This window comes from Mycoplana rhizolycopersici (genome assembly GCF_013378445.1).
Lineage (GTDB): Bacteria > Pseudomonadota > Alphaproteobacteria > Rhizobiales > Rhizobiaceae > Mycoplana > Mycoplana rhizolycopersici.
This window is the reverse complement of record NZ_JABXYK010000001.1, coordinates 455,214-510,846: the sequence shown is the minus strand read 5'-3', so window position 1 is coordinate 510,846 and position 55,633 is coordinate 455,214. Positions and strand designations below refer to the sequence as shown.

Annotated in this window: 56 protein-coding genes and 1 tRNA gene (2 of these 57 only partly in view); 27 read left to right on the top strand and 30 right to left on the bottom strand. The window is 61.3% G+C overall.

Going from position 1 to position 55,633, the window contains the following annotated elements; translation table 11 throughout:
* The 5 genes from HV823_RS02280 to HV823_RS02260 all read right to left on the bottom strand — a co-directional run.
* A protein-coding gene (locus HV823_RS02280) for an ABC transporter permease (RefSeq protein WP_176948118.1) crosses the window boundary here: on the bottom strand, positions 1-52 show its 5' portion. The gene continues 923 nt to the left of window position 1, outside the view; the window shows 52 of its 975 coding nt (coding positions 1-52); its start codon is at positions 50-52; its stop codon lies off the left edge, out of view.
* 30 nt (positions 53-82) lie between these two features.
* The gene (locus HV823_RS02275; protein ID WP_176948117.1) at positions 83-1,633 is read right to left on the bottom strand and encodes a sugar ABC transporter ATP-binding protein; all 1,551 of its coding nucleotides are present in this window, start codon (positions 1,631-1,633) and stop codon (positions 83-85) included.
* Positions 1,634-1,752: 119 nt separating this feature from the next.
* Entirely contained in the window at positions 1,753-2,742 is a 990-nt protein-coding gene (locus HV823_RS02270; protein WP_176948116.1) for an ABC transporter substrate-binding protein, read from the bottom strand.
* A 316-nt stretch (positions 2,743-3,058) separates the two neighbouring features.
* Positions 3,059-3,505 (bottom strand): RbsD/FucU family protein, encoded by a 447-nt coding sequence (locus HV823_RS02265; protein WP_176948115.1) that lies wholly within the window; start codon positions 3,503-3,505, stop codon positions 3,059-3,061.
* Positions 3,506-3,538: 33 nt separating this feature from the next.
* Positions 3,539-4,561 carry an aldo/keto reductase gene (locus HV823_RS02260; protein WP_176948114.1) on the bottom strand — a complete coding sequence of 341 codons (1,023 nt, stop codon included), beginning with the start codon at positions 4,559-4,561 and terminating at the stop codon, positions 3,539-3,541.
* 244 nt (positions 4,562-4,805) lie between these two features.
* On the opposite strand from HV823_RS02260, the gene HV823_RS02255 reads away from it, so the two are divergent.
* Positions 4,806-5,684 carry a GntR family transcriptional regulator gene (locus HV823_RS02255; RefSeq protein ID WP_176948113.1) on the top strand — a complete coding sequence of 293 codons (879 nt, stop codon included), beginning with the start codon at positions 4,806-4,808 and terminating at the stop codon, positions 5,682-5,684.
* A gap of 43 nt (positions 5,685-5,727) precedes the next feature.
* Here HV823_RS02255 and HV823_RS02250 read toward each other — a convergent pair whose 3' ends face one another.
* Together HV823_RS02250 and gabD are read right to left on the bottom strand one after the other, a co-directional pair.
* Positions 5,728-6,531, bottom strand: a complete 804-nt coding sequence (locus tag HV823_RS02250; RefSeq protein ID WP_176948112.1) for an aldolase/citrate lyase family protein — start codon at positions 6,529-6,531, stop codon at positions 5,728-5,730.
* A gap of 74 nt (positions 6,532-6,605) precedes the next feature.
* On the bottom strand, positions 6,606-8,060 hold the full coding sequence (gene gabD / locus HV823_RS02245) for an NADP-dependent succinate-semialdehyde dehydrogenase (protein ID WP_176948111.1): 1,455 nt from the start codon (positions 8,058-8,060) through the stop codon (positions 6,606-6,608).
* Positions 8,061-8,249: 189 nt separating this feature from the next.
* Between gabD and HV823_RS02240 the strand changes: the two genes are divergently transcribed.
* Positions 8,250-8,846, top strand: coding sequence for a nitroreductase family protein (locus HV823_RS02240; protein WP_176948110.1), 597 nt, complete (start codon positions 8,250-8,252; stop codon positions 8,844-8,846).
* A gap of 12 nt (positions 8,847-8,858) precedes the next feature.
* Here HV823_RS02240 and HV823_RS02235 read toward each other — a convergent pair whose 3' ends face one another.
* Both HV823_RS02235 and HV823_RS02230 read right to left on the bottom strand, forming a co-directional pair.
* Positions 8,859-9,812: a glutathione S-transferase family protein gene (locus HV823_RS02235; protein WP_176948109.1), complete on the bottom strand. Its 954-nt coding sequence runs from the start codon at positions 9,810-9,812 to the stop codon at positions 8,859-8,861.
* 21 nt (positions 9,813-9,833) lie between these two features.
* Entirely contained in the window at positions 9,834-10,214 is a 381-nt protein-coding gene (locus tag HV823_RS02230; RefSeq protein WP_176948108.1) for a winged helix-turn-helix transcriptional regulator, read from the bottom strand.
* Positions 10,215-10,382: 168 nt separating this feature from the next.
* Between HV823_RS02230 and HV823_RS02225 the strand changes: the two genes are divergently transcribed.
* Both HV823_RS02225 and HV823_RS02220 read left to right on the top strand, forming a co-directional pair.
* Positions 10,383-10,673, top strand: a complete 291-nt coding sequence (locus HV823_RS02225; protein ID WP_176948107.1) for a DUF2218 domain-containing protein — start codon at positions 10,383-10,385, stop codon at positions 10,671-10,673.
* Positions 10,674-10,768: 95 nt separating this feature from the next.
* Positions 10,769-11,368, top strand: a complete 600-nt coding sequence (locus HV823_RS02220; protein WP_176948106.1) for a nitroreductase family protein — start codon at positions 10,769-10,771, stop codon at positions 11,366-11,368.
* A 96-nt stretch (positions 11,369-11,464) separates the two neighbouring features.
* Here HV823_RS02220 and gyrB read toward each other — a convergent pair whose 3' ends face one another.
* The 5 genes from gyrB to HV823_RS02195 all read right to left on the bottom strand — a co-directional run bounded on the left by gyrB (position 11,465) and on the right by HV823_RS02195 (position 16,794).
* The gene (gyrB, locus tag HV823_RS02215; RefSeq protein WP_176948105.1) at positions 11,465-13,897 is read right to left on the bottom strand and encodes a DNA topoisomerase (ATP-hydrolyzing) subunit B; all 2,433 of its coding nucleotides are present in this window, start codon (positions 13,895-13,897) and stop codon (positions 11,465-11,467) included.
* A gap of 132 nt (positions 13,898-14,029) precedes the next feature.
* The gene (locus HV823_RS02210) at positions 14,030-14,410 is read right to left on the bottom strand and encodes a helix-turn-helix domain-containing protein (protein ID WP_176948104.1); all 381 of its coding nucleotides are present in this window, start codon (positions 14,408-14,410) and stop codon (positions 14,030-14,032) included.
* Positions 14,407-14,976 (bottom strand): Smr/MutS family protein, encoded by a 570-nt coding sequence (locus HV823_RS02205; protein WP_176948103.1) that lies wholly within the window; start codon positions 14,974-14,976, stop codon positions 14,407-14,409. Before HV823_RS02205 ends, HV823_RS02210 begins: the two co-directional genes overlap by 4 nt.
* Positions 14,963-16,078 (bottom strand): murein transglycosylase A, encoded by a 1,116-nt coding sequence (gene mltA, locus HV823_RS02200; RefSeq protein ID WP_176948102.1) that lies wholly within the window; start codon positions 16,076-16,078, stop codon positions 14,963-14,965. The genes HV823_RS02205 and mltA overlap by 14 nt, the downstream gene beginning before the upstream one ends.
* An 11-nt stretch (positions 16,079-16,089) precedes the next feature.
* Positions 16,090-16,794 (bottom strand): Tim44/TimA family putative adaptor protein, encoded by a 705-nt coding sequence (locus HV823_RS02195; RefSeq protein WP_176948101.1) that lies wholly within the window; start codon positions 16,792-16,794, stop codon positions 16,090-16,092.
* Between the two features lie 193 nt (positions 16,795-16,987).
* On the opposite strand from HV823_RS02195, the gene HV823_RS02190 reads away from it, so the two are divergent.
* Both HV823_RS02190 and secB read left to right on the top strand, forming a co-directional pair.
* A complete protein-coding gene (locus HV823_RS02190) occupies positions 16,988-17,446 on the top strand; it encodes an FxsA family protein (protein WP_176948100.1) in 459 nt (152 codons plus the stop codon).
* Between the two features lie 90 nt (positions 17,447-17,536).
* Positions 17,537-18,022, top strand: coding sequence for a protein-export chaperone SecB (gene secB, locus HV823_RS02185; protein WP_176948099.1), 486 nt, complete (start codon positions 17,537-17,539; stop codon positions 18,020-18,022).
* Positions 18,023-18,082: 60 nt separating this feature from the next.
* Here secB and dnaQ read toward each other — a convergent pair whose 3' ends face one another.
* From dnaQ to HV823_RS02160, 5 genes are read right to left on the bottom strand one after another with little or no spacing between them, the layout of a single operon-like run.
* Positions 18,083-18,805 carry a DNA polymerase III subunit epsilon gene (dnaQ, locus tag HV823_RS02180; protein WP_176948098.1) on the bottom strand — a complete coding sequence of 241 codons (723 nt, stop codon included), beginning with the start codon at positions 18,803-18,805 and terminating at the stop codon, positions 18,083-18,085.
* Complete coding sequence (gene coaE / locus HV823_RS02175; RefSeq protein WP_176948097.1) at positions 18,798-19,397, bottom strand: dephospho-CoA kinase; 600 nt, start codon at positions 19,395-19,397, stop codon at positions 18,798-18,800. The genes dnaQ and coaE overlap by 8 nt, the downstream gene beginning before the upstream one ends.
* Entirely contained in the window at positions 19,394-20,254 is an 861-nt protein-coding gene (locus HV823_RS02170; protein ID WP_176948096.1) for a shikimate dehydrogenase, read from the bottom strand. Before HV823_RS02170 ends, coaE begins: the two co-directional genes overlap by 4 nt.
* Positions 20,247-20,858, bottom strand: coding sequence for a Maf-like protein (locus HV823_RS02165; RefSeq protein WP_176948095.1), 612 nt, complete (start codon positions 20,856-20,858; stop codon positions 20,247-20,249). Before HV823_RS02165 ends, HV823_RS02170 begins: the two co-directional genes overlap by 8 nt.
* A 31-nt stretch (positions 20,859-20,889) precedes the next feature.
* Positions 20,890-21,711 (bottom strand): pyruvate, phosphate dikinase/phosphoenolpyruvate synthase regulator, encoded by an 822-nt coding sequence (locus tag HV823_RS02160; RefSeq protein WP_176948094.1) that lies wholly within the window; start codon positions 21,709-21,711, stop codon positions 20,890-20,892.
* Positions 21,712-22,113: 402 nt separating this feature from the next.
* On the opposite strand from HV823_RS02160, the gene hemE reads away from it, so the two are divergent.
* The 8 genes from hemE (at position 22,114) to HV823_RS02120 (ending at position 30,985) form a co-directional block, all read left to right on the top strand.
* On the top strand, positions 22,114-23,148 hold the full coding sequence (gene hemE, locus HV823_RS02155; protein ID WP_176948093.1) for a uroporphyrinogen decarboxylase: 1,035 nt from the start codon (positions 22,114-22,116) through the stop codon (positions 23,146-23,148).
* Positions 23,145-23,684, top strand: coding sequence for a protoporphyrinogen oxidase HemJ (hemJ, locus tag HV823_RS02150; protein WP_176948092.1), 540 nt, complete (start codon positions 23,145-23,147; stop codon positions 23,682-23,684). The genes hemE and hemJ overlap by 4 nt, the downstream gene beginning before the upstream one ends.
* A gap of 188 nt (positions 23,685-23,872) precedes the next feature.
* Complete coding sequence (rho, locus tag HV823_RS02145) at positions 23,873-25,138, top strand: transcription termination factor Rho (protein ID WP_176948091.1); 1,266 nt, start codon at positions 23,873-23,875, stop codon at positions 25,136-25,138.
* Between the two features lie 201 nt (positions 25,139-25,339).
* Complete coding sequence (gene mnmE / locus HV823_RS02140) at positions 25,340-26,653, top strand: tRNA uridine-5-carboxymethylaminomethyl(34) synthesis GTPase MnmE (protein WP_176948090.1); 1,314 nt, start codon at positions 25,340-25,342, stop codon at positions 26,651-26,653.
* A 94-nt stretch (positions 26,654-26,747) separates the two neighbouring features.
* Positions 26,748-28,628, top strand: coding sequence for a tRNA uridine-5-carboxymethylaminomethyl(34) synthesis enzyme MnmG (gene mnmG, locus HV823_RS02135; RefSeq protein WP_176948089.1), 1,881 nt, complete (start codon positions 26,748-26,750; stop codon positions 28,626-28,628).
* Positions 28,625-29,260, top strand: coding sequence for a 16S rRNA (guanine(527)-N(7))-methyltransferase RsmG (locus HV823_RS02130; RefSeq protein ID WP_210270660.1), 636 nt, complete (start codon positions 28,625-28,627; stop codon positions 29,258-29,260). Before mnmG ends, HV823_RS02130 begins: the two co-directional genes overlap by 4 nt.
* A 12-nt stretch (positions 29,261-29,272) precedes the next feature.
* Positions 29,273-30,067, top strand: a complete 795-nt coding sequence (locus HV823_RS02125; RefSeq protein ID WP_176948088.1) for a ParA family protein — start codon at positions 29,273-29,275, stop codon at positions 30,065-30,067.
* A 21-nt stretch (positions 30,068-30,088) separates the two neighbouring features.
* Positions 30,089-30,985, top strand: a complete 897-nt coding sequence (locus HV823_RS02120) for a ParB/RepB/Spo0J family partition protein (protein WP_176948087.1) — start codon at positions 30,089-30,091, stop codon at positions 30,983-30,985.
* A 14-nt stretch (positions 30,986-30,999) separates the two neighbouring features.
* On the opposite strand, the gene holA is transcribed toward HV823_RS02120, so the two are convergent.
* The 3 genes from holA to leuS are packed head-to-tail and all read right to left on the bottom strand — an operon-like array spanning position 31,000 to position 35,182.
* Positions 31,000-32,034 (bottom strand): DNA polymerase III subunit delta, encoded by a 1,035-nt coding sequence (gene holA / locus HV823_RS02115; protein ID WP_176948086.1) that lies wholly within the window; start codon positions 32,032-32,034, stop codon positions 31,000-31,002.
* Between the two features lie 6 nt (positions 32,035-32,040).
* Positions 32,041-32,565, bottom strand: a complete 525-nt coding sequence (gene lptE / locus HV823_RS02110) for an LPS assembly lipoprotein LptE (RefSeq protein ID WP_176948085.1) — start codon at positions 32,563-32,565, stop codon at positions 32,041-32,043.
* Positions 32,552-35,182, bottom strand: coding sequence for a leucine--tRNA ligase (gene leuS, locus HV823_RS02105; protein WP_176948084.1), 2,631 nt, complete (start codon positions 35,180-35,182; stop codon positions 32,552-32,554). Before leuS ends, lptE begins: the two co-directional genes overlap by 14 nt.
* A 182-nt stretch (positions 35,183-35,364) precedes the next feature.
* Here leuS and HV823_RS02100 point away from each other — a divergent pair, with 182 nt between their 5' ends.
* Positions 35,365-36,024 carry a YggS family pyridoxal phosphate-dependent enzyme gene (locus HV823_RS02100; RefSeq protein ID WP_176948083.1) on the top strand — a complete coding sequence of 220 codons (660 nt, stop codon included), beginning with the start codon at positions 35,365-35,367 and terminating at the stop codon, positions 36,022-36,024.
* 189 nt (positions 36,025-36,213) lie between these two features.
* The gene (locus HV823_RS02095) at positions 36,214-38,121 is read left to right on the top strand and encodes a propionyl-CoA synthetase (protein ID WP_176948082.1); all 1,908 of its coding nucleotides are present in this window, start codon (positions 36,214-36,216) and stop codon (positions 38,119-38,121) included.
* Positions 38,122-38,205: 84 nt separating this feature from the next.
* On the opposite strand, the gene HV823_RS02090 is transcribed toward HV823_RS02095, so the two are convergent.
* Positions 38,206-38,913, bottom strand: coding sequence for a DUF1013 domain-containing protein (locus HV823_RS02090; protein WP_176948081.1), 708 nt, complete (start codon positions 38,911-38,913; stop codon positions 38,206-38,208).
* Positions 38,914-39,133: 220 nt separating this feature from the next.
* Between HV823_RS02090 and acs the strand changes: the two genes are divergently transcribed.
* A complete protein-coding gene (gene acs, locus HV823_RS02085) occupies positions 39,134-41,089 on the top strand; it encodes an acetate--CoA ligase (RefSeq protein ID WP_176948080.1) in 1,956 nt (651 codons plus the stop codon).
* Positions 41,090-41,169: 80 nt separating this feature from the next.
* On the opposite strand, the gene HV823_RS02080 is transcribed toward acs, so the two are convergent.
* Together HV823_RS02080 and HV823_RS02075 are read right to left on the bottom strand one after the other, a co-directional pair.
* Complete coding sequence (locus HV823_RS02080; protein WP_176948079.1) at positions 41,170-41,634, bottom strand: thermonuclease family protein; 465 nt, start codon at positions 41,632-41,634, stop codon at positions 41,170-41,172.
* A 48-nt stretch (positions 41,635-41,682) separates the two neighbouring features.
* Entirely contained in the window at positions 41,683-41,880 is a 198-nt protein-coding gene (locus HV823_RS02075) for a DUF1674 domain-containing protein (RefSeq protein WP_176948078.1), read from the bottom strand.
* 131 nt (positions 41,881-42,011) lie between these two features.
* Here HV823_RS02075 and htpX point away from each other — a divergent pair, with 131 nt between their 5' ends.
* From htpX to purH, 4 genes are all read left to right on the top strand, one after another.
* Positions 42,012-43,034, top strand: coding sequence for a zinc metalloprotease HtpX (htpX, locus tag HV823_RS02070; RefSeq protein WP_176948077.1), 1,023 nt, complete (start codon positions 42,012-42,014; stop codon positions 43,032-43,034).
* The gene (locus tag HV823_RS02065; protein ID WP_210270659.1) at positions 43,031-44,425 is read left to right on the top strand and encodes an RsmB/NOP family class I SAM-dependent RNA methyltransferase; all 1,395 of its coding nucleotides are present in this window, start codon (positions 43,031-43,033) and stop codon (positions 44,423-44,425) included. Before htpX ends, HV823_RS02065 begins: the two co-directional genes overlap by 4 nt.
* Before the next feature lie 161 nt (positions 44,426-44,586).
* Positions 44,587-46,272 carry a heparinase II/III family protein gene (locus HV823_RS02060; protein ID WP_176948076.1) on the top strand — a complete coding sequence of 562 codons (1,686 nt, stop codon included), beginning with the start codon at positions 44,587-44,589 and terminating at the stop codon, positions 46,270-46,272.
* Positions 46,273-46,389: 117 nt separating this feature from the next.
* Positions 46,390-48,000: a bifunctional phosphoribosylaminoimidazolecarboxamide formyltransferase/IMP cyclohydrolase gene (gene purH / locus HV823_RS02055; RefSeq protein ID WP_176948075.1), complete on the top strand. Its 1,611-nt coding sequence runs from the start codon at positions 46,390-46,392 to the stop codon at positions 47,998-48,000.
* A gap of 364 nt (positions 48,001-48,364) precedes the next feature.
* On the opposite strand, the gene HV823_RS02050 is transcribed toward purH, so the two are convergent.
* Positions 48,365-48,562 (bottom strand): hypothetical protein, encoded by a 198-nt coding sequence (locus HV823_RS02050; protein ID WP_176948074.1) that lies wholly within the window; start codon positions 48,560-48,562, stop codon positions 48,365-48,367.
* 366 nt (positions 48,563-48,928) lie between these two features.
* Here HV823_RS02050 and HV823_RS02045 point away from each other — a divergent pair, with 366 nt between their 5' ends.
* A complete protein-coding gene (locus tag HV823_RS02045) occupies positions 48,929-50,365 on the top strand; it encodes a DUF6880 family protein (protein ID WP_176948073.1) in 1,437 nt (478 codons plus the stop codon).
* A 58-nt stretch (positions 50,366-50,423) separates the two neighbouring features.
* Here HV823_RS02045 and HV823_RS26565 read toward each other — a convergent pair whose 3' ends face one another.
* Complete coding sequence (locus tag HV823_RS26565; protein ID WP_246300657.1) at positions 50,424-50,639, bottom strand: hypothetical protein; 216 nt, start codon at positions 50,637-50,639, stop codon at positions 50,424-50,426.
* 151 nt (positions 50,640-50,790) lie between these two features.
* Between HV823_RS26565 and HV823_RS02040 the strand changes: the two genes are divergently transcribed.
* Positions 50,791-52,032 carry an SAM-dependent methyltransferase gene (locus HV823_RS02040; protein WP_176948072.1) on the top strand — a complete coding sequence of 414 codons (1,242 nt, stop codon included), beginning with the start codon at positions 50,791-50,793 and terminating at the stop codon, positions 52,030-52,032.
* Positions 52,033-52,095: 63 nt separating this feature from the next.
* On the opposite strand, the gene HV823_RS02035 is transcribed toward HV823_RS02040, so the two are convergent.
* Both HV823_RS02035 and HV823_RS02030 read right to left on the bottom strand, forming a co-directional pair.
* Positions 52,096-52,770: a spermidine synthase gene (locus tag HV823_RS02035; protein WP_176948183.1), complete on the bottom strand. Its 675-nt coding sequence runs from the start codon at positions 52,768-52,770 to the stop codon at positions 52,096-52,098.
* Between the two features lie 169 nt (positions 52,771-52,939).
* Positions 52,940-53,029, bottom strand: a tRNA-Ser gene (locus tag HV823_RS02030).
* Between the two features lie 314 nt (positions 53,030-53,343).
* On the opposite strand from HV823_RS02030, the gene rplU reads away from it, so the two are divergent.
* From rplU to HV823_RS02010, 4 genes are all read left to right on the top strand, one after another.
* Positions 53,344-53,718: a 50S ribosomal protein L21 gene (rplU, locus tag HV823_RS02025; protein WP_097138042.1), complete on the top strand. Its 375-nt coding sequence runs from the start codon at positions 53,344-53,346 to the stop codon at positions 53,716-53,718.
* A gap of 30 nt (positions 53,719-53,748) precedes the next feature.
* Positions 53,749-54,018, top strand: a complete 270-nt coding sequence (gene rpmA / locus HV823_RS02020; RefSeq protein ID WP_097137748.1) for a 50S ribosomal protein L27 — start codon at positions 53,749-53,751, stop codon at positions 54,016-54,018.
* Between the two features lie 127 nt (positions 54,019-54,145).
* A complete protein-coding gene (locus HV823_RS02015; RefSeq protein WP_176948071.1) occupies positions 54,146-54,778 on the top strand; it encodes a GNAT family N-acetyltransferase in 633 nt (210 codons plus the stop codon).
* A complete protein-coding gene (locus tag HV823_RS02010; protein WP_176948070.1) occupies positions 54,775-55,365 on the top strand; it encodes a GNAT family N-acetyltransferase in 591 nt (196 codons plus the stop codon). Before HV823_RS02015 ends, HV823_RS02010 begins: the two co-directional genes overlap by 4 nt.
* 32 nt (positions 55,366-55,397) lie before the next feature.
* On the opposite strand, the gene HV823_RS02005 is transcribed toward HV823_RS02010, so the two are convergent.
* Positions 55,398-55,633, bottom strand: the 3' portion of a protein-coding gene (locus HV823_RS02005; protein WP_176948069.1) for an endonuclease/exonuclease/phosphatase family protein. The gene runs 625 nt beyond the window's last position; only the last 236 of its 861 coding nucleotides appear in the window; the start codon falls outside the window, past its right edge; it ends in the stop codon at positions 55,398-55,400.

Here is a 55,633-nt window from a genome sequence, read left to right as displayed (position 1 = left end):
TCATGCCGCGCCGGGGGGCGGCGGCAGCGCTTTCCGTTGAAGTGATGGCCATTCTTACTACTCCCTCCTCAATTCTTCTGTCTCAGACGCCGATCGCCTCGGCGAGCACTTCCTCATGGCTCGCCGCATGGAAATCGTGGCTGCCGACCAGGCGGCCACCACGGAACACGTGCAACCGGTCTGCAAGCTCGTAGACCTCGGGCAGATAGGACGAGATCAGGATGATACCGGCCCCCTCCTTCAACAGCTTGGCGAACAGGCGGTAGATTTCCGCCTTGGTTCCCACGTCGACGCCGACTGTGGGCTCATCGAAAATGAAAAGCCTGGCGCCATGGCTCAGCCACTTGCCGATGACGATCTTCTGCTGGTTGCCGCCAGACATCGACGATGCCAGGACGCGCCGGCTGGGTGTCTTGATGCTGAGATCGCGAATCTGACGGTCGGCGTTGGCCGCCTCATCGCCACGCGAGAGAACAGGGCCTCGGCTGAGGCGGTTGAAGACCGGCAGGTTGATGTTCAGGCCGATCGGCAGGTTGAGGCAAAGCCCCTGATCGCGGCGGCTTTCCGGCGCAAGCGCGATGCCGAGGTCCATTGCCGTGCGTTCGTTGCGGATCTGGACCTTCTTGCCCATCCAGAAGACCTCGCCCGCCGAAACCGGCTGGCGGCCATAGACGCCGAGCGCAAACTCGCTGCGGCCCGCACCGATCAATCCATAGAGGCCGACGATCTCGCCGGCGCGCACCGTCAGCGAAATATCCTCGAAGCCCGGACCGGAAAGACCGCGGGTCTCCAGAATGGGCTGCCCGATCGGGATCTCCTCCTTGTGGTAGATCTGCTCGATCGAGCGGTTGATCATCAGCGCGATCAGTTCGGTCTCGTTCGTCTCGCCGATATTGCGGGTGCCGACATGTGTTCCGTCCCGCAAGACCGACACGCGATCGGCAAGCTCGAAGACCTCTTCCATGCGGTGGCTGATGTAGACGATCGTGACACCTTCGCTCTGGAGCCGGCGGATCAGCTTGAACAACTGCGCCGATTCCTGGCGCGTGAGATAGGCAGTCGGTTCATCGAAGATCAAAAACTGGGTGCCGCGCATGGCGGCGCGCGCGGTGGCGACCAGTTGCTGCTGTCCGATCGTCAGCGCGCCGAGCGGAGCGCCTGCCGGCAGCCCGAAGCCGAGGTCGTCGAGGACGGACTGCGCCATCTTTTCCATCTGCTTCTTGCGCATCAACCCGTAACTGTTGACTTCATCCCCCAAAAACAGGTTGGCGGCGACCGTCAGATGCGGGCAGAGGACCACTTCCTGATGCACGGCGTTGATGCCGCGGGCGATCGCCTCGTTGGGGGTTGCGAGTGCAACGGGATGACCGCACCAGAGCACTTCACCGGCGGTGCGGGGGATGACGCCGGTGAGAAGCTTGATTAGCGTCGACTTGCCGGCACCGTTCTCGCCGACGATCGCATGAACCTCTCCGGCCAGAAACGTGATCGTCGTAGGTTTCAGCGCCTGCACGTAACCGTAATTCTTCTGCAGGCTCTTCAATTCCAGGATGGGAGCCCCGGTCGGAATGCGGCTTCCTTCGGACAGCAACGCGTCATCGTGACGGTGCGCGATCTCTTCCAGTCGACTCATGAGGCACTCCTCCTTCCATGCCGTCTTCCAACGGAGACGGATCGGCACCCACCGCTCCTCATCGATCGGCGCCTCATCAAAGAATGCCCCGCGCCGCCTCGCGGCGCGGGGCATATGTCTCAGTTCACTTTCGGATTGATCAGCGCGTCGATCTTCGGTTCGGCCATGTTGGCCTTCGTCACCAGATTCGCACCCGTGTCGACGTTCTGCTCGACCTTTTCGCCCTTGGACACGGCCAGCGCGGTCTTCACGCCGTCATAGCCCATACGATAGGGATCCTGCACGACGAGGCCGGCCAGAGCACCGTCCTTCAGGAATGCCAGCGTCTTGTCGTCGCTGTCGAAACCGATGACCTTGATCTTGTCGCCCAGCTTGTTTTCCGAGATCGCCTGACCGACGCCCTGCGCCATGATCAGGTTGGAAGCGAAGACGCCAACGAGATTCGGATTGGCGGTGATCAGGTCGGTCATGATGTTGAGACCGGTCGTCGCCTGACCGTCGGCATATTTGTCGGCGATGACCTTCAGGCCCGGATACTTCGTCTTGACCTGGTCGAGGAAGCCTTCGCGGCGCTGTTCCAGTGAACCTGCACCGGGCAGGCTGGTGATGATGGCGACTTCGCCCTCTTCCTTGCCGGTTGCTTCCTTGATCGCAGCGGCAAGGCCGTCGGCGGCGATGCGTCCGCCCTGGACGTTGTCGGTCGTCAGGAACGAGGAGAAGGCCTTGGAATCGGCGCCGGAGTCGATACCGATCACCGGAACCGTTTTGGCCGCCTCATCGATCGGCTTGCCGAGTGCCTTGAACTCGGTCGGCGAGATCACCACGGCGGCTGGCTTGCCGGCCACGGCGTTCTCGAGGATGTTGATCTGGCCGTTTATGTCGGATTCCGACTGGGCGCCGAGTTCCGGCACGTTCACTCCGAGATCCTTGCCAGCGGCGCGGGCGCCGGCGAGCACGATCTGCCAATAAAACGAAGTCGTATCCTTGACGATAATCGGAATGGTGACGTCCTGCGCAAAGGACGCGGCAGGCGTCATCGTCGCAAAGACGGCCGCGCCGGCAAGCGCGGTAAAGGCACGTCGCGACAGAAGCGATTTGGCAATGCTCATGAAGGTTCTCCTCTCTGGTGCGTTCTCCTCCTGGAAACCGAACCGCTGAACGCAGGCGGGCGGTTTTTATCTATAAAAAACATTTATGCCGGCAAGCTATCCGAGGAAACCGCTACTGGCAAGGCGGCGGAACCGGCCGTCTCCCACGGCGGCCCGCCACGCTGTGCACATTCTCCTCGATCCTCCTCCGCTACGCCCTCGCCTCCACGGAGCGCCACCTGCCGGTCGCCAGCGGAACAATTGAAACAATAGTTCCGCTTTAGTGTCAACATGGAATATACATTCCATTATTGGAGCTTCGGTCCCCAGCAGCCCCTCAGCCCCTGTAGACCTCGTGCGGATGCAGCACGCCCTTCTTCAGAATGATGTTGCCGTAGAGTCGGAACTCCGTGGTGGCGACGATATAGGCGGCCTTGCGCGTCATCTCGTAGAAGGCGAAGCGCTCCACCGAGTGTACGGTGAAATCACCGGCCAGCCGATGGACGATGCTCTGGAACTCGACACAGACAGGCGGAACAGCGTCCGGGTCGCCGACAACCTGCATCCGCCATGCCGACTGCGGAACGAATGTATCGAGCGGCATGTGCAGCAGCACCGCTTCGGTCATGGCAAGCGCATCAACGCCGTCTGCACGGATAACCTCAGGCCCCATCGAACTTGCGGGGAAATTCGCGTCAACGATCGCGATGTCGTCCCCATGCCCCATCGACTGCAACGCGTACAGCAGATCTGGACCGAGAAGAGGATGAATGCCTTTCAACATGCGTATGCTCCCAAAAGCTATAGGAATGACCCGTTACTGGCGAACCGCCTCCTCGCCGAGCGGCGGCGCGACCAGGCTATAGGCGTTCGACTGCATATATAGAGCATCGGGCACGGCGGTATGCGTCAATTCTACGTTTCGGCGCAGGCTCGAAGGCTTCGCGGTGCCGAGAAGGACGGACGCGACGACGGGATGCCTCAACGGAAACTGCAAGGCGGCGGCCGCGAGCGGCACACCATTGGCTGCAGCCAGTTCCTCAAGGGCCCGAACGCGGGAAAGGACGTCGTCGCTGGCCGGCACGTAGTCGAAATGCGCATCTGCCACCGCACCGGTCGCCAGTATGCCCGAATTGAAGACGCCACCGACCACGACAGAGGTATCCCGCGCACCGCAGAGCGGCAGCAATTCATCCACCGCCGACCTGTCCAGCAGTGTGTAGCGGCCTGCGAGCAGGATGCAGTCGATCGGCGCGCGCTTCAGAACCTCGAGGCATACCGGCACTTCGTTGACGCCCAGGCCGTAAGCCTTGACCGTCCCTGAGGATTTCAGCTCCTCCAGCGCCTTCAGGCCCGAATCCATCAATGCGCGAAAATGGAAGGCGTTTCGTTCCGCACCATGCGTATAGGAGCCGATGTCGTGCACATAGAGCATGTCGATACGGTTCAGACCGAGCCGGGCATAGCTCAGTTCCAGCGAGCGCATGATGCCGTCATAGCTGTAGTCGTAGCGCACGTCGAACGGCAGCGGATCGACATATCCGTAGTTCGTCGGGACCTTGTCGTCGGCAACGGGAAACATGATGCGGCCGACCTTGGTCGACAGCACCCATTCGTCCTTGGACTTGGCACGAAGGAAATCGCCGGTGACGCGCTCGGCAAGGCCGAACCCATACCAGGGCGCGGTATCGAAGTAGCGCATTCCCCCGTCCCAGGCCGCCTGAAGCGTCTCGATCGCGACATCGCGGGGACAAGGCCTGTAAAGACCGCCGAGCGCCGCAGTCCCGAAGCTGTATTCGGTCACGGCAAGACCGGTTTTGCCGATCGTCCTGGTCCGCATCGCATCCTCCCGTCTGCAGGCCACCGCTCCTCAACGGCCGCATGCAAAGTGCTCTTCTGTCTTTTATCTACAATAGACAGATTGAGGTCAATGGTTATTATGGTGGCTGGACGGACAGACGGGGTGACTCGTATCCGAGCCCACGGCAGAAGGCAGCTGAAACGAGATTTCACCCTGGCTGGCTAAAGTGTCCGTGACCGCTTAAAGGAGCGCAGCTCCACCACCCATTCAACCGGCGAGATCCATGGCCAAACAGAATACCGTTTTCAAGGATGCCTTCAACCGCTGCCTCGGGCTTCTGGAAAACAGCGATTCCCTTGCGTCGGAGCCGGAACTCGGCAACCAACTCGGCGTCAGCCGCACCACCATCCGCGCGATCCTGACGCGGCTGGAAGAGATCGGGCTGATCGAATGGTCGAAGCGCCGCAAGGCGGTTCTGCGGAAGCCTTCTGCGGAGGACTATTTCCCGACCGAGGAGACGGATTCACTCTCCGAGATCATCGAGCGCAGCTTCATGCGGCGCATCCTTGCCGGCGGTGCCGAACCGGGAATGCAGATCAACGAGCTGGAGCTGGCGCGCGAGATCGGTACCGGCACGACGAGCGTGCGCGAGTTCCTGATCCGCTTCAGCCGTTTCGGCCTGATCGAAAAGCGCCCGAACAGCCACTGGGTGCTGAAGGGCTTTACGCCGGAGTTCGCACTGGAGCTGACGGAGGTCCGCGAGATGTTCGAACTGCGGTCGGCCGCGGCCTTCGCCCACCTGCCGGACGACCATCCGGCCTGGAACGAGCTGGATGCGATCGCCGCCCTTCATCGCGAAATCCTCGCCGACGTCGACAACCGGTATCGCGAGTTTTCGGAACTGGACGAGAAGTTCCACCTTCTCGTCCACCAGGCGTCGCGAAACCGCTTCATCGTCGACTTCTACGATATCATCGCCATCGTCTTCCACTATCACTACCAATGGAACAAGACGAATGCGCGCCAGCGCAATGCTCGCGCGATGGAGGAGCACCTCGTCTACATCGAGGCACTGCAATCACGCGATCCGGCGAAGATCGAAGGCGCCTGCCGCCAGCATCTCAAATCGGCACGCGAAACGCTGCTGCAGTCGATCAACTGACCCGGACGCCGGGGTACCCCATTCGATTGATTGCGGAGTATACCTAATAGCCGCCGCCCTTTTGGTCGCCCGAAACGGGCACTCCGAGGAAAGATCGGCGCAAACCGTCGATCGCCCTCACCAGGCAGTTGACGTCGGTGCCGATCGCCATGAAGTCGGCACCCATGGCGCGATATTCATGCGCCTGGTCCAGAGCCACCGTCATGATCCCGCGTGCCTTGCCGTGGCGATGGATCCGCACGAAGGCGTCGCGGATCGCCTCCTGAACGGGCGCGACCGAAGGCTGGCCGAGATAGCCCATGTCGGCTGCGAGATCGGAAGGGCCGATGAAGAGACCATCGACGCCTTCGACGGACGCGATTTCATCGAGTGCGGCGAGGCCCGCCCTGCTTTCGATCTGGACGATGAGGCAGATCTCGTCATTCGCCGTCGTCAGATAGTCAGGGATGCGGTTGAAATCGCTTGCCCTGCCGAGCCCGGCACCGACGCCGCGAATTCCCGCCGGCGGATAGCGAACCGCCCGCACCAAGGCCTTGGCCTGTTCGGCCGATTCCACCATCGGAACAAGGAAGGTCTGCGCGCCGAGGTCCAGAAGCTGCTTCAGCAGCCAGGCTTCGCCCATCGGCGGGCGAACAATCGCATGCGCGGGCCGGCCACGCAAGACGCCGAGCTGCGCCCCGATCAGCGGCATGTCGCTCGGCCCGTGCTCGCCATCGATCAACAGCCAGTCATAACCGCTGCCGCCCGCGATCTCGGCCGCATAGGCGCTGCCGAGTGCGACCCAGAGGCCCAGCTGGAATTCGCCCTTGCGCAGGGCAGCCTTGAACGGATTCTTCGGAGCTGACATGGCTCGAACCCTCCCTTGGGTCGGCTTGTGCTATCGTCCGCCGGAAGATTTCCGGCGGATCCTGGATCAGCCGCTCAGGCAATACCACCGAGGCAGACATACTTCATCTCGGTGAACTCCTCGATGCCGTACTTCGACCCCTCGCGTCCGAGGCCGGAAAGCTTGACACCGCCAAAGGGTGCTTCGGCCGTCGAGATCAGCCCGGTGTTGACGCCGACCATGCCGTATTCCAGCGCCTCGGCAACCCGAAACACGCGGGCAAGGTCCTTGGCATAGAAATAGGAGGCAAGCCCGAACTCGGTGTCGTTGGCCTGGGCGATGACGTCCGCCTCGTCCTTGAAGCGGAACAGCGGTGCGACCGGCCCGAAGGTTTCCTCGCGCGCAACTGCCATGTCGGGCGTCACGTCGGCAAGCACCGTCGCTTCGTAGAAGGTGCCGCCAAGTGCATGCCGCTTGCCGCCCTGGACGACGCGTCCGCCCTTGGACACCGCGTCTGACACATGCTCTTCGACCTTCGCCAGCGCCGCCTGATCGATCAGGGGACCGAGAATGACGCCCTCATCGAAACCATTGCCGGTCTTGAGCCGGCCGACGGCGGCAGCAAGCTTTTCGGAGAACGCATCATAGACGCCTTCCTGGACATAGAGCCGATTGGCGCAGACGCAGGTCTGGCCGTTGTTGCGGAACTTGGCAATCAGCGCGCCTTCGACCGCCGCATCGAGATCGGCGTCGTCGAACACGATGAAGGGCGCATTGCCGCCGAGCTCGAGGCCGAGCTTCTTGATGGTCGGCGCGCTTTGCTTGTAGAGCTCTGCGCCAACTTCCGTCGATCCGGTAAAGGTCAGCTTGCGCACCACCGGATTGGCGGTCATTTCAGCGCCGATCTCGCGGGCCGAGCCGGTCACAACAGAGAAAAGGCCTGCGGGAAAACCCGCCCGCTCGGCGAGAACAGCGATCGCGATGGCCGAGAAAGGCGTCTGCGACGCCGGCTTGAGCACCATGGCGCAGCCGGCGGCGAAGGCCGGACCGGCCTTGCGCGTGATCATCGCGTTGGGGAAGTTCCAGGGCGTGATGGCAGCGACGACGCCGATGGGCTGCTTCATCACCAGGATGCGCTTGTCCTTCTGGTGACCCGGGATGATGTCGCCGTAGACGCGGCGCCCTTCTTCTGCAAACCACTCGATGAAGCTTGCACCATAGGCGATCTCACCCTTCGCCTCGGCAAGCGGCTTGCCCTGTTCCATCGTCAGGATCCGGCCGAGATCGTCCTGATTGGCCATCATCAGCTCGAACCACTTGCGCAGGATGACCGAGCGCTCCTTGGCCGTACGGGCCGCCCATTCCTTCTGTGCCGTTTCGGCTGCCGCGATCGCTTCCTTCGTCTCCGCCGCACCGAGCTTGGGAACGTAGCCGACGAGCTCGCCGGTCGCAGGGTTCTTCACCGCAATTCCACTCTTCGGGTCCGCCTCGATCCACCGTGTGCCGACCAGGGCCGCCTGGCGGAGGAGGGTCGTATCATTCAGGCTCATAGCAGCGTCTCCCATGTTATGAATTCGTTGGCGAGGTTATAGGCCGTTTGCACGCATGAGGACAATCTCGGCTGCGGCTGAGTGACGAAATTTGCATGCCGGTTCACGGCGGGCGGCGCTACTCGTGCGTCGACATCATCCGGTCATCGGCGCATTCTTCCTTCAGCCGATTCGAACGCGGGACGCTTCATGCAAGAGATCAACGGCCGTCGCGCCGATCACGATATCGATTCTGTTTTCCTTCTGCGCTGGTCGCCTCGTGCCTTCACGGGCGAGGCGATGCCGCAGGAGGATCTGCTGCGGCTCTTCGAGGCCGCGCGCTGGGCTCCCTCGGCCAGCAATCGCCAGCCGTGGCGGTTCGTCTACGCCCATCGCGGCACGCAAGCCTTCAAGACCATTCTCGACACGCTCGACGAGGGCAACCGGCGCTGGACGCCGAATGCCTCGGTGCTGGCCGTCATCCTGTCGAAGACCCACAACCGCACAGCCACAGGCGAGATGCGTCCTGCCTATACGCATGCCTTCGACACCGGGGCTTCCTGGAGCGCGCTGGCGCTGCAGGCGACCCTTACCGGCTATCACGTGCACGCCATGGCCGGAATCGACCGGGACAAGGCAGTCTCAGACCTCAAGGTCCCGGAAGGATACCGGGTGGAGGCCGGGCTTGCGATCGGCAGGATTGCTTCGAAGGACACGCTGCCGGACGACCTGCAGGCTCGTGAAGTTCCAAGCCAGCGCAACCCTGTCTCCTCCTTTGCGTTCGAGGGCGTGTTCAGGCCCGACTGAAGACATACGACGTCAGAACAGCAGCTCCTGCGCCGGTCCTACGGGGACAATGCCGCTCGGATTGAGCGAGGCGATCGAGTAGTAGCCCCGCTTGATGTGGTCCAGATTGACCGTCTCCGCGATGCCCGGCCAATCGTACATCTGCCGCACGAAGCGGCGCAGGCGCGGATAGTCCGCGATCCTGCGCAGATTGCACTTGAACAACCCATGATAGGCGGCGTCGAAGCGAACGAGCGTCACGAACAGCCGGATGTCGGCTTCTGTCGGGTGATCGACGAAAAGAAAGCGCCTGTCGCCCAGTTCTCCATCGACCCGGTCCAGCGTCGCGAACACTTCGAGAAACGCCTCCTCATAGGCGAGCTGCGTGGTGGCAAAGCCGGCGCGATAGACGCCGTTGTTGAGACTGGGATAAATGCGCTCGTTGAAGGCATCGATCGCGGCGCGGTACGCTTCGGGATAGAGGTCGAGCTCGCTCGACGCGAACGCGCCGAACCCGTCATTCATCATCCGCAGGATATCTGCAGACTCGTTGTTGACGATGGTGGCGCGCTTTTTGTCCCAGAGCACGGGCACCGTGGCGCGACCGGTAAAGTGTGGATCGGCGCGGGTATAGAGCTCGTGCATGTAGGTCACGCCATTGACAGCGTCCGGGGTCGATCCGGGATAGTCGCCGAAGCGCCAGCCTTCCCGCGTAAGCGCCGGCTCCACCACAGAAACGCCGATCACATCCTTGAGGCCCTTAAGGCTGCGGCCGATCAGCGTACGGGACGCCCAGGGGCAGATATAGGCGACGTAGAGATGGTAGCGGTCCGGCTCCGCGGCAAAGCCGCCCTCACCAGTCGGTCCCGGCGCACCGTCCGGCGTCACCCAGTTGCGAAAGCCGGAGATCTGGCGGACGAAGCCACCCTTTTCGTCCTTCGCCTGGACCGGTTGCCAGTCGGCTGTCCATTTTCCATCCACCAGCATGGGTGTACCTTTCGTCCTGTCCTAAGTTTCAACTGACACGCGCTCGCGATATTGGTCGCGTGCGGCGATGATCGAAGCGTGATTGGCGCGAGCCCAGCCGGTCAGCGCCCGGATCGGCTCCAGCAGAGACCGGCCGAGCGGCGTCAGCGCGTAGTCGACGCGCGGCGGAATGACCGGGTAGAAGGTTCGCGAAACGAGCCCATCCTGTTCCAGTCGTCGGAGCGTTCGCGCCAGCATGTGCTGGGAGACGTCGCCGATCGCTCGTTTCAATTCGTTGAAGCGCAGAGTTTCGTCGGCGAGCGCTTCCAGCACGAGCGTGCTCCACTGGTCGCCAATACGGTCAAGCACATCCCTGATCGGACAGTTGCCGTTCATATGCCGATTTGCTGCCTTCGCACCCATCACTTTCCTCCCTTGCCGATAGTCACATCCGTGTGACCAGGAACTGGAACGATGACTTCTTGTCAAATTTTCAAGTGCAGTTATGTATGTCCAAATATGGACCTGGTTCAAATATGAACCGATATTGCCACGCGCGCAATTGCGCGGTCCGGGCCGGAGAGTACCTGAATGACTTCATCGATCGCACGGGTCGAGACCTCAAACGCCAGCCGGTACCTGCAGCAGCTTTGCAAACACTGGAGCCACAAATTCCCGGTGGAGTTCGATACGGCGGCCGGCTACGTGCCATTTGGCGACGAACAGTTCCTGCGCCTGTCGGCCGACGCAAACCAGTTGACGATGACCCTCAAGGTCCCCGGCAATGGTTCGACCGAACGGCTCGAAGGCGTTGTTGCCGATCATCTCAAGCGCTTCGCCTTTCGCGAGGAGTTGGGAATCAGCTGGAATAAACCCAGCTAACGCTTTTTCCAACCTATCCGGCGCGGATCTACGCGCGCGGCCCCAACGGCCAGTTTCCTTCTCCCAGACCGGCCGACTTCCTGAAAGGACCTACCATGACTGCTGCCAATAGCCGCAAAGCCGACCACGCGATCGATCCCCTCTTCCTGAACCGTTGGTCCCCGCGCGCCTACAGTGGCGAGACGATGCCGGAAAGCGATGTGCTCGCAATCCTCGAGGCGGCCCATTGGGCGCCGTCCGCCTACAATTCGCAGCCCTGGCGCTTTATCTATGCGCTGCGCGATACCCCGGAGTGGAACAAGTTGTTCCCGATCCTGAACGATTTCAACCAGAGCTGGGCCAAGGATGCTTCCGCTCTGATCATCATCGTCTCCAAGTCGCATTTCCTGGCGCCCGGTGCCAGCGAAGAAGGCCTCTCCTACAGTCATTCCTTCGATACCGGCGCCGCATGGGGCGCACTGTCGCTTCAGGCGCAGCTTTCCGGCTATCAGGCCCATGGCATGACCGGCATCCACTTCGACAAGGCCAGGGAAATCCTGCAGCTGCCCGAAGGTTATCGCGTGGAGGCCGCCGCCGTGGTCGGCCGCATCGGCGACAAGTCCAAGCTGCCGGAGTTCTTGCAGGCGCGCGAAACGCCGAGTCCGCGCCGGCCGTTGTCGGAAGTCGTCTTTAACGGCACTTTCACGAGCAAGTAGGTGCCATGACGAAAGAAATAGCCCCGCGACAGTGTCGCGGGGCTATTTCATTATCCGGATTCCGACACTGGATCAGGCCGCAACAGCGGCGCCGCCTCAGATGTCGAGGTTTGCAACGCTCAGCGCATTTTCCTGGATGAACTCGCGGCGAGGCTCCACTTCGTCACCCATGAGGCGCGAGAACAGGCCATCGGCGTCGGTCGCGTCCGCAACACGCACCTGCAGGAGCGAGCGCACGTTCGGGTCAAGGGTCGTTTCCCAGAGCTGTTCGGCATTCATCTCGCCGAGACCTTTGTAGCGCTGCAGGCTCAGCCCCTTGCGGCCGGAAGCGAAGACCGCGTCGAGCAGGGCGCGGGGCCCGCTGATCTCGACCTCCACATCCTTGCGCCGCAGCTTTGGCTGAACGGCGTAGATATCCTTCAGCCGGACGGTCAGCTGATCGATGTGGCGGGCGTCGGAAGAACCGATGAGCGCCATGTCGAGATGGGCGAATTCCTTCACACCGCGCACGGTCCGTTCGAACTTCAGGCCGCCGTCGGAAGCAACGGTGCCGGTCCACCCGCGCTCCGTTTCCTCGGCGATCAGGTCCAGACGGCGGGCAACCTGCTCGGCCATATCCGCATAGGCTTCACGATTGTGGCTGAGTTCGAGATTGAGCGCCCCGCAGATCGCGGCCTGTTCGACGATGGCGCGGCTGTAGCGCGAATGAAGCCCTTCGAGCAGCGCGCGCAGGCGCAACGCGTCCTGGATGACCTCGCGCATATCCTGTCCGGCACGCACTTCGCCGGAACCAAGCTCCAGCGTCGCGTCGTCCAGACCGGCAGCGATCAGGTAATCGTCCAGGGCCTTTTCGTCTTTCAGGTACTGCGACGACTTTCCGCGGGCGACCTTATAGAGCGGCGGCTGGGCGATGTAGAGGTGGCCTCGCTCGATCAGGTCCGGCATCTGCCGGAAGAAGAAGGTCAGAAGCAGCGTACGGATGTGGGCGCCGTCGACGTCTGCGTCCGTCATGATGATGATCTTGTGATAGCGCAGCTTCTCCGGATTGAACTCGTCCTTGCCGATCGACGTGCCGAGCGCGGTGATCAGCGTGCCAATTTCCTGGCTTGAGAGCATCTTGTCGAAGCGTGCACGCTCGACGTTGAGGATCTTGCCGCGCAAGGGCAGGATGGCCTGGTTTTCGCGGGAACGGCCCTGCTTGGCCGACCCGCCGGCCGAATCGCCCTCCACAAGGAAGAGCTCCGACTTGGCCGGATCCCGTTCGGAGCAATCGGCGAGCTTGCCGGGCAGCGAAGAAATGTCGAGCGCGCCCTTGCGGCGGGTCAGCTCGCGCGCCTTGCGCGCCGCCTCGCGGGCCGCGGCCGCCTCGACCACCTTGCCGACCAGCACCTTGGCGTCGGAAGGGTGTTCCTCGAGCCAGTGGCTCAACGCCTCGTTGACGAGGCTTTCGACGACCGGCCGGACCTCGGAGGACACGAGCTTGTCCTTCGTCTGCGAGGAAAACTTCGGATCCGGCACCTTGACGGAGAGTACGGCGGTGAGGCCTTCGCGGCAATCGTCACCCGTCAGTGAGACCTTTTCCTTCTTCAGGATGCCCGAGCTCTCGGCATAGGAGACAACCTGACGCGTCAGCGCCCCGCGGAAGCCGGCAAGATGCGTGCCGCCGTCGCGCTGGGGGATGTTGTTGGTGAAGCACAGCACGTTCTCGTGGTAGCTGTCGTTCCACCACATGGCGACTTCGACCGTAATTCCGTCGCGTTCGCCGCGAATGGAGACGGGCTTTGCAACCAGTGGCTTCTTGGCGCGGTCGAGATAGCTGACGAAGGCTTCCAGGCCCCCGTCATACATCAATTCGTCCTGCTTGACGTCCGAGTGACGCCGATCGGTCAAGAGGATGCGGACTCCGGAATTCAGGAATGCCAGTTCGCGAAGGCGATGCTCCAGCGTCTGGTAGTTGAAATCGACGTTGGAGAAGGTCTCGGTGCTCGGAAGGAAGGTGACTTCAGTGCCGGTCTCGTCGCCGCATTTGCCGGTCACGACGAGCGGTCCGTCGGCAACGCCGTGCGTGAAGCTCATCTCGTGGATGTTCCCGCCGCGGCGGATCTTCAGCTTCAGCGACACCGACAGAGCGTTCACCACCGAAACGCCAACGCCATGCAGGCCGCCGGAGACCTTGTAGGAGTTCTGGTCGAACTTTCCGCCGGCATGCAACTGGGTCATGATGACCTCGGCAGCCGAGACGCCTTCTTCCTTGTGAATGTCGGTCGGGATGCCGCGGCCATTGTCGGTCACGGTGACGGAACCGTCCGCGTTCAGCGTCACCGTCACGAGATCCGCATGACCGGCCAGCGCTTCATCGATCGCATTGTCCACGACTTCATAGACCATGTGGTGCAGGCCGGACCCGTCGTCCGTGTCGCCGATATACATGCCGGGACGCTTGCGCACGGCATCAAGGCCCTTGAGCACCTTGATGGAATCTGCGCCATACTCGGCCGGGCCGTTGTCGGTCTCGGTGATGTCAGTCATACGGGGTGTCTTTCCAGCGTTCCTGAAGAAGTGGGAAACGGCGAATCACCGGTTTTCCAGCTTGACGAATATAGGGATTTCGCCTCGTTTCTCCAAACCGTGTGACCGCCAATAGCGGCAGAAATCAGGGGATCACGGCGATTTCCGGCGCGAACTGCAGGCCTTTTCCAGTATCCCGGCCAGCCGCCTGATCGTCTCGGGCGGCAGATTGCCGATTTCGACGGCGAGGCGGTTGGCAAAGGCCGTGTATTCGGGTGGCAGGCCGGCCGTATCCACGGTGATCCTCGGGTCGGAAATCCGGGCGATGCGGAAAAGCTCCTCCGCCTCATCCCAGATGATGTTGAAGTAACCGGCCACCCGCTGCAGGAACTCGAAACTCGGCAACCCGCGCCGCCCGTGTTCGAGCGCCGACAGGTAGGCCGGAGAGACGCCGAGCGCCACGGCCATATCCTTCTGCGTGACGCCTTTCCTGGAGCGCAGGTGACGCACCGCAACGCCAAACGGGGTGGTCATTCGTGCGCCCCCTTCGCCCGCGCCAGCCGCACATATAATGCACCCTCGCCGCCATGATTGCGCGCCGCCGGCTCATAGGATGAAATCAGCGGCCTGAATTCCGGCAGCGAGAACCAGAGCGGCACGGCGCGCTTCAAGGCCCCGTCACTTCCAATCGACGCGCCCTTGCCGGTGATCACCAACACATGGCGCATCCCGCGCGCGTGCGCCTGGATCATGAAGCTCAGCAGCAGACCATGCGCTTCGCTCTGGATCATGCCGTGCAGGTCGATACGCGCTTCCAGGGCCAGCCGGCCTTTTGCCAGCTTGCGCCGGACCGGACGTTCCAGCGGATGATGCTGGCGCTCACCCTTGCCGGCATTCGTTATCCGGATTCCACCGTTCTCGGAAGCATCCTTCTTCAGTGTCCCGACATCCTCAGCCGGCAAAGCGGCTTCAGGTTCCGGAGCGAACAGGGCCTCGAGCGTCTTCAGTTCCTCCATCCGGCCCGGGAGTGCCTTGGCGCTTCGTGCGACCTTGCCCCAGAGGATGCGGTCCTCGGCGCTGAGCGACTTATCCCTCGCCATGGCGAAATCTCTCGGCGATCGACCTGGGAACAAAAATGTGGAAGTCGGCGGCGTCGCGGACGTTGCCGGCCAACTCACCGGCGGCGTCACCGGACCCGGTGAAGATGTCGCCGCGGGCTGCGCCCACGATCGCCGAGCCGGTATCAAGCGCCAGCATGGTTCTGGCAAACGGCATGCCGCCGTCCATATGTGTCAGGCTGTCGCTGCGGATGAAGAAAGGCGTGCCGAAGGTGTGGATCAGGCGATCGACGGCGAGCGAACGGCCGGCGACGATCGGAACCTTCGCCGCAGCGACCGGGCCCAGCTCTGCATCGTCCACCTGGGCATCGCGGAAGAAGATGTAGGAGCGGTTGTGCCAGAGGATCTCGTCGATCCGATCCGGGTTGCGCGCCAGCCAGCTCCGGATCGACCCCATAGACACCGTCGCTGGATCGATTTCACCGCGTTCGATCAGAAGCTTGCCGATCGGCGAAAAGCGATGGCCGGTCTTGGCCGCATAGGTTATGCGCCGCACCGAGCCGTCCGGGTAAAGGAGCCGGGCAGCCCCCTGCACGTGGATGAAGAAGACATCGACCTTCGAGCGCGCATAGGCGATCTCGAGGTTTCGCCCGTCGAGAAGGCCCTGATCGATGGCCTGGCGATCGGGGTATTCCTCGATCTTGCCCTCCCGCATGCGGCCGAACGCGAAATAGGGGTCGAAACCTGCTGGCCGGTTTGCGTCGTCCATGTCGACCATGTCGTCGGGGCGACGGTAGAAGGGATAGCGGAAGTCGGCGTCAGGCTTGCCTCGCACCTCCACTTCCGGCTCGTAGTAGGCCGTGACGAAGCCCCTTTCGCCCTGCCTGTTCTCGATTAGGAACGGCTGGAACCAGTCCTCGAAGAAGGCCCGGGCCTGCGAAGGCCCGGAAGGCGTTGTCCCTGCAGCCGCATTCAACGCGGGAAGCAGATCCGCGGCAGCAACTCCCAACAGCCCTGTGCGATAGGGTTTGGTGGCGACGATGTGATCGCGACAGCGCGCCATCGCTCCGAACAGCGCGGAGGGATCATCTTCCGTCCATCCGGGCAGATCCGAAAAAGCGACCGGTTTCAGACGGAAGTCCATCGTTTTGCCAATCAGCCTTCGGATTCGGTGGCGATCAGCTTCCAGTTGGGATCGCGCGAACGGACATCGCGGGCGAAGGTCCACAGGTCGTTGACCTCCGCGACCATTTCGGCATCGCCGTCGATCAGGCCGCCTGCCTTGTCGTAGGTCGCCGAAATCAACTGGCTGATGATGCGCAGCGTGATGTTGATCTCGTTGTCCTTCACCTCGGCACTGACGATATCGGCCTTCTCGATGCCGACGAAGCTGGACTTGACCACTTCGCCCTTGCCCTCGCGCTCGCTGATGGCTCCGTCAAACCCTTCATAGACCTCGCGGGAAAGCAGGTTCTTGAGGGTCTTGCGATCGCCATCGGCAAAAGCCACGACAATCATTTCGTAGGCCATCTTGGCACCGTTGACGAATTCCTTCGGGTCGAAGGACGGGTCGGCGTCGACCACGCGGCGCAGGGAATCGTTCAGCGGTGTTCCGGTCGGCGTAAAGGCATCGACAACGGCATAGGCGCCCTCTTCGCCGTCCGCGCCATCGCGCCGCGGCAGGGTCACGACCTTGCCGCGATCCGGCCCCGGCGCGCCCTCAGAGTTCTCGCGACGGGAATAGGGATCGAAGGGCGGCTTTTCATTCCCCGTTCGGCGGCCGAGAACATTGCGCAGCTGCAGGAAAATCACAACGGCCGCCACAAGGAAGAAAATCGTTACAAAGTCGAATGAGCCCATATCGGTCCGGAACCACCGTTCATCTTTTCTGATCTGCACCCCATATAATCTGCTCACGCACATTCTTCAAATGCGCGTGAGCACCCGATGGTCGAATGGCCATCACTTAACCTTGACCACCATCGATGGCGCGCAGACAAGCGAACCCGGCATGGTCTACAAGTAAGCCTTCCATGCAGTCAGGCAACAGACAATGACACGAATCTTCATCGCCATCCTCATCCTGCTTCTTCCGCTGATCGAAATCGCCGGCTTCGTGATCGTCGGGCGGCAGATCGGGCTTTTGGCAACACTTCTTCTCGTCATCGCCTCAGCCGTAATTGGAATGGCGATCCTGAGAAGGCAAGGCTTTCAGGCCTTGTCCAAACTACGCCAACAGAACTTGCCGCGCGACCTTCCAGCCGAGAAGTTCTTCGACACCGCCATGGTCCTGCTTGCCGGACTGCTTCTGATCGTGCCCGGGTTCTTCACGGATATCATCGCAATCCTGGTGCTTGTGCCCTTCGTCCGCACCTTCATTGCCCGCCGCCTTGCCGCGCGCGCCGTCGTCGTCAATTTCGAGGCCTCGACCGATCCTCGCGGGTCGCGTCCGCAACAGCTGCGCACGATCGATCTCGACACGGACGATTATAATCGCGACGAGCCGCGCTGAGGCCGATGCCCGCCAGGGCCGGCAGGGTTGTAAGCCCCCGGTCGAAATGCTAGATGGCTGCCACGATTTTTACGTCTCGAGGAAAGAACAATGGCAACCGAAAACGAAGCGGCCAACAACGCGGCCAGCCCGTCCCTCAACATCCTGGCGCAGTATGTGAAGGACCTTTCCTTTGAAAACCCCGGCGCTCCGCGCTCGCTGCAGGCGCGCGAGAAGGCTCCGTCGATCAACATCAACGTGAACGTCAATGCCAATCCGCTGACGGAAACGGAATTCGACGTCGTTCTGACGCTGAACGCCGAGGCCAAGGACGACGGCAAGGTTCTTTTCAACGCGGAACTGGCTTATGGCGGCGTCTTCCGCATCTCCGGTTTCCCACAGGAGCACATGCTGCCGGTTCTCTTCATCGAATGCCCGCGCCTGCTGTTCCCGTTCGCCCGCCAGATCATTGCCGATGCGACCCGCAACGGCGGCTTCCCGCCGCTGATGATCGACCCCATCGATTTTGCGCAGATGTTCCAGCAGCGCATGGCCGAAGAGCAGCTGAAGGCCAAGGTCGCCGGCAACACCAACTGATCCGTCACAGGATGGAAACTGAAAACGCCCGGTTCTGCCGGGCGTTTTTCGTTTGGGCTTTCAGTCCTGGTCTCCGGGTTCAGGCCGGTATTTCAGCCAGATCGCCTTGTCGCCCATCTTCTCGACCATTGCCGCATGCGCGGAAATCTCGATTTCGCTGATTCGCTGCGGCAAGGGTCTTGGGCGCTGTTCGATCGGCAGGACAATCTCCTCGCCATCCGCCTGGTCCAGCCGCTCACGCTGTTCGGCGACGCCAAGCCCGAGGGCGGCCTGCCTGCCGCCGATCATTTCGATGTAGACCTCGGCCAGAAGCTCGGAGTCGAGGAGTGCGCCGTGTTTTGTCCGATGCGAATTGTCGATGCCATAGCGCCGGCAGAGCGCATCGAGCGAGTTCGGCCCCATCGGATGCTTGCGACGCGCCAGCGCCAGCGTGTCCGTCACGCGGTCAGCTGGCACCGGTGGAATTCCGAGACGCTCGAACTCCGCGTTGATGAAGCCCATGTCGAAGGTGGCATTGTGGGCCACCCAACGGGCATCTGCAAAGAAGGACTGCAGGTCCTCGGCGATTTCTGCGAAGGGAGGCTTGTCCTTCAGGAACTCGTCAGTGATCCCATGAACGGCCAACGCGTCCGGATGCACCTTCTTGTCGCCCGGATTGATATAGACATGGAAAGTGCGCCCGGTCGGAAAATGATTGTCGAGCTCGACCCCGCCGATTTCGATGACGCGGTCGGAGCGACTGTCGAGGCCGGTGGTTTCCGTATCGAAGATGATCTCACGCATCGGCGTCGCTTTCCTGAATGAGTGTGCCGAGGATTTGTTTCACCTGTTCGCGCGCCGCATCAAGCCCGTTGTCCGTGTTGACCACAAAATCCGCACGCGCCCGCTTTTCGACATCCGGCAGCTGCCGTGACAAAAGCATGGCGAATTTTTCCTCGGTCATGCCCGGACGGGCCATCACACGCTGCCTCTGCACGTCGGGCGAACAACTGACGACGACGACCTTATCCACCCGCCGCTCGCCTCCGGTCTCGAACAGCAGCGGAATGTCAAGCACGACAAGACGAGTTCCGGCCGTGCGTTGCGCCTCCAGAAAGGCTGCCTCCTTCTGCCGGACGAGCGGGTGAATGATCCGTTCCAGACGGTTGAAACCATCCGGGCTTTTGGCCAGTTCGGCTGCCAGCGCCTTGCGATCGACGGCGCCGGATACGATCGCTGCCGGAAATGCTTCGCCGACCGGCCCGACCGCCTCGTTCGCATAGAGCTCGTGTACGGCCGCATCCGCATCATGCACGGGCACGCCCAGATCACGGAACATGCCGGCCGTCGTCGACTTGCCGGTCCCGATCGATCCTGTCAGCCCGACGATGATCATCCGTGCCGCTCCATGTCGTCGACGATGACCTGGCGCAACGCGGCATCCACTGTCGGCCGGACGCCGAACCACTTTTCGAAGCCGGGCGTTGCCTGATGCAGCAGCATTCCCAGCCCATCGACGGTGGCTAAGCCCTGGCGTTCCGCCTGGACGAGGAACGGCGTCTTCAATGGCACGTAGACGATGTCGGTGACGATCGCGCCGGGCACCAGCCCGCTGAAGTCGATGTCCGGCGCCGCGTCGCCGTCCATACCTAGCGAGGTCGTGTTCACGAAGAGGCCGGCTCCGCTCATCACTTCGCGAAGCGCTTCCATCGGATGTGCATATATCCTTGAGCCAAAGCGGTCTGCGAGTTCCTGCGCTCTCCCAACCGTGCGGTTCAGGACGTGGATCTCACTGATGCCACGGTTACGCAAGGCCTGCAGAATTGCCCGGCTTGCGCCGCCGGCGCCGAAAACGACCGCTCGATCGATGCGGTCCCAGCCCGAGGCCTGCTCGTCCAGATTGGAAACGAAGCCGTGACCATCGGTGTTGGTCGCATGCAGCCTGCCCTCTTCGATCCAGATCGTGTTACTGGCGCCAAGCTCTTCGCTGAGCGCATCAGGTCGATCGACGAGCTGAAATGCTGCCTCCTTGTGCGGGATCGTGACGTTGCCGCCGACAAAGGCGCGGTCCTCCCCTCTGAGGCTTGCGACGAAATCGGGAAATGCGGCGGGGGTGACGTCGATCGGCCTGTAGCTTCCTGCAATCCCAAACTTCTCCAACCAATGGCCGTGGATCAGAGGCGAGCGGGAATGCTTGATCGGATGCCCGACCACGAAGGCATAGTTAACAAATGTTTCACGTGAATCACGCATCGATCGCCCCCATCGATCTCAGTTGCGCCAGGAGCGGCAACATCGGAAGGCCGATGATGGTGAAATAGTCACCCTCGATCCTCTCGAACAGCTGTATGCCCTCGCCTTCCAACTGGTATGCCCCGACGCTGCCCAACACGCGTTCCCCCACCCGTGCCAGGTGGCGATCGATGAAGTCCGCACTCAAGGGACGCATTGTCAGACTGGCGGTGGAGACGTGACGCCAAGCCACCTCTCCGCCCACAGCGATCACCACGCCGCTGTTCAGCGCGTGGGTCCTGCCTGACAGGGCAAGAAGGTGCTCTCTCGCCCCCAAAATGCCTTCCGGCTTGTGAAACACCCGATCGGCCAGCGACAGCGTCTGGTCGGAACCTATCACCAGTCTTCCCGGATGGCGCACGGATACCGCCGTTGCCTTCGCCTCTGCCAGATGCAGGGCGACATCTGCGGGCGACGGTGCCTGCCGTTCCAGTTCGCTTTCGATTGCACGTTCGTCGATTTCTGGCGAAAAGGCGTCGAACGTCAGTCCGGCGTTTTCCATCAGCATCTTCCTGAACGGACTTTGCGAGGCGAGGATGAGGCGGTGTTTCTGCGGCACTGTCATGGCGAAGCTCTTGGTCTTTGGGTCTGAGGGCTTACCGAAGCTTCGGTCTCAGGGCAACAATTGCTGCAGCGGTCTCCTCGATGGAACGACGCGTGACGTCGATTACGGGCCAATTGTTGCGCGCGCAGAGCATGCGCGCGTATTTCAGCTCCTCGGCGATCTGCGCCCTGTCAGTGTAGTCCTCGCCCTTGAAATCCTTCGCAGCACCGAGGACGCGGTTGTGACGTATCTGGGCGATGCGATCGGTCGTCGCAATAAGCCCCACCACCAGCGGGCGAGCCACCTGGGAGAGACGTTCCGGCAGGGGCACGTCGAGGACGATCGGAATGTTCGCCGTCTTGATGCCGCGGTTGGCAAGATAAATGCTGGTCGGCGTCTTCGACGTCCTGCTGATGCCGACCAGAATGACATCCGCCTCCTCCAGGTCGGCCGGCAGCTGACCGTCGTCGTGATCCATGGTGAAGTTGAGCGCCTCGATACGGGCGAAATATTCCGCGTCCATCACGTGTTGCGCCCCCACCCGACGACGAGAGGTCGCACCGAGATAGGACTGAAAGACGTCAAGGATGGGCTCAAGCACGGACACACAGGGCAGCCCCATCTCGCGGCAGCGCTGATCTATGATGGCGGAAAGCTCCCGGTCGACGATCGTGTAGAGCACGATGCCCGGCGCACTGTCGATCGCGTCGAGGACCGGTGTCAGCTGCTTTCGATTACGAATGAGGGGGTAGACGTGTTCGAGCGCCTGCGACGCCTGGAATTGGGCAGCCGCGGCCCTCCCCGCCGCAATCAGCGTCTCACCCGTCGAATCGGAGATCAGATGCAGGTGAAAGTAGTTTTTGGGGTTCTCCACATGATCCTCGGCAGGCTGTTGATAGGGTGGGATAGGATGACCGAAGAATCCGCCTCGCGACCCACCCCCGTGGAAAAGTCTCGATTTTTCCACAATTCGGTTTTTGCGGGATCGATTTCCAGTGGCGATGTGGACAACTCCGCCGCGGCGACATTCTGTCACGCAAATCCTCACATTGTCCACAGGATAGCAAAAACGAGGATTAAACGAAGATTTTGAAATAAAAGGATTATTTCAGATATCCCGCAACCCTTCGTTCAGCTGCGTTTTTTTTGCGGTCTGCAGGATCGTTCCCACTTCGTCCGGGAAAGATGTGGACGGAATTTAATCCTTGATAGTCACCGACTCTAAGAAATAGAAACCTCTTCAATATAGATTTCTTTGATTAGAGGAGCCGCAGCGGTGGCGAGCGGAACGCGGAAGATTGTCGAGGTTCTGAACGGGAAGACCGTGTCTCCCCCACCAGTGTGGCTGATGCGCCAAGCCGGGCGTTATCTGCCGGAATATCGCGAGACGCGTTCCAAAGCCGGCAGCTTCCTTGATCTCTGTTATTCGCCCGATCACGCTGTCGAAGTGACTTTGCAGCCGATCCGGCGTTACGGCTTCGATGCTGCCATTCTCTTCTCCGACATCCTCGTCATTCCGGATGCCTTGAAACGACAGGTTCGGTTTGAAGAGGGGCATGGACCGCGATTGCAGCCGCTGACACCGGACGAGATACCGCCTCTTTCAAAGCTGGGGGTGATGGAGCACCTGGCACCGGTGATCGAGACGGTCGGACGCCTTCGCAAGGAATTGCCGCAGGAGACGGCCCTGCTGGGCTTCTGTGGCGCGCCCTGGACCGTTGCGACCTATATGATTGCCGGACAGGGTACGCCGGATCAGGCGCCGACGCGGCTCTTCGCCTATAAGGAGCCAAAAACGTTCGCACTGCTGCTCGATATCCTGGCCGAGAAATCCGCCGAATACCTGATCGCACAGATCGATGCCGGGGCGGACGCCGTGCAGATCTTCGATTCCTGGGCAGGCGTGCTTGGCGAGCATGAATTTGCTGCCTACGCCGTCAAGCCGGTACGGCGCATCGTCGATATAGTCCGGGCCGCGCGTCCGCAGGCAAAGATCATTGCCTTCGCCAAGGGAGCGGGTTTGTTCCTGCGCGAATACCGCCAGCAGACCGGCGCCGATGCGATCGGCCTGGACTGGACCATCCCACTTTCGATGGCGGTGGAATTGCAGAAGGACGGACCGATACAGGGCAATCTCGACCCGCAGCGCGTCGTTGCCGGTGGCGCCGCTTTGCACGAGGGCATCGATGCGATCCTGTCTGCACTTGGAAACGGCCCGCTGATTTTCAATCTCGGCCACGGGATCACCCCTCAGGCCGACCCGGCCAACGTTGCCGACCTCGTGCAGCGTGTTCGGAGCTACCGCTCGTGAGCGAGCAGCAGACGGGCCGACGGGCCGGTCGGCGCGCGGCGATCCGCGCCGTATCCGTCATCGTTGTCTTCGCTGCGATTGCAGCGATGCTGATCGCCCATCCGCCGGACGACCTCTATCTCTGGATCAAGGCGTTTCACGTTGTCGCCGTCATCTCCTGGATGGCCGGCCTGCTCTACCTGCCGCGCCTGTTCATCTATCACACCGACGCTGCGGCTGGATCGGATGCTGCGGAAACCTTCAAGACGATGGAGAACCGCCTCTATTTCGTCATCATGAACCCGGCCATGATGCTGAGCTGGGTTCTCGGCCTCTATCTCGCCTGGTCGGTCTACGGCTTCCACGGAGGCTGGCTGCATGCAAAGTTGGCCTTCGTCCTGGTTCTGACCGGATTTCATGTCTTCCTTGGCCGTTCTGTCAGGGCCTTCAGCCGCGACGAGAACCGTATCAGCCCGCGGGGCTGGCGTTTTCTCAACGAGATGCCGGCGCTCCTGATGGTGGCGATCGTCATTTTCGTCGTCGTCAAGCCGTTCTGAGGCGAGCGCTATGCGGGTCCCAACGGGGAAATTTTCGGAGCCCCTTGCGGGCGTGGCAATGAAGCGCTATTTTCGCAACATCTCATCTCTCGTGGCATGTGTACCTGCTTCGTGAACTGCTCCCCCTGCAGCTCAGTCTTGACTCGCACGCCAATCCCCATCCTGAAATTACGCATGGTCCCCCCTTCATGGCTGAAATGAAGCTTCAAGAACTGAAAAATAAGACGCCGACCGATCTTCTGGCCTTTGCCGAATCACTCGAGGTCGAGAACGCCAGCACGATGCGCAAGCAGGAGCTGATGTTCGCAATCCTGAAGATGCTGGCCGCGCAAGATACGGAAATCATCGGCGAGGGCGTGGTCGAAGTGCTTCAGGATGGCTTCGGCTTCCTTCGCTCCGCCAATGCGAACTATCTTCCCGGCCCGGATGATATCTACATCTCCCCCTCGCAGATCCGACGGTTTTCGCTGAAAACTGGCGACACCGTCGAAGGCCCGATCCGGGGTCCGAAGGAGGGCGAGCGCTACTTCGCGCTGCTGAAGGTAAACACGATCAATTTCGACGATCCGGAAAAGATCCGCCACAAGGTCCACTTCGATAATCTGACGCCGCTTTATCCGAATGAGCGTTTCAAGATGGAGCTGGAAGTTCCGACTTCGAAGGACCTTTCGTCGCGTGTCATCGACCTGGTTGCCCCGCTCGGCAAGGGTCAGCGCGGGCTGATCGTCGCGCCGCCACGTACAGGCAAGACGGTTCTTTTGCAGAACATCGCCCACTCGATCACTGCCAACCACCCGGAATGTTATCTGATCGTCCTTCTGATCGATGAGCGTCCGGAAGAAGTGACCGACATGCAGCGCTCGGTGAAGGGCGAAGTGGTGTCCTCAACGTTTGACGAGCCCGCCACGCGCCACGTGCAGGTGGCCGAGATGGTCATCGAGAAGGCCAAGCGTCTGGTCGAGCACGGCCGTGACGTGGTTATCCTGCTCGACTCGATCACCCGCCTCGGACGGGCCTACAATACGGTCGTTCCGTCATCGGGCAAGGTTCTGACCGGCGGCGTGGACGCCAACGCGCTGCAGCGTCCGAAGCGGTTCTTCGGTGCGGCGCGCAATATCGAGGAAGGCGGCTCGCTGACGATCATTGCCACCGCGCTGATCGACACTGGCAGCCGCATGGACGAAGTGATCTTTGAAGAATTCAAGGGCACTGGCAACTCCGAAATCGTCCTCGACCGCAAGGTTGCCGATAAGCGGATCTTCCCGGCAATGGACATCCTGAAGTCGGGCACCCGTAAGGAAGACCTGCTCGTACCGCGTCAGGATCTGCAGAAGATATTCGTACTGCGCCGGATTCTTGCGCCGATGGGAACGACGGATGCCATCGAATTCCTCATCGACAAGCTGAAGCAGACGAAGAACAACGGCGACTTCTTCGAGTCGATGAATACATAAGCCGGATTCTTATCCGGATTCGCATGAATACGGCGAAGCACCTCTAAGGGCGCTTCGCCGTTTTCTATTTGAGGACGCGTGGTGTCTCCTATCCTAATGCAGGCAAAACTGGACTGGGCCGCGCCAATGTTGTATCGACGCGCTCGGTCGGCCATGGCGGCAGATGTGGATACTGCCCGGCCTGGATGCCTCTGGTGAAATATGGTCAGCAACGACACAATCTTCGCGCTTTCGAGCGGCGGGCTTCCGTCCGGCGTTGCTGTCGTGCGCATCAGTGGACCCCAATGTGCAGGCGCCGTTGAAACGATCGCCGGCGCTCTGCCTCCTGCAAGGAAGGCAAGCCTAAGATCGATTCGAAACCGAAACGGTCTTCTGCTCGATCAAGGTCTCGTGATCTATTTTCCCGGGCCGGCGTCATTTACGGGTGAAGACTCTGCAGAACTGCATGTCCATGGTGGGCGAGCCACGGTACGTGCGGTTCTCGATGAACTTGGCGACCTACCCGGCCTGCGCGCTGCTGATCCGGGCGAATTCAGTCGACGTGCGTTTCATAACGGCAAGCTTGATCTGGTCGAGATCGAGGGGCTGGCGGATATTGTTGCCGCGCAGACCGAAATGCAGCGCCGGCTTGCCATTGAACATGCTTCTGGCGGACTGTCGAATCTCTACGGTGCATGGGCTAGACGCCTGACACATGCGCGCGCGATGATCGAAGCGGAACTGGATTTCGCCGACGAGGACGACATACCGGGCGCGATCGGTCACACCATTAGAGCGGACCTGGAAGATCTTGCATCTGTGATGCGCAAGCACCTGCGCGGGAGCCGCACGGCCGAAATTATTCGGGACGGCTTGACCGTGGTAATTACCGGATCTCCGAATGTCGGAAAGTCGAGCCTGCTCAACTACCTCGCAAATCGTGACGTGGCGATCGTGACGGATATTCCGGGGACGACCCGCGATATTGTTTCGGTCGATCTAGATCTCGACGGCTTCGCAGTTAGACTGGTCGACACCGCCGGTATTCGCGAGACGACCGAACTTGTCGAGCGTGAGGGCATTCGTCGCGCCAAAGCTGCAGTCGAAACAGCGGATCTGGTGCTTCATCTCGTCGGACCCGAAGAAGGAACGATACCCGCGGAGGGTACCAGTGCTCAGACTATCCGCGTCTTCACCAAACAGGATATCGGCATAGGGCGTGTGCCGAGGGACGGTGAGATTGCTATATCGACGCTGACCGGTGCGGGTATTGACCTGCTACTTGCATGTGTTAGGTCGAGATTGCCGGATTTGACGGACGCGTCAGCCTTTGCAATCCCCTCACGGCAACGGCACAATGAGACGCTTAATGAGGCGGTCAGGGCAATTGAGAACGCTCTACAGATAAGTGACGACCTGGAATTGCAGGCAGAATGGCTCCGGGTGGCAGCGACTGAGATCGGGCGTATAACGGGACGTGTCGACGTCGAGAACCTGCTCGACGTGATCTTTTCCGAATTCTGCATCGGCAAATGATTCACGTGAAACATGTAATGCAACGAAAGCGAGTCGAGTTTTAACGTTTCACGTGAAACGATTCATCGACCCACCAGATAAACGGACATGCAGCATGAGATATGATGTCATCGTCATCGGCGGCGGGCATGCAGGTTGCGAAGCGGCGGCCGCAGCATCGCGCGCCGGAGCCAGCACGGCGTTGCTAACCCATTCGCGGCAAACGATCGGCGTTATGTCCTGCAATCCCGCCATCGGTGGCCTTGGCAAGGGACATCTCGTGCGAGAAGTGGATGCGCTGGACGGATTGATGGGACGCGTGGCCGATCGCGCCGGAATCCAGTTTCGTCTGCTGAACCGCCGTAAAGGACCAGCAGTCCGCGGACCGCGCACGCAGGCCGATCGTCGGCTCTACCGCACGGCGATGCAGGCAGAAATTGAAGCGACCGCCAATCTCGACGTCATCGAGGGTGACGCCTACGACATCGAGATCGAAAGAAATCAGATCGCCGCGGTCATCACCAAGGATGGCCGCCGCATCCCCTGTGCGGCCGTCGTGCTGACGACGGGGACTTTCCTGCGTGGCCTTATTCATCTCGGAAGCGAAACCACACCGGCCGGACGAGTCGGCGAGCAGCCATCCTTGGGGCTTTCCGAGACGCTGTCGCGGCTCGGTTTGCGCCTCGGCCGGTTAAAAACGGGAACGCCGGCACGCCTCTCCGGTAAGACGATTGCTTGGGACAGGGTCGGGCGCCAGGCCGCTGATGACGACCCGGTACCGTTCTCGTTCATGACGGATAGGATTACAAATCCGCAGATCGAGTGTGGCGTGACGCGCACCACGGCGGAAACGCACCGGATCATCGAGGAGAATATTGGGCAGTCCGCCATGTACTCCGGCCAGATCAAAGGGGTAGGTCCGCGTTACTGCCCGTCTATCGAGGACAAGATTGTCCGTTTCGGAGAACGAGACGGGCATCAGATCTTTCTGGAGCCAGAAGGCTTGGACGACGACACCGTGTATCCGAACGGTATCTCCACGTCGCTGCCAGCTGTGGTGCAGGCCGCGTTCATCCGCACGATTCCCGGACTGGAGAATGTGGAGATCCTGCAGCCTGGTTATGCAATCGAATATGATCACGTTGATCCGCGCGAACTGTCGCTCGGACTGGAAGTGACAAAAATGCCCGGCCTCTTCCTGGCCGGCCAGATCAACGGAACTACAGGTTACGAGGAAGCGGCAGCACAGGGTTTGGTTGCCGGCGTCAATGCCGCACGCAAGGTTGGCGGTCAGGCTCCCTATCATTTCAGCCGTACGAACAGCTATATCGGCGTGATGATCGATGATCTGACGTCGCGGGGCGTGGCAGAGCCCTACCGGATGTTTACCTCGCGCGCCGAGTATCGACTGTCATTGCGCGCGGACAACGCGGACCTGCGACTGACGCCGATCGGGATCGAGCTTGGCATCGTGACGGATGAACGGCGATCGCGGTTTTCTGGCTGGCAGGTAGAGCTGGGACACTTCCGTGACTTGGCGCAGTCGCTGTCAGTTACACCAAGCCAGGCGCAGCAATATGGTATCCGTCTCAATCAAGATGGGCAGCGTCGAAGCGCCTACGACTTGTTGTCCTACAGTGAGCACTCCATCGCCACGCTGGCGCCGATCTGGCCAGAGCTGGCTGCTATCCCAGACCGCACACGTGAAGCTTTGGAGATCGAGGCTGGCTATGCCGTCTATATGAATCGCCAGGCCAGCGATATTGCTGACGTGCAACGAGAAGAGCAGCGGATGATTCCGGTCGAGTTCAGTTTCGATGACCTGCCCGGCTTGTCGAATGAATTGCGTGTGAAGCTCAATCGTGATCGTCCGGCGAATGTTGCGCAAGCGTCGCGTATCGACGGGATGACGCCGGCTGCTATTTCGCTTCTGCTGGCCGCTCTAAGACGAGCGGAGACACATGAACTTGCCAAAGGCCAAGGTATTGCCCGATGAAAGTTGAGGATATCTCGCTTGGCGACTTGAATGTTTCACGTGAAACGGAAGAGCGCTTGCGAACATTTATTCTGCTTTTCGACAAGTGGGCGCGAACCATCAATCTCGTGGCGCCATCGACATTGCAGGACTTTGGCGCCCGGCATATCCGGGACAGTGCCCAGATTTTTTCGCTTTCACCCCAGCCGTTGACATGGGTCGATCTGGGCAGTGGCGGTGGTTTTCCGGGCATCATTACGGCCATTCTTCTGCATGAGGCCGGTGGTGGTTGGGTTCACCTGATCGAGAGCAACAACAAGAAGGCTGCATTTTTGCGCCAGGCGATCGGGGAAACCGGTGCGCGAGCCAGCGTCCATCCGATCCGCATTGAGGCATCGCCGGACGTCGTCACCGATTGCGATGCCATATCAGCCAGGGCGCTGGCCGAGCTCCCGCTTCTCCTGAAATACGCGTCGCCATGGATGAATCGCAACAAGGCTTGCCGTGCTTTCTTTCACAAAGGGCGGGATTACCAGATCGAAGTGGACAAAGCCCGTGGTGAGTGGGCATTCGATCTGATAAAACACCAGAGCGTCGTTGAGCATGATTCTGTCGTGCTGGAGATAACGGGGCTTTCGCGCAGCGGTCAGTGACGGCGGATCCATATGGCAAGCCATTCCAACAGAATTATCACTATCGCCAACCAAAAGGGCGGCGTCGGCAAGACCACAACCGCGATCAATCTCGCGACGGCGTTGGCTGCCATTGGCGAAAGCGTGCTGATCGTCGATCTGGATCCGCAGGGCAATGCCAGTACCGGGTTGGGCATCGATCGGCGGGATCGCAAACTGTCCTCCTATGATCTATTGATGGGGACGCACGGGATTTTCGATATTGTGCAGCAGACGGCTGTCCCCAATCTCTCGATCCTGCCTTCGACGATGGATCTTCTGGGTATCGAAATGGAGATTGCCGGCGAAAGCGATCGGGTCTTCCGTCTGCGTCGCGCCCTCTTTTCCGAAGAGGCGGCACAGTACTCCTATATCCTCGTGGACTGCCCGCCGTCGTTTAATCTGTTGACCATGAACGCGATGACGGCCGCACATTCCGTTCTGGTGCCGTTACAATGCGAGTTCTTTGCGCTGGAGGGGCTGAGCCAGTTGCTCGAGACGGTCGACCAGATCCGCCGGACGGTCAATCCGTCGCTGGACATTCAGGGGATCGTGCTGACCATGTACGATTCGCGCAACAATCTCGCGCTCCAGGTCGTCAATGACGTTCGTACGCATCTAGGCGAGAAGGTCTATCATACGCTGATCCCGCGTAATGTCCGTGTTTCGGAGGCCCCGTCCTACGGCAAGCCTGCGATCCTCTATGATCTCAAGTGCGCCGGCAGTCAGGCCTATCTGCAACTGGCCTCCGAAGTGATCCAGCGCGAGCGGCAGCGAAAAGCGGCATAACTGTTATCGGAAGTAGTAGAGATGAACGACGACAACTCGAAGCGGCGGCTTGGCCGAGGTCTGGCTGCCCTGATCGGAGAGATGGACCAGCCGGTGGCGATCGGTACCGCAGCCGCGGAAGCAACGGTCAATCCGGATCGCATGGTTCCGATCGAGTTCGTTGGCCGAAATCCGCGCAACCCTCGCCGCTATTTCGACGAGGCGGAACTGCAGGATCTCGCCGCTTCGATCCGCCAACATGGCATCGTACAGCCTGTTGTGGTGCGGACGATCGCGCCCGAGCGATTTGAAATAATCGCCGGCGAACGGCGGTGGCGGGCGGCGCAGCTGGCGGGTTTTGTTGAAATTCCGGTCATAGTCCGGGATGTCGACGACAGAACCGCACTGGAAATTGCGATCGTCGAGAACGTCCAGCGTTCGGATCTCAATCCGTTGGAAGAGGCATTGGGATACGATCAACTGATTGCGGAGCATGGATATACGCAGAACGATCTGGGTGAGATCATTGGCAAGAGCCGAAGCCACGTGGCCAATAGTCTGCGTCTTCTGAAGCTGCCGGAACCGGTGCGTGACATGCTCGCCTCCGGCGCGCTCTCTGCGGGCCATGCGCGTGCGCTGGTGCCCACCTCGGATCCCGTGCAATTGGCAAAGACGATCGTTGCCAAGGGGCTCTCCGTGCGCGACGCCGAGCGTATCGCGCAGAACGATATCAAGGCGCAGTCCGATCCTGAACACGGCCGTCGTGCGGCCCAGAAGGACGACAAGGACGCTGATACCCTGGCTTTGGAGCGCACGCTGTCCGACAGCCTCGGACTCGAGGTTTCCGTCAGCCACAAAGCCAATGGCGGCTATCTCCGTATCAATTACAAGACGCTCGAGCAGCTGGAGGAGATCTGCCGCTTGCTCGAACGCCGTTGAGCCTGATGCGGGTCTCAGCCTCGCGCGGATTGCAGGACGGTTGAGAGAAGCGTCTGCATCGCAATCGTGCCTTCAAGGGACGATCTTTGCCGTGTCTGGAGTATGGCGGCCTGGAGGCGTGCGGTCTCGCGTCGGAGCGCCGGCAACTGCCATTTCCGTAAAGCCTGTTCGATGACGGGCTTGCGCCGAAAATGAAGGTGGCGGCCGAGTGTTCCCATGACCTGAGCGGCGTTTGCTCGCTTTTCGTCCATTTCAGCCCGCATCAGTTCGAGCAACTGGAACTGTCTGAGGCAGGCCTGCATGACGAGGAACACAGGCGTCTTCGACGCCGCAATCTTCTGCATGGATGCGAGAAACGTGCTCTGATCACCCTTCAGGATAGCGTCGACGGCGTCATCTACCGATATGGCACTGGCATCGCCAATCGCCGCTAGAACGTCCTCTTCCTCAACAACGGTGCGGCCGTGGCAATAAAGGGCCAGCTTGCGTATCTCGTTGCGCGAGGCGAGCCTGTCTCCGCCAATCGATTCCAGCAGACGCTGACGGGCGGCCGGTACGATGCGAAGGCCGGCTGACTCCAACTCGTTGTCGACAAGAGTGCTTAGTGCCCGTGTGTCGTCGGCGTAGCAGGGAATGGCGACCGCTCCCCGCGAGCTCTCGACGGCCTTGCGCAACGCCGAACCCTTCTTCAGATCGCCTGCTTCGATGAGCAAGGTGCAGCCCTGCGGTGGTTCCTTATTCAGGATCTCGATCGCATCCACCAGCGAGCGTTCGTTGCCGGCATCCTTTACCCATACGAGCCGATCGCCGCCGAAAAGTCCGATGGCATTCATTTCGTCCAGTAGCCGGCCGGGCGCTCCCTGCAGATCGGATGCTGTCGTGCGAAGCACGGCGAATGCATCGTCCAGTGCGACACCGGTCCTAGCGGCGAGCTGGCTGGCGCGTTCTGATACCAGGCCTCGATCGGGTCCATAGACCAGAAAGATGCCGCCGGACCGTGGCGCCCGCTGGAGAAAGCCATCGAACTCGTGCGATTTTACCTCGGTCATAGCCGGCTATCGGACGGCCAGCGCTGCGGCCACATCCGCCTTTACAAGCTCGGCCATCTCGCGCGCGGCACGATTTTCCGCGTCCCGGATGGCGCGCAACTTCGCAAATTCCTGCACGGGGAAATCGACGAGCGAAACGACCTGACGACGGCCCGAACGGATCGTTTCGCCGGATTCCATACGGGTCAGGTTATAGTCGGCGGTGACAACCAGTCGACCGGCGCGCGCAACGTCGTCCGACTGTGACAACAGCACGCCGAAATCGCGTGAACTGACGTTCAGTTCAAGGTGATAGGTCGGATTGGCAGGTTCGCCGGCTCCGCCGGCGAGAAGGAAGATCAACTCGTTGCGAACCCGCTGCTCGACGCGGTCTTCGGCTTCCGAGATGGAGACGGAAGCTGTTCCTGCGGCGGTGTTCGATCCGGTCGAATAGAGCGGTTTGACCTGACAACCACTGGTTAATGCGAGTGCTACGAGGCCGAACGCCGAAGCGAAAAGCCTCCTGCTGCGCGATCCCTCAGACAACAACATTCACGATCCTCTGCGGAACCACAATGATCTTCTTCGGCGTCTTGCCGCCAAGCGCGGCCTGAACCGATTCAAGAGCCAGAACAGCCGATTCGACGGTCATCTGATCCGCATCGCGGGCAATTGTCAAATCGCCGCGCTTCTTGCCGTTGATCTGGACCGGGAGTGTGATTTCGTTCTCGGCGACCAGTGCCTCGTCATAGGTCGGCCAGGGGCTGCGAGCGACCAGCTCGCTGGCGCCGACCGCCTTCCAGCACTCTTCGGCAAGGTGCGGCATCATCGGGGCGATGATCGCGATGAGGACCTCCACTCCTTCGCGCAGCGCGGACGCCATCTCGGCGGTTGCCTTGCCTTCGGCGGCCGCGGTGAGCGGTCCCGCCAGCGCGTTGACGTATTCGTAGATGCGGGCCACGGCCTTGTTGAAGGCAAGCTTGTCGTAGTCTGCCTGTACCGCCTTCAGCGTCTTGTGGGCGATACGCGAGAGCGCCAAGGCCTCACCGTCCCGACCGGGCGCGGGTGATGCCGCAGCAAGCGCGCCGGCAGCCTCGGAGATGAGACGCCAGATGCGCTGGACAAAGCGATGTGCGCCTTCGACGCCGGCTTCCGACCAGATGACGTCACGATCCGGCGGCGAATCCGACAGCACGAAGAACCGGGCGGTATCGGCGCCGTAGGAGGCAATGATGTCGTCCGGGTCGACCACGTTCTTCTTCGACTTCGACATCTTCTCGATCGAGCCGATGGTGATCTCTTCGCCGGATTCGACGTGCATGGCGTGCCGCTTGCCGTCGATCTCCTCGATACGGATATCAGCCGGGGTGACCCATTCGCGCTTGGCGCCCTCCCCGCGGCTGTAGGTTTCGTGCACGACCATCCCCTGGGTGAAGAGCCCCTTGAAGGGTTCCCTGACGTCCAGATGGCCCGCGACCTGCATGGCGCGGGTGAAGAAGCGCGAGTAGAGCAGGTGAAGGATCGCGTGTTCGATACCGCCGATGTACTGGTCCACCGGCAGCCATGCATTGGCAGCCGCCGGATCGGTCGGGCGGCTTTCCCAGGGCGCGGTAAAGCGCACGAAGTACCAGGACGAATCGACGAAGGTATCCATCGTATCGGTTTCGCGTCGCGCATCCTTGCCGCAGTGCGGGCATGCCACGTGCCGCCAGGTCGGGTGGCGGTCGAGCGGATTGCCCGGGCTGTCGAAGGTCACGTCGCCCGGCAGCTTGACGGGAAGATCCTGCTTCGGCACCGGAACGACGCCGCAATCTTCGCAATGGATGATCGGGATCGGGCAGCCCCAGTAGCGTTGGCGGGAAATGCCCCAGTCGCGCAGACGGAAGTTGACCTTGCGCTCGCCCTGCGGCGCATTGCCGACGGAAGCGGCGGCCAGCCGGTTCGCCACCACCTCGAAGGCGGCCTCGGTGGACAGCCCGTCGAGAAAGCGTGAATTGATCATCACGCCGTCGCCGACATAGGCCTCGTCGCCGATCGCAAAGCTTGCCGCTTCACCGCCTTCCGGCATGACGACCGGAACGACTGGAAGACCGTATTTGCGAGCGAAATCAAGGTCGCGCTGGTCGCCCGACGGGCAGCCGAATATGGCGCCCGTACCGTAGTCCATCAGCACGAAGTTGGCGACGTAGACCGGCAATTCCCAGCTGGCGTCGAACGGGTGGCGAACCCTGATACCGGTGTCGATGCCCTTCTTCTCCGCCGTTTCGAGTGCGGCAAGGGAGGTGCCTGCGCGTCGGGTTTCTTCGCAGAAGGCGGCGATCTCGGGATTGCGTGCGGCCGCATCCCGCGCCAGCGGGTGGTCGGCGGAAATCGCAATGAACGATGCGCCAAACAGCGTGTCCGGCCGCGTCGTATAGACCGTGACCTCGCTTTCGTCGGTCATGCCCGCGCGATCGCTGATCTCCCAGCGGATCATGAGGCCTTCGGAGCGGCCGATCCAGTTCTTCTGCATGAGCCGGACTTTCTCCGGCCACTGGTCGAGACTGTCGAGTGCTTCCAGCAGATCCTCGGAAAAATCGGTGATCTTGAAGAACCATTGGGTCAGCTCGCGCTGTTCCACCAGCGCGCCGGAGCGCCAGCCGCGACCGTCGATCACCTGTTCATTGGCAAGCACCGTGTTGTCGACCGGATCCCAGTTGACCTTGGACTGCTTGCGATAGACCAGCCCCTTCTCGAGCAGATCGAGAAACAGGTGCTGCTGGTGCTGGTAGTATTCGACGTCGCAGGTGGCGAATTCACGGGACCAGTCGAGCGAGAGGCCCATGGCCTTCAGTTGCGCCTTCATCGAGGCGATGTTCTGGTAGGTCCACGCGGCAGGGTGCACTCCACGTTCCATCGCGGCGTTTTCGGCCGGCATGCCGAAGGCGTCCCAGCCCATCGGGTGCAGCACGTTGAAGCCGCGGGCGCGCTTGTAGCGGGCAACGACATCGCCCATCGCGTAGTTCCGCACGTGGCCCATGTGAATGCGCCCGGATGGATAGGGGAACATCTCAAGGACATAGTATTTGTCGCGCGGATCGTCGTTCTTCGTCAGGAAGACGTTCTCTTCGTTCCATTTCGCCTGCCAGCGGGGCTCGGCATCGCGCGGGTTATAACGTTCGGTGGCCATGTCGTCGAATTTCCGGAAATTGGGGGCGAAGCCCTTACGAATATGTGGCGTGACCTTCACCATGAAACCGCAGTAGCGTCAAGTTTTGACGGCCGTTCGAGCGGCGGGGCGCGTCGTGCGATCTTGGCAAGCAGGCCTGATTTCGGTACGTCCGGGCCCGACATCAAGGAGTGGAGACAAGAATGGAAGTGGAAGAACGCCTGAACGAGGTTCGCGCCCGAATCCGCAAGGCCTCCGTCAATGGGGGTCGGGACGTCGACGCCGTGACGCTGGTCGCAGTTTCCAAGACCTTCGATGCCAATGCTATCCGGCCGGCCATAGCGGCAGGCCAGCGGGTCTTCGGCGAAAACCGTGTTCAGGAAGCGCAGGGCAAGTGGCCGGCCTTGCGCGAGGAAACGCCAGGGCTGGAACTGCACCTGATCGGGCCGCTGCAGTCGAACAAGACGGCAGAGGCTGTCGCACTTTTCGACGTGATCGAGACGATCGATCGCGAGAAGATCGCCCGCGCTGTTGCGGCTGAAATGCACCGGCAGTCCCGCCAGCCGCGCCTATACGTTCAGGTGAACACCGGCCTGGAGCCGCAAAAGGCGGGCATCGTGCCGGACGACGTCAAGGCTTTTGTCGCCTTCTGCTGTGACGAGCTTGGACTTTCGGTCGAAGGGCTGATGTGCATTCCGCCCGTGGACGAGAATCCCGGCCCCCATTTCGCGCTGCTGGCGAAGCTCGCCAAAGAGGCGGGCGTCGAACGCCTGTCGATGGGCATGTCCGGCGACTATGAGATTGCCGTTGCTTTCGGCGCTTCAAGCGTGCGTGTCGGGTCCGCGATTTTCGGCACCCGTTGAGCGGGCGCAGATCTGCTCGCGCGACTTGTCACGCATTCTTCCTACCCACCAATCCGCTCCTTTTCAGGCGCTGGAGCGCCGGGGCCGACTTCTAGCCCAATGGTCTTACTTCCCTGCCCGCGGGGAGTTTTCTATCCTTTCTTCCGGAGGGGCCGTTACGGCGGCCATGCAAGTTCGGGAGGAGATGTCATGGCGAGCAGCTATGCAAAGACCTATGCCGGCTGGAAGGCCGATCCGGAAGGCTTCTGGAGCGGTGCTGCCGCCGCAATCGACTGGTTCAAAACGCCTGCCAAGACGTTTGACGGCGAGCGCGGGGTCTATGGCCGGTGGTTTCCGGACGGCGAGACGAATACCTGTTTCAACTGCGTCGACCGACATGTCGCGGCAGGCCGCGGCGACCAGGCCGCTTTGATCTACGACAGCCCGGTGACCGGGCAGAAGCGGTCCTACACCTATCGCGAGGTGTTGACGCAGGTGGAGGGCGTCGCCGCCGTTCTTCTTGGGCTCGGCGTCGATCGAGGCGACCGGGTCATCATCTACATGCCGATGGTGCCCGAGGCGGTGTTCGCCATGCTGGCCTGTGCCCGCATCGGTGCGGTCCATTCCGTCGTCTTCGGCGGCTTTGCGGCAAACGAGCTCGCGACGCGGATCGATGACTGCCGGGCGAAGGTGGTGATTTCGGCGAGCTGCGGCGTCGAACCGGGTCGCATCGTCGCCTACAAGCCGCTGCTCGATGCAGCGATCGAGCTGGCTGCGCACAAACCGGAGCATTGCCTCATCCTGCAGCGGCCGGAACTGTCTGCCGCCATGAGTGCCGGACGGGACATCGATTTTGCCGATGCAGTTACCGAAGTCCTGACTGAAGGTACGGTTGTGCCGTGCGTATCCCTGGGTGCGACGGAGCCGCTCTACATTCTCTACACGTCCGGAACGACCGGGCAGCCGAAGGGCGTGTTGCGCGACAATGGCGGCCATATGGTGGCCCTCGCCTGGAGCATGCAGCATTTCTACGGTGCCCGGCCCGGCGAAGTTTTCTGGGCGGCTTCCGACATCGGTTGGGTGGTCGGCCATTCCTATATCGTCTATGGGCCGCTTCTGAACGGCAGCACGACCGTGCTCTATGAAGGCAAGCCCGTCGGCACCCCGGACGCCGGCGCCTACTGGCGGGTGATCGAGGAACATGGGGTTCGAGTGCTCTTTACCGCGCCGACGGCCTTCCGGGCCATTCGCAAAGACGATCCGTCGGGAAGCCTGATTGCGGGATACGATCTTTCCTCCCTGCGCGCTTTGTTTCTCGCCGGCGAGCGCGCCGATCCCGATACGCTCCAATGGGCCGAACAGGTGCTGCTTGTTCCTGTAATCGACCATTGGTGGCAGACGGAAAGCGGCTGGCCGATGGCCGGCAATCCGCTGGGCCTGGGCCTGCTTCCGGTGAAGCATGGTTCCCCGACCGTTCCCCTCCCCGGCTACGAGATCCATGTGCTGGACGATGCGGGGCACGCGGTCGCGGCGGGCGCGCTCGGCAATATCGCGGTGAAACTGCCCCTGCCCCCCGGTTGCCTGCCGTCGTTCTGGAATGCCGACGAGCGTTTTCGCTCGGCCTGCCTTGCGGAGTTTCCCGGCTACTACAAGACGTCCGATGCCGGTTTCATTGACGAGGACGGCTATCTCTTCATCATGTCGCGCACCGACGATATCATCAATGTCGCCGGCCACAGGCTGTCGACCGGAGCCATGGAAGAGGTCTGCGCAAGCCATCCCGACGTTGCCGAATGCGCCGTCATCGGTATCGCCGACGCGGTCAAGGGCCAGGTGCCTGCGGGCTTCCTGGTGCTCAACAGCGGTGTTTCACGTGAATCATCGATGATCGAAAGGGAGGTCGTTGCCCTTGTCCGTGACCGGATCGGCCCCGTCGCCGCCTTCAAGCTGGCTATCTGCGTGAAGCGCCTGCCGAAGACCCGCTCGGGAAAGATACTGCGCGGCACGATGCAGAAGATCGCCGACGGACAGGAGTGGAAGATGCCCGCGACCATCGACGATCCGGCGATCCTGGAGGAAATCGAGAGCGCGCTTGCGGGACGGCATCTGCCCGTCTGAGCAAGTGGGACATTCAAGCAGGCACAAAAAAACCGGCCGAAACGGGTCGGCCGGGTTTTCGTTTCACGTTCGATAAAGTTCGTATCAGAAGCGCTGATCGTCGTCCTCGTCTTCGTCGCGATTGGACTTCAGCGACTTCAGTTTTGCGAAGACGGCGTCCGCATCGATTTCCTTCTCCTCTTCGCGCTCGTGATCGCCGAAGGGAAGCTTCTCGGTTTCGCGGGCCGATTCGAGGGTGGCGCCGAGTTCGGCGGCGGTCGGCAGCGGACGTCCCTTCGAGGCGCGTTCGACTTCGAGGTCGAGATCGATCTGGGAGCACAGGCCGAGCGTAACCGGATCCATCGGCGCGAGGTTGGCCGAGTTCCAATGGGTGCGCTCACGAATCTGCTCGATGGTCGATTTCGTCGTACCGACGAGCCGCGAAATCTGGGCGTCCTTCAGTTCCGGATGATTGCGCACGAGCCAGAGAATGGCATTCGGCCGATCCTGGCGCTTGGACACGGGGGTATAGCGGGGGCCCTTGCGCTTGGATTCCGGCACGCGAACCTTCGGCTCGGAAAGCTTCAGCTTATGGTTCGGGTTGGCTTCGGCGCGGGCGATCTCGTCGCGCGACAGCTGCCCCGTTGCAATCGGATCGAGGCCCTTGATGCCCTGCGCAGACTCGCCGTCGGCAATCGCCTTGACTTCGAGGGGGTGCAGCTTGCAGAACTGGGCGATCTGGTCGAACGACAGCGCCGTGTTGTCGACAAGCCAGACGGCCGTTGCCTTTGGCATAAGCAGTTGTTGGGCCATGGATGCAATCCTTCTGTCCGTCCGCGCCGGTCGCGGGCCGTGGGGATAAACCACTGATTTCCGGGAATGGCGCACTCTATAACGCCACTGTAGCAGAAATGCAATTCTTCAAGCGACAAATGACCTTTGTCTAATTGCTCGAAGGCTTTGACCTGTTATGAATGCGACGACGTCGAGACCGGAGGAGCTCGGTCCGAGTATTTGCATGAGGAGGAATTGTATGTCTGCCAAGACCTATCCGGTCCTGAAGTCCGCCAAGAGCCGCGCCCTGATCGACAATGATACCTATCAGAAGTGGTATCGCGAAAGCATCGAGAATCCGGAGCGCTTCTGGGACAAGCATGGCATGCGGATCGACTGGTTCAAGCCCTATACGAAGGTCAAGAACACCTCGTTTACCGGCAAGGTGTCGATCAAGTGGTTCGAAGACGGCATTACCAACGTCTCCTACAATTGCATCGACCGACACCTGAAGACGCATGGGGACCAGGTGGCGATCATCTGGGAAGGCGACAACCCCTATATCGACAAGAAGATCACTTACAACGAGCTGCACGAGCACGTATGCCGCATGGCGAACGTGATGAAGAAGCACGGCGTCAAGAAAGGTGACCGCGTCACCATCTATATGCCGATGATCCCCGAAGCTACCTATGCGATGCTTGCCTGCGCGCGCATCGGTGCGATCCATTCTGTGGTCTTCGGCGGCTTCTCGCCGGATGCGCTTGCCGGCCGTATCGTCGATTGCGAATCGACCTTCGTCATTACCTGCGATGAGGGCGTGCGCGGCGGCAAGCCGATCCCGCTCAAGGAAAACACCGATATCGCGATCGACATCGCCGCCAAGCAGTTCGTCATCGTGAACAAGGTGCTGGTGGTGCGCCGTACGGGCGGCAAGACCGGCTGGGCGCCGGGGCGCGACCTCTGGTACCATCAGGAGATCGCCACCGTGCCGCGCGATTGTCCGCCGGCGCGGATGAAGGCGGAGGATCCGCTGTTCATCCTCTACACCTCCGGTTCGACAGGCAAGCCGAAGGGCGTGCTGCATACGACAGGTGGTTATCTCGTCTACGCATCGATGACGCACAAATACGTCTTCGACTATCAGGACGGTGACATCTACTGGTGCACCGCCGACGTCGGCTGGGTCACCGGGCATTCCTATATCGTCTATGGCCCGCTCGCGAACCGGGCGACGACGCTGATGTTCGAGGGCGTTCCGAATTTCCCTGATGCCGGTCGCTTCTGGGAAGTGGTCGACAAGCACAAGGTCAACATCTTCTATACCGCGCCGACGGCGATCCGCGCACTGATGGGGGCCGGCGACGAGTTCGTGAAGCGCTCCTCGCGCTCCTCGCTGCGCCTGCTGGGCTCGGTCGGCGAACCGATCAACCCGGAAGCCTGGGAATGGTACTATCACACGGTCGGCGAGGATCGCTGCCCGATCGTCGACACGTGGTGGCAGACCGAGACGGGCGGTATCCTGATCAGCCCCCTCCCCGGCGCGACCGACCTGAAGCCAGGCTCAGCGACCCGTCCGTTCTTCGGCGTAAGCCCGCAGCTCGTCGACAACGAAGGCGCCGTCCTGGAGGGTGCCGCTGACGGCAATCTCTGCATCACCGATAGCTGGCCCGGTCAGATGCGGACCGTCTATGGCGACCATAACCGCTTCGTGCAGACGTACTTCTCCACCTACAAGGGCAAGTATTTCACCGGCGACGGCTGCCGGCGAGACGAAGACGGCTATTACTGGATCACGGGGCGCGTGGACGACGTGCTGAACGTGTCCGGCCACCGGCTCGGCACGGCCGAGGTCGAATCGGCGCTGGTCTCGCACCACCTCGTCTCGGAAGCGGCGGTTGTCGGCTATCCCCACAGCCTCAAGGGTCAGGGTATCTACTGCTACGTCTCACTGATGGCCGGACAGGAAGGAACCGACGCGCTCCGGCAGGACCTCGTCAAGCATGTGCGCAAGGAGATCGGACCGATCGCGACCCCGGACAAGATCCAGTTTGCACCTGGCCTACCCAAGACGCGTTCGGGCAAGATCATGCGCCGGATCCTGCGCAAGATCGCCGAAGACGATTTCGGGGCCCTGGGCGACACGTCGACGCTCGCCGAGCCGGCGGTCGTGGATGACTTGATCGCCAATCGGCAAAACAAGGCTGCCGGCTAATAGTCCGCCTTACGATCTGCCCCCGACTTGGTCCCGGGCAGATCGGCCGTCTTCGCCGCTGATGCGCGGCTCGACCTATATCATTGGGAATAGGACGCTTCACAGGGTCGCCTTGCTGCGCCGTCGTATGGTATTGCAAGACCAGCAGCGACGAGTTCGTGAGCCGGATTCACATCATCGGAAAGCCGTACATCGGCGACAACCCGGCCGAAATATTTGTCACCGGCGATGTTTGTGAGAATGACAGGCGCGCCCACGCCAACCAGTCGGCCAAGCAGTAGCCTGGCGGCGTGCGCCGACCCGCGAGCTGCCGGGCATTTGGCGCGCAACTCCGGTGCGTCGATGCCGCGGAGGCGAACCAGGACCTCGATCGATTGCTGCGGCCATGGACGTGCGGAGACCAGAAGCGTATCTCCGTCCACCACTCTTAGCAGATCTGCCGTCACCGGTCCGGCGACGAAATGGGCATCGCGCGCACGTCCAGGCGTCGCGATTGCGACGATGAGGCATGCGATGACTTGTATATACGCACCGAATCGCTTCATATAAGGAATATATTCCGCAATTGCTGCGGCGGCAATAGGAATTTAAGCTTAGAAATCGATCGCCCGGCCGTTGATTTCCCAATCGCCGAAACGTGCCGGGTCAAGACCGCCGCGTCCGCCGATTTCGGGCGGAAGATCGGGCGACTTGGCGGCGGCGCGACGTTCCTCCGCTTCCTTCAGGGCGCGGAGTGCGGCCGGGGAAAGGGAGCGGCCCGCACCGCTGACATTATCATTATCGCCTTGCATCGCGTCGTCCTGAGAGAGCCGTATTGAAGAAAGGGGCATTGTTCCCCATCATATAGGTGGAATTCGAACAGGGGCAAAGTTTTGATTCACGTGAAACATTGCTGCACCCCGACTGACCTCGGAGACGTAACATGAATCTCGTCCGCACAGCGATGCTATTGGCTTTCCTGACGGCCCTTTTCATGGCTGTTGGCTTCCTGATCGGCGGTAAGGGCGGCATGATGATCGCGCTTGTCATTGCCGCGGCGACAAACCTCTTCTCCTATTGGAATGCGGATAAGATGGTCCTGTCGATGTACGGGGCCAAGGAGGTCGACGAGCGCAGCGCGCCGGAATACTACGGCATCGTACGCGATCTTGCCGCGCGCGCCGGTCTGCCGATGCCGCGCGTTTATGTGATCAACAGCGATCAGCCCAATGCCTTTGCCACGGGCCGCAATCCGCAGAACGCGGCAGTCGCTGCCTCGACGGGTCTTCTGCATAGCCTGACCTATGAGGAAGTGGCCGGCGTCATGGCGCATGAACTCGCTCATGTGCAAAATCGCGATACGCTGACCATGACGATCACGGCCACCATTGCCGGCGCGGTCTCGATGCTGGCAAACTTTGCCATGTTCTTCGGCGGAAATCGCGAGAACAACAACAATCCGCTCGGTTTCATCGGCATCCTGGTCGCCATGATCGTCGCGCCCTTCGCCGCGATGCTGGTGCAGATGGCGATCAGCCGCACGCGGGAATATTCGGCCGATAGACGCGGTGCCGAGATTTGCGGCAATCCGCTCTGGCTCTCGTCGGCGCTGCGCAAGATCGCCGTTGCGGCCGGCCGCATTCCCAACGACGAGGCGGAGCACAACCCTGCCACGGCACACATGTTCATCATCAATCCGCTGTCCGGCGCCCGGATGGACAACCTGTTCTCCACCCATCCGGATACTGGCAACCGAATTGCCGCGCTGGAGGCGATGGCGACAGGAATGCGGCAGACTGGTGCAAGACAGACCGGCGGAAGTCAGAGCAGTGGATGGCAGGCCGAGAGAAGTGAGACCTCGACGCGGCAGCCCGAGGCTGCTAAGCCCGAACGCAAATCGCGTTCCGTTCCGACGACTGGCTGGGGACGCGGTGGTTCGGAGCCACCAAAAGGTCCCTGGTCTTGACAATCAATAGAACAAAAAAAGAAACGCATCCGAAACGAAATTCGGGACGCAAGTCTGATACCCGCGAGGACGCCGAAAAGCCCGGCATCAAACCGCGCCTTGTCGCAAGCCGGCTGCTGGCAGCGGTGGTCGACCGGCAAACCTCGCTCGACGGCATGCTTGACGCGGAGAACGGCAATCCGGGCTATCGGGCGTTGAACGATGCCGACCGGGCGCTGACGCGGGCCATTCTTAATACCTCGCTTCGTCATCTGCCCCGGATTCAGGCGATCATCGATTCTTTGGTGGAAACGCCGCTTCCCGAGGGTGCGCGATCCCTCTACCATCTCCTCACGGTTGCTTCCGCGCAGATCCTCTATCTGGACGTGCCGGATCATTCCGCCGTGGATATTGCCGTGGAGCAGGCGCGCTCCGACCCACGCAGTCGACGCTTCGCAGGACTCGTCAACGCCGTGCTGCGTCGGCTGGCACGCGAGAAGGTTACGCACCTCACCGCCACCCATGTCATACCGGTCATACCATCGTGGTTCTACGAGCGGCTAGAGCAGGTCTACGGCCGCAACCATGCTTTGCGGATCGCGGACTCTCTGCTTGCGCCGGCCGCAATCGATCTCACCGTCAAATCGGCACCCGATGAATGGGCCGAAAAGCTCGGTGGCGCGGTCCTGCCGACGGGATCGGTGCGCCTGACGGCATTTTCCGGAAAGGTTCCGGATCTCGAGGGCTTTTCCGCCGGCGAATGGTGGGTGCAGGATGCCGCAGCTGCCATTCCCGCCAAACTCTTTCCCGAGCCTGCCGGCAAGGTTGTGGCAGATCTGTGTGCGGCTCCCGGGGGCAAGACGGCACAACTGGCGCTGGCCGGCGCAAGGGTAACCGCGCTCGACCAGTCAAAGAGCCGTCTCAAGCGTCTCGAGGGCAATCTCGCCCGGTTGGGCCTTTCGGCGAAGACGGCGGAGACCAATCTGCTGGACTTTCGGCCGGACGAGCTCTTTGATGCCGTCTTGCTCGACGCGCCCTGCTCGTCGACGGGGACCATCCGCCGTCATCCGGACGTCCTGTGGACCAAGGGCGCGGCCGATATCGAAAAGCTCGCGCTTCTACAGGAACGCCTGCTTCGTCACGCCACGACGCTGGTCAAGCCCGGCGGCCACCTCGTCTTTTCCAATTGCTCGCTCGATCCCCGCGAGGGCGAGGAAGTGACGGCACGCGTGCTCGCTGATCATCCCGAGTGGTCGAGAGTGCCAATCGATCCGGCCCGCTGGCCCGGTCTGGAGGAAGCCATTTCGCCGATCGGCGAATTCCGTACCACGCCGGCGATGCTGCCGGGCGGAGAGGCCGTGGCCGGAGGGCTCGACGGCTTTTATGCGGTGCTGCTTCAACGGCAGGCGTGAACCCTCTGGCGTTTCTGGCCATTACCGGCATTCAAAATGGCCGGCAGCGAGAGAAACGTCGCTTCAGCGCGCAGTTTTCATCAACAATCCATCGTTGATCGGCGAATTGACGCAGCGATAGCCTGCGCCTACCAATGAATCGATGAAAGAGTTTGTTGACAATGCGGCTCTCTGACCGGCAACGGCTGGCCTATCTCTATGGACATGAGACGTGGAGGCGGTTTTCGCGGCGGCTTGCCGTGGGGCGCGTTTCGGCGATGCGCTTTGCTGGCCGCACACCGGAGAGGCTGGTGGTCGCGCCGACGGATCTGCGCCCGGCCGATCCGTTCACGGCCGAAGAAATCATCGCCGGCCGGTTTCCGCTGGCCGGGCGCATGCTCGATTGCGAAGGGGAATCGCCCTTCGCGCTGGAACTTCCGTCGGAAGAATTCGCGGCCAGGCTGCATTGCTTCGCCTGGCTGCGTCACATGCGGATGGCCGAGAAGGATGCCGCTTCCTTCGTCGTTCGCCGCATCATCGACGACTGGATCCAGACGCATGGCCGCGTCATAGCCGGTATCGCCTGGCGTCCGGAGGTGATCGCGCAGCGGATCATCGCCTGGTTGTCGCATTCGCCAGTCGTGCTGCGCGAGGCCGACTACTCCTTCTATCGGCGATTTCTCAAAAGCCTGGCGTTCCAGGTGCGGTATCTGCGCCACATCGCCGATACGACGCGGGATGGCGAACCCCGGCTCAGGGCGCGCATTGCGCTTGCGATGGCGTCGATCGCCATGCCCAATGCGGCTTCTGCGATACGTCGCGCGTCGCGGCATCTCGATCGCGAACTCGATCGCCAGATCCTGCCGGACGGCGGACATGTCTCGCGCAATCCGCGCGTCGGGCTGGATCTGCTGTTCGACCTGTTGCCGCTGCGCCAGACTTATGTGAATCTCGGCCACGACGTTCCGCAGCGGCTTATTCCGTGCATCGACCGGATCTTTCCGGCGCTTCGCTTCTTCCGGCATCAGGGCGGCGAGCTTGCCCTCTTCAACGGCGCCACCTACACGCTTGCCAACGAACTCCTTTCCGTGCTGCGTTACGACGAGACGTCGGGGGCGCCCTTTCGGGGGTTGCCGCAGACCGGCTACGAGCGGATCGAAGCCGGCGAAACGACGATCATCGTCGATACCGGCAAGCCGCACGCCGTCGCCCTTTCGACCACGGCGACGGCTGGGTGCCTTTCGCTGGAAATGTCCTCCGGTCGGCACCGCTATTTCGTCAATTCCGGCTGCCCGCGCTTTGCGGGTGAAGCGATCCGGCAGTTGTCTCGCGCAACGGCTGCGCAAACCGTCGCAGTCCTCAACGATACCTCGTCGGCACGCATCTCCGCTTCGGGATATCTCGGCCCGGTCATCTTCGGCGGCGTGTCGAAGGTCGAGGTCGCACGTTACGAAAAGACGGACGGGGCTGACGGTCTGGTGGCAACCCACGACGGCTATCTGGCAAACTTCGGCCTGCTCTACGAGCGGGATCTCTACGTCAACGCCGCCGGAACCGATATCCGTGGACGGGAGCGCTTCATGAAGCCGGGTGGCGGTGCGCCGGACGGTGGCGGCAACGTCGCGGTCGCCCGCTTTCACATTCATCCCGCCATCCGCATCCTGCCCGTCGATCGAAACGAGGTCCGCCTTGTGGCCAATGACGGCGAAAGCTGGCGGTTCTCCTGCCTTGATGTTGCGGTGGCCGAAGAGGAGGACGTCTTCTTCGCCGATCCTTCCGGCGTCCGGGCCGGGAGACAACTCACGCTTGCCATGCCGCTCGGTACCGTTCCCGAAATCCAGTGGTTCATGCGGCGCGAACGCCGTTGACGGCGGCGACCAAGGGGAAATTGCCGGTTTCCTCGCCTGGGCTCGTGTGTTAACGGGGCGGCATGTTTTCGCCGGCGGCTCGCTCGGGCGCCGGCCCTATCCTCCCGGAGATACCCCATGGCCGTCGCTTCCAAGAAAATTCCCGCTCCCGACCGCGTCGAAGTTCGGACCGCACTTCTTTCGGTGTCCGACAAGAGCGGGATCGTCGATCTCGCGCGCGCCCTTTCGGCAAAGGGTGTGCGGCTTCTCTCCACCGGTGGGACGCACAAGGCTCTGAGCGATGCCGGTCTTGCCGTGACCGACGTGTCCGAGATTACCGGCTTTCCGGAAATCATGGACGGTCGCGTCAAGACGCTGCACCCGAACGTCCATGGGGGTCTTCTCGCCATCCGCGATGATCTCGAGCATGTCGAGGCGATGAAGGCGCATGGCATTGGCAGCATCGACCTGGCGGTCATCAACCTCTACCCGTTCGAGGAAGTGCGCGCCAAGGGCGGCGACTATCCGACGACGGTCGAGAACATCGACATCGGCGGTCCGGCGATGATCCGCGCATCTGCGAAGAACCATGCCTATGTGACGATCGTCACCGACCCGGCCGATTATCCCGCACTCGTCGAAGAGCTTGCAGACGGGGCGACTTCCTATGCGTTCCGGCAGCGGCTTGCCGCCAAGGCATTCGCCCGTACCGCTGCCTATGACACGACGATATCGAACTGGTTTGCGGAAGCGCTCGACATCGCCACGCCGGCCTACCGCACGGTCGGCGGCGTTTTGAAGGAAGAGATGCGCTACGGCGAGAACCCGCACCAGAAGGCGGCGTTCTACGTGACCGGCGAGAACAGGCCGGGTGTCGCAACGGCAACTTTGCTGCAGGGGAAGCAGCTGTCCTACAACAACATCAACGACACGGATGCCGCCTTCGAGCTGGTTGCCGAATTTCTGCCACAGAACGGTCCGGCCTGTGCGATCATCAAGCATGCCAACCCCTGCGGCGTCGCCACCGCGCCGAGCCTGAAGGAAGCTTACCATCGGGCGCTCGCCTGCGATCCGGTCTCGGCCTTTGGCGGCATCATCGCGCTGAACAGCCCTCTGGACGCGGCCACGGCGGAGGAGATCGTCAAGCTCTTTACCGAGGTCATCATCGCCCCGGCGGCGGACGATGCCGCCCGTGCCGTCATTGCCGCCAAGCCGAACCTGCGCCTGCTCGTCACCGGCGGCCTGCCCGACCCGCGCACGCCTGGCATCTCGGCAAAGACCGTTTCAGGGGGCCTGCTCGTCCAGAGCCGGGACAACGGCATGGTCGAGGACCTGGAACTGAAAGTGGTGACGAAGCGCGCTCCGAGCGCGCAGGAGCTTGCGGACATGAAGTTCGCCTTCAAGGTGGCCAAGCACGTGAAGTCGAACGCGGTCGTCTACGCCAAGGACGGCCAGACTGCCGGTATCGGCGCGGGCCAGATGAGCCGGGTCGATTCGGCCCGCATCGCCGCGCTGAAGGCCGAGGAGGCCGCAAAGGCGATGGGGCTGTCGGAACCGTTGACGCGCGGCTCGGCCGTCGCATCGGAAGCCTTCCTGCCCTTTGCCGACGGCCTGCTGTCGGCGATCGCCGCCGGCGCCACCGCCGTCATCCAGCCCGGTGGCTCGATGCGCGATGCCGAAGTGATTGCCGCCGCCGATGAAGCTGGCGTTGCCATGGTCTTTACCGGCATGCGCCACTTCCGCCATTGAGGCGACTGTCTGTAAAGGGTGACAGGTGCCGCAACAGGGCGACTGCATGTGGATTGAGACCCCTCCACACTCGGACGCGGTGGAGGGCCAAACTCAGCTGCGCAGCTGTAGCTGCCTTGAGGCAAGCGAGTACGGTGGGTATCCTGAGATATGACGAGCCATGTGGGACTTGCCGTGCGCGGCTGCACAAAACTGCGCCGGGCTACTCCGGACATCTTATCCCGGCGTCGGATACGGCGTAGCAGGGACGCAAGTCACCATCCCGTAGTTCGCGGGGCGACGCGTTCGCCCGTCGCCCGAGTTGGAATTGGCGAATGCGGGCAAGCGGCTTCCGCATGATTTCGCACTTGGGCGCGGCGTTTGACTATACGCGGCCAATCGCGCCGGGTTGCACGCTTCTGTCCCTGCCATAGTCGCGGCTGTAGGAAATCTGCCCGCGGCCGACTTTCGGCAGGCGTTTCAGTTCGTGTTCGGCAAGCTGGAAGGTTCCGTCGGCAAAAGTGCCGGTGTCGACGGTTTCCGATCGATCGAAGCGCAAGACGCTCAGCAGATTTGAAAGCATGGTCATTCCTCCAGGTCAGCGCAGAAACGGCGATTCGCCGTTTCCGTTCCATGCCTACGCCGAAAATTCAAAACGGATCGTTAACCATGATCAGGGCTGTTCAGGCTGTAGCGAGGGGCATCCGAAATCGCATCGTCGGTCGGAAGCGAAATCTGGCAGTGTCTTTGAGCCTTGGGCCAGAGTTTTCTTCAAAATGGGTTATTTCAACGGGGCAAGGTCAGACAGCTACCAGCGCTGAATGCCCTTGAACGTAGCGTCTAGCCTTCTGTTGGAGAGGCGCCAAGGATTGACCAGCATACTGAGGCGTTGCCTTGGACATCTTGAAGGGTCGGGATAATGTCAGCCCAACGCAGACGGCAATGATCGATGGCAGCCAAGACAACCCTAAACGCCAAGAACCTGGAAGCACTCGGCGCACCGCGCCTGGCAGAGCTTCTGATCGAAATCAGCACCGGCAGCGCCGCCCACAAGCGACGGCTTCGCATGGCGCTTGCCGGCAATCACAGCAGCGCAGAAGTGGCGCGCGAAGTGCGCAAGCGGCTTGCCAGCATTGCCCGCGCCCGCACCTTCATCGACTGGCGCAAGGTCAAGCGCGTCAAGACCGACCTGGAAACGCAGCGCAAGACGATCGTCGAAACCGTTGCCGCCGATGATCCAAAGGAAGCCTTCGAGCTCATCTGGCAGTTCCTTGCCTTAGCGGATTCGGTATTCGAGCGATCGAACGACGGCAGCGGCTCGCTGATCGAGAGCTTCCACCAGGCTTGCGCGGACGCCGGCGCCATCGCCAAGTCTGCGGGCGTGGATCTCGACATCCTTGCCGACAAGATCTTCGTCGCGGTGCAGGACAACGGCTACGGCCAGTATGATCAACTTATCACATCCATGGTGCCGGCGCTTGGCAACGACGGTCTCGAACGCCTGAAGGGTCTCTTCGTGCAATGGGCGAAAGAACCCAAGGAGAAACCGGCGAAAGATGAACGCAAGGTCATCGGCTGGAGCAGCCGGGGACCGATCTACGAGGACGAGGTCTACGCCACTCGCCGAGACCTCACGGTGCGCATCGCCTTGCAGGAAATAGCCGACGCGCTGGGCGACGTCGACGCCTATATCGCCCAGCAGCCGGAGAAGACGCGCAGCGCACCGTTGGTAGCGGCCGATATCGCCAACCGACTACGCTCTGCCGGACGAGCAAAGGAGGCGCTGACGGCGCTGGACAAGGTCGACACGAAGGGCCGAGCCGACGTCCCGTTCGATTGGCAACTGGCCCGCGTCGAGACGCTGGACGCCCTGGGACGCGGCGAGGAGGCGCAAGCGTTTCGCTGGACGTGTTTCGAGCAGTCGCTGAACGATGAACACCTACGTGCCTTCCTGCGACGGCTGCCGGACTTCGACGACCTCGAGGCCGAGGAAAACGCATTCGCCTATGCCCAGGCCTATCCCGATATTCACCTGGCACTCGCCTTTTTCCTCCGCTGGCCTTCTTCAGCCGAGGCGGCGAAGCTCGTCTGCCGGCGAAGGGGCGAACTAGACGGCGATCTCTACGAACTGATGACGCCCGCAGCAGAGGTCCTGGCTGAGAAGTATCCACTGGCGGCGACCACCGTTCTGCGCGCGATGATCGACTTCACGCTCGATAGCGCTCGTTCCAGCCGCTACAAGCACGCCGCACGGCATCTCGCCGAATGCTCATCGCTTGCACGGCGCATTGATGACTACGGCAGTGCTGAATCCCATGACGCCTATGTTGCCGATCTGAAGCATCGACACGGCAAGAAGCATGGCTTCTGGAGCTTGGTCGGGTAATGCAGTTGAGGTTTGGACCAAAGCACCCGCGCTCGTCGTCTTCCGGACCATGTGACACTCACCAGTTACCAGGGTCGGCAGTGTGATCGGTCACCGCATACTCGTCTGCCTTTTCTCGATCGAGCACCAATTCCGTTGTCGTCTTTGTCTCGTCTGTGACCAGGTAGTTGATCGGCGCCGATCCTCTACTTAGCTCTCGATACATCTGCAGGGCAGCCTCCTCGGCGGTGTCTGCTTCTATCTTAAGGGTAGTAGTGACTGCGAATGTCGGCATGGCTTGGCCCTCGCTGTGCGCCGCATCTCGTGCGACAGAACTGAAGATCCCATAATGATTGAGAGCTAGGAAGCAAGTTGACCGAACCCATCGATCAGATGAGAGTTGGGCAACCGGACTTCCCGGCATTCAGGAACAACTCGAGGCGCTCATGTTTCCACTTTCGCATATGATGAAGTCCTTCATACGCAAAGGTTGTCTGACCGTCATCGACGCAGAAGGAAAGCGCCATGTATTCAAAGGCGCGCCCGGTCCGCAGGTGACGATGAGGCTAACCGACAGGAAGCTCTACCGGACATTGGTTTTCAATGCTGAGCTTGCCGCTGGCGAAGCCTACATGGATGGAACGATGCGGTTCGAGGAGGGCTCGACGCTACGGGATTTTCTGACGCTCTTCTCGGTCAACCGCCTCTCGCTCGGCTCCTATCCGATCCAGAAGGTCCTGCGCGCCATCAAGATGCGCTTCCGCAAGCGCCAGCAGTCGAATCGTAAGGGACAGGCGCAGCAGAACGTCGCCCACCACTACGATCTCGGCAACGATTTCTACCGGCTGTTTCTCGATGAGAACATGCTGTATTCCTGCGCTTATTTCCGGGAGCCAGGCGAGACCCTCGAGCAGGCTCAACGCAACAAGCTCCGGCTACTCGCCAGCAAGCTCGGACTGAAACCTGGAATGAAGGTGCTCGATATCGGCTGCGGCTGGGGCGACCTCGCGCTTTATCTGGCGGCACTGGAGGATGTGGACGTTCTCGGCGTGACGCTGTCCAGGGAACAACAGGCGCTTGCCTCGCGGCGGGCTGAAAACGCAGGGCTTGCCGCTCGCGTCCGTTTCGAGCTGAAGGACTATCGGGACGTCGAGGGACCGTTCGACCGCATCGTTTCCGTCGGCATGTTCGAGCATGTCGGCGTTCATCACTATGATGAATTCTTCAAGAAGCTGAATGCACTGATGCCGGATGACGGCCTGACAGTGCTGCATTCGATTGGACACATGAGTCCGCCGGGTATGGCAAGCCCGTGGCTGCGCAAGTATATTTTTCCCGGGGCCTATTCGCCGGCGCTCTCGGAAGTGTTCGAGGTCGTTGAGCGCAACAGCCTCTGGGTGACGGATCTGGAATTCCTGCGTGTTCACTACGCCACGACGCTCGCCCATTGGACCGACCGCTTCGAGGCGAACCGCGACAAGGTGATTGCGCTTTACGACGAGCGTTTTGCGCGCATGTGGGAATTCTACCTGATCAGCGCGGAGATGATGTTCCGCACCGGCAGCCAGCTCGTTTTCCATATGCAGCTTTCGCGCTCTCGTGACGCCGCGCCGATTGTTCGCGACTACATCACCGACAAACAGCGTGACTACATCGAACGAGAGAAAACGCTCAGTCTGTCTGTGTGAACCGACATTTTGGGCTTTGCCCAGCGCTCTGTCGTAGGTGGCGGTTCGCGCATAACTGAAATGCTACCGTTTGGTTGCCATCCACAATACATGGCGGGCGCCACCGCGTTCTCCATTGGCGCGCACATTGACCTCGTCGGTGGCAAAGCCGACCCCCCGCAAGCGACGCGTAAAGGCACTGTCCGGCGCGGATGACCAGACCGCAAGCACGCCGTTCGCGCGCAGGGCACTTTGGGCGGCACGAAGACCGCTGTGGTTATAGAGGCCGTCGTTGGAGGCGCGCGTCAGCCCGTCGGGACCATTGTCGACATCGAGCAAGATGGCATCGTAAGCATTTTTCCGTGACCGGATCAGCGCGCCGACGTCGCCTATTTCGATGCCGACACGCGGATCGTCGAGCGTGCCCTTGTGGAGATCTGACATCGGTCCCCGCGCCCAATCGACCACGGCCGGAACGAGTTCAGCGACTGTGACGCGGGCATCGTCGGGCAGTCCGCCCAGGGCGGCCCGCAATGTAAAGCCCATGCCGAGGCCGCCGATCAGGATGCTGGCGCCTTTCCGACCGGAAATCCGCTCACAGCACAGCGTGGCCAGCGCTTCCTCAGAACCGCTCAGCCTGCTGTTCATCAGCTCCGTCGAGCCGAGCATGATGGAGAATTCGCTACCCCGCTGCTTCAGGCGCAACTCTCCCCCATCGCCAGGAATGGTCGCGCGATCAAGCTGAATCCAGGGAAGCATCGGCGTATCTCGCTGTGTTGTGTTGTGGGCGCCTCGTAGCTGCAACGCATGATGAGCTTGCGCCGTTTCGTTAGTGCCATCATTGTGGCCCTGGCCAACCTCGGCACGAATATCGAAATCAAGAAGATGTCGGCTGGTCGATGGGGGCCTTGGCAGCCCAAGGAACCAATGGCGGAGAGGGGGGGATTCGAACCCCCGATAGAGTTGCCCCTATGCCGCATTTCGAGTGCGGTGCATTCAACCGCTCTGCCACCTCTCCGCATACGGTCGGCGCTTGTTCAGCGCGCCGGCTACATAGCGGCTGATTTGCGCGCTTGCAAGGGGCAGTTTCGCCCAGAGGCAACTAATTGACCGGAAAGCGGCAAAACGCCTTGACAGGTTTTGGAAGCTCGCCTATTGCCGCACGTGCGTGGCAAAGGCCTAGGGTCTGCCTGCAGTGGGTCGGTACTTTGCGCTACGGCGACAAGTGCCCGGACCATTTTCACCGGCGGGATCAATCCCGTCCAAACCGACTGACAAAAAGACGGCCTCGCCTTTCTGCGAAGAGCCGGAACGAACATGAAAGGACAAGAAATGTTCGCAGTCATCAAGACCGGCGGTAAGCAGTACCGCGTGGCAGCCAACGACGTCGTGACGGTTGAAAAGCTCGTCGCTGTCGCTGGCGACAAGATTGAATTCACCGAAGTGCTGATGGTTGGCGAAGGCGCCGACGCGACGATCGGTGCTCCCTTCGTCGAAGGCGCGGTCGTGACCGCCGAAGTCGTCGAGCAGGGTCGCGCCAAGAAGGTCATCGCCTTCAAGAAGCGTCGCCGCCAGAACTCCAAGCGTTCGCGCGGCCATCGCCAGCACCAGACGACTGTCCGGATCGTCGACATCGCGGCAGCCGGCGGCAAGGCAAAGAAGTCTTCCAAGAAGACCGAAGCCGCTGCCGAAGCAGCAGCGAACTGAAGATCAGGACGAAGGTAAAGGAGAACTCCCATGGCACACAAAAAAGCTGGCGGTTCCTCGCGTAACGGTCGCGATTCGGAGTCCAAGCGCCTCGGCGTGAAGAAATTCGGCGGCGAAACCGTCATTGCAGGCAACATCATCGTGCGTCAGCGCGGTACGAAGTGGCATCCGGGCGCCAATGTCGGCCTCGGCAAGGACCACACTATTTTTGCGCTTACGGCTGGCAACGTGAACTTCCGTACGAAGGCCAATGGCCGCGTGTACGTGTCTGTAATGCCGAAAGCCGAAGCAGCGGAATAAGCCGGTAGCGCTCTAAAACAGCCGGCGTCTCATCGACCCGGCTGATGCTACAGGTATCGAACCTGCAGAAACAAAAGGGGAGATGGGGCAATCCATCTCCCCTTTTTGTTCATCTGGAGGATCGAACATGTTCAGCGAATTGTTGAGGGAAGACCAATCCCGGTCTCCCGAACAACGGCCAAGGCCGGAACGGTCAAGGACCGATTGCCCGATCTTATTGACGCAGCGGCTCGTTCTCAGAGCCCCGCACGAAGACGACATCGACGCCCTTGCCCATCTCGCCAACAACGCCAACATTGCAACGATGGTTGCCCGCATGCCGCATCCATACACGATCGCGGACGCGGCTGACTTCGTGCGACGCACAAAAGCCGGCGCGATTGGCAAGTGCGTCTATGCGATTACAACGGCGGATAACGGCGCGTTCATCGGTTGCTGCGGTGTCGAGCCCCAGGAAGACGGGCGCACGGTCGAACTCGGCTACTGGCTCGGCGAACCATACTGGAACCAGGGCTACGCCACGGAAGCGGCGCAAAGCCTGACGGACATGGTCTTCAGGACCCGCGACGTCGACCAGATCGATGCGCGCTGCCGCGTCATGAACATCCCCTCGCGACGCGTCATCCAGAAGTGCGGCTTTCAGTTCCAGGCGACCGGCATGGTCCAGAGCCTTGCCGTGGGGGGAATGGTATCGGTCGAATGGTACCGGTTGGACCGGCGAACCTGGGTTTCCCTGAAGAGCTGGGGGAACATAGGATGAGCGCGCTTCGTCACGAGCGGGAAGACCACGCCGTCGCAGACCCGGGAGCCGTGCCCGCCATTGCGACGGCGCGGCTGGCTCTGCGTCCGCACCGGCTTGCCGATGCGTCTGCAATTGCGGAATCGCTGAACGACTTCCGGGTCTCGCGCATGTTGGCGCGGGTCCCCGCACCGTTCGACCGGCAGGATGCGGAAGAGTGGCTTGCGGGCGTGACGAGCGGGCTCGTGCCGGGCTGGGCACTTGCCATCACCACCGGGGACGACGTTCATATCGGAGCCGTGACCTTCGAGGAGCGGGCCGGCGGCTGGCATCTCGGCTACTGGCTGAACCGCTTCTACTGGGCTCGCGGCTATATGGGCGAGGCCGTGCAGGCGGCAACGGCGCGGTTCCTCATGCGGATGCCGGGCGTGGAGGTCCATTCCGGCGTCTTTGCCGACAATCCCGCCTCGCTGAAGGTGCAGGAGACGATCGGCTTCCGCATCACCGGGCTGAGCGAGATCTACTCGGTCGCGCGCGGCGCGATGGTGCCGCATGTGGAGACGCTGCTTTCACCGGGCGATTTTCGCCCGGCTGCATCGCGGCGGTGACATCGGCCATCGCACGATCGCGGCGGTTCGGCCTAGCCGAGTTCGAACCAGACCGGCAGGTGATCCGATCCAGTCGCGGCCTCGTCGATCCAGGCGTCCTTGAGGCGTCCGACGAGGCCGTGACTGATGAAGCAATAGTCGAGGTACATGCGGTTGCCATGGTCCTGCGGATCGATCCAGCTGTAACTGTCCGACGTTCGCCGTCCGAGGCCGGCGAGAACATCGACGGGAAAGGTCGCCCGGATCTGCCGGCCATAATAGGCGTCGA

Excerpts from the sequence above, each read along its gene's own strand:
- HV823_RS02275 (WP_176948117.1), bottom strand. The coding sequence starts at position 1,633 with ATGAGTCGACTGGAAGAGATCGCGCACCGTCACGATGACGCGTTGCTG.
- HV823_RS02270 (WP_176948116.1), bottom strand. The coding sequence starts at position 2,742 with ATGAGCATTGCCAAATCGCTTCTGTCGCGACGTGCCTTTACCGCGCTT.
- HV823_RS02265 (WP_176948115.1), bottom strand. The coding sequence starts at position 3,505 with ATGTTGAAAGGCATTCATCCTCTTCTCGGTCCAGATCTGCTGTACGCG.
- HV823_RS02260 (WP_176948114.1), bottom strand. The coding sequence starts at position 4,561 with ATGCGGACCAGGACGATCGGCAAAACCGGTCTTGCCGTGACCGAATAC.
- HV823_RS02255 (WP_176948113.1), top strand. The coding sequence starts at position 4,806 with ATGGCCAAACAGAATACCGTTTTCAAGGATGCCTTCAACCGCTGCCTC.
- HV823_RS02250 (WP_176948112.1), bottom strand. The coding sequence starts at position 6,531 with ATGTCAGCTCCGAAGAATCCGTTCAAGGCTGCCCTGCGCAAGGGCGAA.
- gabD (WP_176948111.1), bottom strand. The coding sequence starts at position 8,060 with ATGAGCCTGAATGATACGACCCTCCTCCGCCAGGCGGCCCTGGTCGGC.
- HV823_RS02240 (WP_176948110.1), top strand. The coding sequence starts at position 8,250 with ATGCAAGAGATCAACGGCCGTCGCGCCGATCACGATATCGATTCTGTT.
- HV823_RS02235 (WP_176948109.1), bottom strand. The coding sequence starts at position 9,812 with ATGCTGGTGGATGGAAAATGGACAGCCGACTGGCAACCGGTCCAGGCG.
- HV823_RS02230 (WP_176948108.1), bottom strand. The coding sequence starts at position 10,214 with ATGGGTGCGAAGGCAGCAAATCGGCATATGAACGGCAACTGTCCGATC.
- HV823_RS02225 (WP_176948107.1), top strand. The coding sequence starts at position 10,383 with ATGACTTCATCGATCGCACGGGTCGAGACCTCAAACGCCAGCCGGTAC.
- HV823_RS02220 (WP_176948106.1), top strand. The coding sequence starts at position 10,769 with ATGACTGCTGCCAATAGCCGCAAAGCCGACCACGCGATCGATCCCCTC.
- gyrB (WP_176948105.1), bottom strand. The coding sequence starts at position 13,897 with ATGACTGACATCACCGAGACCGACAACGGCCCGGCCGAGTATGGCGCA.
- HV823_RS02210 (WP_176948104.1), bottom strand. The coding sequence starts at position 14,410 with ATGACCACCCCGTTTGGCGTTGCGGTGCGTCACCTGCGCTCCAGGAAA.
- HV823_RS02205 (WP_176948103.1), bottom strand. The coding sequence starts at position 14,976 with ATGGCGAGGGATAAGTCGCTCAGCGCCGAGGACCGCATCCTCTGGGGC.
- mltA (WP_176948102.1), bottom strand. The coding sequence starts at position 16,078 with ATGGACTTCCGTCTGAAACCGGTCGCTTTTTCGGATCTGCCCGGATGG.
- HV823_RS02195 (WP_176948101.1), bottom strand. The coding sequence starts at position 16,794 with ATGGGCTCATTCGACTTTGTAACGATTTTCTTCCTTGTGGCGGCCGTT.
- HV823_RS02190 (WP_176948100.1), top strand. The coding sequence starts at position 16,988 with ATGACACGAATCTTCATCGCCATCCTCATCCTGCTTCTTCCGCTGATC.
- secB (WP_176948099.1), top strand. The coding sequence starts at position 17,537 with ATGGCAACCGAAAACGAAGCGGCCAACAACGCGGCCAGCCCGTCCCTC.
- dnaQ (WP_176948098.1), bottom strand. The coding sequence starts at position 18,805 with ATGCGTGAGATCATCTTCGATACGGAAACCACCGGCCTCGACAGTCGC.
- coaE (WP_176948097.1), bottom strand. The coding sequence starts at position 19,397 with ATGATCATCGTCGGGCTGACAGGATCGATCGGGACCGGCAAGTCGACG.
- HV823_RS02170 (WP_176948096.1), bottom strand. The coding sequence starts at position 20,254 with ATGCGTGATTCACGTGAAACATTTGTTAACTATGCCTTCGTGGTCGGG.
- HV823_RS02165 (WP_176948095.1), bottom strand. The coding sequence starts at position 20,858 with ATGACAGTGCCGCAGAAACACCGCCTCATCCTCGCCTCGCAAAGTCCG.
- rho (WP_176948091.1), top strand. The coding sequence starts at position 23,873 with ATGGCTGAAATGAAGCTTCAAGAACTGAAAAATAAGACGCCGACCGAT.
- mnmE (WP_176948090.1), top strand. The coding sequence starts at position 25,340 with ATGGTCAGCAACGACACAATCTTCGCGCTTTCGAGCGGCGGGCTTCCG.
- mnmG (WP_176948089.1), top strand. The coding sequence starts at position 26,748 with ATGAGATATGATGTCATCGTCATCGGCGGCGGGCATGCAGGTTGCGAA.
- HV823_RS02130 (WP_210270660.1), top strand. The coding sequence starts at position 28,625 with ATGAAAGTTGAGGATATCTCGCTTGGCGACTTGAATGTTTCACGTGAA.
- HV823_RS02125 (WP_176948088.1), top strand. The coding sequence starts at position 29,273 with ATGGCAAGCCATTCCAACAGAATTATCACTATCGCCAACCAAAAGGGC.
- HV823_RS02120 (WP_176948087.1), top strand. The coding sequence starts at position 30,089 with ATGAACGACGACAACTCGAAGCGGCGGCTTGGCCGAGGTCTGGCTGCC.
- holA (WP_176948086.1), bottom strand. The coding sequence starts at position 32,034 with ATGACCGAGGTAAAATCGCACGAGTTCGATGGCTTTCTCCAGCGGGCG.
- lptE (WP_176948085.1), bottom strand. The coding sequence starts at position 32,565 with ATGTTGTTGTCTGAGGGATCGCGCAGCAGGAGGCTTTTCGCTTCGGCG.
- leuS (WP_176948084.1), bottom strand. The coding sequence starts at position 35,182 with ATGGCCACCGAACGTTATAACCCGCGCGATGCCGAGCCCCGCTGGCAG.
- HV823_RS02100 (WP_176948083.1), top strand. The coding sequence starts at position 35,365 with ATGGAAGTGGAAGAACGCCTGAACGAGGTTCGCGCCCGAATCCGCAAG.
- HV823_RS02095 (WP_176948082.1), top strand. The coding sequence starts at position 36,214 with ATGGCGAGCAGCTATGCAAAGACCTATGCCGGCTGGAAGGCCGATCCG.
- HV823_RS02090 (WP_176948081.1), bottom strand. The coding sequence starts at position 38,913 with ATGGCCCAACAACTGCTTATGCCAAAGGCAACGGCCGTCTGGCTTGTC.
- acs (WP_176948080.1), top strand. The coding sequence starts at position 39,134 with ATGTCTGCCAAGACCTATCCGGTCCTGAAGTCCGCCAAGAGCCGCGCC.
- HV823_RS02080 (WP_176948079.1), bottom strand. The coding sequence starts at position 41,634 with ATGAAGCGATTCGGTGCGTATATACAAGTCATCGCATGCCTCATCGTC.
- HV823_RS02075 (WP_176948078.1), bottom strand. The coding sequence starts at position 41,880 with ATGCAAGGCGATAATGATAATGTCAGCGGTGCGGGCCGCTCCCTTTCC.
- htpX (WP_176948077.1), top strand. The coding sequence starts at position 42,012 with ATGAATCTCGTCCGCACAGCGATGCTATTGGCTTTCCTGACGGCCCTT.
- HV823_RS02060 (WP_176948076.1), top strand. The coding sequence starts at position 44,587 with ATGCGGCTCTCTGACCGGCAACGGCTGGCCTATCTCTATGGACATGAG.
- purH (WP_176948075.1), top strand. The coding sequence starts at position 46,390 with ATGGCCGTCGCTTCCAAGAAAATTCCCGCTCCCGACCGCGTCGAAGTT.
- HV823_RS02050 (WP_176948074.1), bottom strand. The coding sequence starts at position 48,562 with ATGCTTTCAAATCTGCTGAGCGTCTTGCGCTTCGATCGATCGGAAACC.
- HV823_RS02045 (WP_176948073.1), top strand. The coding sequence starts at position 48,929 with ATGGCAGCCAAGACAACCCTAAACGCCAAGAACCTGGAAGCACTCGGC.
- HV823_RS26565 (WP_246300657.1), bottom strand. The coding sequence starts at position 50,639 with ATGCCGACATTCGCAGTCACTACTACCCTTAAGATAGAAGCAGACACC.
- HV823_RS02040 (WP_176948072.1), top strand. The coding sequence starts at position 50,791 with ATGTTTCCACTTTCGCATATGATGAAGTCCTTCATACGCAAAGGTTGT.
- HV823_RS02035 (WP_176948183.1), bottom strand. The coding sequence starts at position 52,770 with ATGCTTCCCTGGATTCAGCTTGATCGCGCGACCATTCCTGGCGATGGG.
- rplU (WP_097138042.1), top strand. The coding sequence starts at position 53,344 with ATGTTCGCAGTCATCAAGACCGGCGGTAAGCAGTACCGCGTGGCAGCC.
- rpmA (WP_097137748.1), top strand. The coding sequence starts at position 53,749 with ATGGCACACAAAAAAGCTGGCGGTTCCTCGCGTAACGGTCGCGATTCG.
- HV823_RS02015 (WP_176948071.1), top strand. The coding sequence starts at position 54,146 with ATGTTCAGCGAATTGTTGAGGGAAGACCAATCCCGGTCTCCCGAACAA.
- HV823_RS02010 (WP_176948070.1), top strand. The coding sequence starts at position 54,775 with ATGAGCGCGCTTCGTCACGAGCGGGAAGACCACGCCGTCGCAGACCCG.